This is a genomic window from Candidatus Dormiibacterota bacterium (genome assembly GCA_035532035.1).
Taxonomy (GTDB): Bacteria; Vulcanimicrobiota; Vulcanimicrobiia; order Vulcanimicrobiales; family Vulcanimicrobiaceae; genus Tyrphobacter.
In genome coordinates, this window is record DATKRS010000026.1 from 1 (window position 1) to 43,561 (window position 43,561).

Sequence of the window (43,561 nt, forward strand, 5' to 3'; positions counted from 1 at the left end):
TATGACACCTTGTAGCCGCCATAAACAGTCTTCGGTGACCGCGCAACAACATTTGCCTTAAAGGGGCGCATGTCGTGCGTTCGAATGAGGCGCACATGGCGCGGCGCGACCGGTACGGAGCCTGGAGCCCTCTGCTGCTCCTCGTCTGCACGAGCGCCGCGGTAACGACCGCACAGTGCGTGATTCCGAGCGACATGGAGCGCTATTGGCTCGCCTATGCCGGCGATTGGAGCCTCGCGCACGGCCGCATCCTCGAGTCGCTCCAGGGTTCCTGGTTTCCGAATCGTCCATGGGTGAATCAGGAGTGGCTCGTCGCGATCGCCACGGCGTGGACGCGCGCGCACGGCCTCTACGTGCTGCTGGAGCTGCTCTTCGCCGCCGCGCTCGTCTTCGGCGTGGCCTTCGTGGCGCTGGAAACCGTGCGGACGCGAACGCACCCGCTGATCGCCTGCGCACAGGTAGCGGCCACGGCCATCGGCGCCTTCTTCTTCGCGCAGGATCGCGCGCAGACGCTCGTGTGGGTGCTGCTGCCCTCGCTGATTCTCGTCTGGCGTCGCGCGCCGTGGGCGGCCGTGCCCCTAACGGCACTCTGGGCCAACGTGCACGGCTCGTTTCCGATTGCCGTGGTGTGGATGCTGCTCCACCTCGACCGGCGACGCATAGCGCCGTTCGTGGCCGCCACGGCGGCGACGCTTGCGAATCCGCTCGGGTGGCGCCTGTGGATATTCACGATCGAGCTCGCGCGCAACGCCCGGCTCGCCGGCTATGTGAAGGAGTGGTCGCCGGCGCTGCTCACCTCAACCGGCATCGTCGTTGCGCTGCTCGCGCTCGCGCCGCTGTGGATGCGCCTCGCCGCAGGCGCGCGACTGCGTCGGCCGATTCGCTACGGCGACCTGCTCTTCATCGCGGCGAGCGCGATCGGAACGATCGTTGCGATCCGCTACGCGATGCTGCTCTTCTTGGCGAGCGCGACGACGCTCGGCGACGCGCTGCGAACGCGCGCCAAGCCGATGCCGTTCGCAACGCGCGCCGCAGCAGCGTTCTTCAGCATCGTCCTCGTCATTCTCGCGCTGAAGAACATGCTCGCCGCCCCGACGCTCGTCGATCCGTGGTTTGGCAACCTCGAGAGCGGCGTCGACTTTACGGCGTGCGCGCCGTTTGTCCGCGGTAAACGCGTCTTCACCGATGCGCTCCAGGTCGGGAGCCTCATCGAGCTCGCCGGCGGAAGCGCGAACGTGGACGGGCGCATCGACGCGTTCCCACAGCGGGCGATTCACGACGCGTCGCACGTGCTCGTTCACCCGCGTGACGCCGCCGCTGCCGCCGTCGTGCGGCACAGCGGCGCGCAGATGCTCGCTATCGATGGGCGCTTCGCGCCCGCCATCCGATCGTGGCGACTAGCGCGAACGTGCGGCAAGATCCGGCTCTACGCGCGCTCAGAGTGAGAGCTGCGGAACGCTCTCGCCGACGAGAAAGACCGCGAGCTGATCGCTCGAGAACTGAATGCCGCTAAAGAAGTGGCCGAACTCGGCATAGCGCGCGCTCGCTTCATCGAAGCGCATCTCGTAGATGAGCTTCTTGAACACGAGCGGATCGTCTGCGTACAGATCGACGCCCCATTCGTAGTCATCGTACCCGGTCGAACCGGAAATTACTTGCGTCACGCGTCCGTGATAGGATCGGCCGACTTTGCCGTGCTCGCTCATGAGCCTCAGGCGCTCGGCGTACGGTAGCGCGTACCAGTTGTCACGCTCGCCGCGCCGTTTGCTCATCGGGTAGAAGCACATGTAGCGCCGTTCGGGAATGCGGGCCCAGAGGCGCGGCGCGACGTGCGGGCTCTCTTCCTGCGCGCGCATCTGTTCGTCGAAGAGCGCGATCCACTCCGGCGTGTTGCGCGCGACGCCGCGCCGCTCCAAGTCCGCATGGATCTTGGCGGTCGCGTCGTACAGGCCCAACTCGAGCACGGAGGTGTACGAAGCGCGGGGCGCGAGCAGCGCGCGCAGCTCGAGCTTGTCGACGAGCGCCTGCGCATAGGCGAGCTCGTCGTACCGCTGCGCGTAATGCACGAGCATGAGATCGCCCGTATGGCCGACGAGATTGCACAGCGCGAGATCGCCGTCGTTGCGCCGCTTGAGATGATCGAACAGATCGGTCGCCTGCGCCGTCGCCTTGGCACGGCGCTTCGACGTCAGGTCGTCCCATGCGTGGCGGTCGAACGCGAACATCCGGTGGAGAATCCACCAGCCTTCAAGCGACTCGGGAACGTTGGGATCGCGCATGCCGTTCACGTTCCACGCGCGAGCGCGCGCGTCCGCCGCACTTCGGCTTCGACCTCGGCTTCGAGCGCCTCCGGGCGCTCGCGATATTTCGCCCACAACTGCGGCATGTGCGCGATCGCGTCGAGAACGCGCGCGTACACCGCGTTGACGGGCGTGGCAACGTGGTGCTCCAAGCCGGCGGCAGCGACGGCACCGTTGAGAACGTGCACCTCAGTCTCCGGGCGTCCGCTGCGCAAGTCGAGCAGCAGCGAGGGCGGTTTGCTTCCGCGAGCGCCGGCGATGCGCGCCGCCAGCATGCCGCGAGCGACGGGGCTCGGAAGCGTGGCGACGCCGAGCAGCGCGCGGACCGGGTAGCGGGGCAAGTCGATCGCGCTTATCCCGAGCGCGTGCATCACCGCGCGCACCTCGCGCAGCATGCGAATCTCCAGCGTGAAGACGCGGTCGTAGTGCACGAGCCGATTGGGCAGCACGTTCAAAATGGCACAGCTTGCATTCGCGACCACGTTGAGCGCGAGCTTGCTCCATTTCAACGAGTGCCAGTCCTCGACGACCTTCACGTCGAGCCCGGTGCTCGCAAAGGTCGCGACGAGCCAGTTGAATGCCGTGGCTCCGGTCGGGGCAAAGGCGATGGCACCGTCTTTCGTGGCGTTGGCGTGGCCCTCGCGATCGCGCGCGACGGGCACGGTGAGCGACGCGGCAACGACGTTGTCTGCGCCGAACGCCGCGATGAGCAGCTCCTCGTTTCCGACGCCATTCTGCGGGCAAACGAAGACGCACTTCTCGGGATACGCAACCGCCGCACGCAGCGTGTCCACCGCGGCCGGCGTGTCGTAGGACTTGACGGCGACGATCGCTACGTCGGCGTCGCACGGCGTCACGTCCGCCCGCGCGCGCGGCGCGTACACGACCTCGGTGCCGATGGATTGCAGAAGCTCGCCGAGATAGGTTCCGACGGCGCCCTTTCCGACGATGTAGACTCTCACGGCGTCGAGGAGGCTCCGACCGCACCGGTCGATCCGAATCCGCCGGCGCCGCGGCTCGTCTCATCGAGACTCTCGACGAGTTCGAACGACGCGCGCGCGACGGGAGCGACGACGAGCTGCGCGATGCGGTCGCCGCGACGAACCGTGGCCGGCTCGCTGCCGAGATTGACCAAGAGCACGTGGACCGGGCCGCGATAATCCGCGTCGATTGTTCCCGGTGCGTTCAAACACGTGACGCCGTTTCGCCAGGCGAGGCCGCTGCGCGGGCGCACCTGCGCTTCGAAACCCTCCGGCACCGCGATCGCAAATCCCGTCGGAACGAGCGCCCGCTCTCCGGGGGCGAGCACGAGCACGCTCTGCACCGCCGCGCAGAGGTCCGCTCCGGCGGCGAGCGCGCTCATGTACGCGGGCAACGGCAAGCCTTCACCCTCCGGAAGGCGCATGACCGCCACCCGCGCGCTAAGGTTCATCGGATTCACTTTGAGAGCAGTGCGCTCAACTCTTCCCGGAAGCTTTCGATGTCGCGAAACGACCGGTAAACGCTTGCAAAGCGAATATACGCCACGGGATCGAGGGCTTTGAGCGCCTCCATCAGCTTCTCGCCGATCAGCGACGCCGGAACCTCACTCTCGCCGCGCGCGAAGAGCGCGCGCTCGAGATCCGCGGCAACCGCGTCCATGCGATTCTCCGAGATCGGCCGCTTCTCGCACGCTTTCCGCAGGCCGGCGAGCAGTTTATCGCGATTGTACTGCTCCCGGCGACCGTCTTTCTTCACGACGAAGAGGCGCGGCGATTCTTGCCGTTCGTACGTGGTGAAGCGATGCTTGCAGCGCGGATCGAGACACTCGCGCCGCCGGCGAACGACGGACTCATCGTCGCGTGAATCGACGACGCGTGTCTCGCTCTTACGGCAGGTCGGACAGATCAGGGCAGGCGTTCCTCTCGGTCCCCCACATATTGTGGGTGACCTGCCCATTATACACTACGCCTAACAGGCAGCCTGTTAGGCTGCGGCTCCGATTTTGAACATCTTGGTGCCGCAGACCGGACATTTGCCTTCCGTCGCGGGACGGCCGTTTTTCATCGTGATCTGCACTGCATCTTTGATCTGACGCTTGGTCTTGCACTTGACGCAATACGCTTCTGCTGCCATCTGAGACTCCTACGACTTCAGGTTCCCGGGGCTCAGGACGAGCCGGACCGGTATGTTGCGCCGCCCATTCCTCGGCGGTGGCCCCTTTCCCCCTGGAAGCGCTCTCGGGAAGCGTGATGGGAGCCTCGTGCAGGAACCGCGCTACGTGTCGCACGCCAGCTTGCTCGCCCTTCGCGGCGCCCGCGGCCTCCGCGCGCACCTCGACGGCCTTTGGTGCGCAGGGACACCGGAGGCCTTGCGCCGCCCCTCTGTTGCGGTCGTGGGAACCCGCTCGGCCACGCCATACGGCCGGCGCTTGGCAACGAGCTTTGCCCGCGAGCTTGCCAAGGCAGGCTGCTGCATCGTCTCCGGCTTGGCGCTCGGGATCGACGGCTGCGCGCACGAGGGCGCGCTCGAGGCCGGCGAACCCACGATTGGCGTCCTGGGCTCGGGGCACAGGCACTTCTTCCCCCCGCGCAACCTCCCGCTCGCGCGGCGAATGCTCGAAGGCGGAGGAGCCGTGCTCTCGCCCTTTCCGCCGGACCAAGCCGCAAAGCCGGGGCAGTTCCTCCAGCGCAACGGCGTCGTTGCCGCCCTCTGCGACGCGGTGCTCGTCGTCGAAGCCCCCGCGCGCAGCGGCGCTCTGAACACCGCCGGATGGGCCGCGGGACGCGTTCCCGTCCTGGCCGTACCGGGGGACGTGGACCGGCGTCATAGCGCCGGCTGCCTCGCGCTGATCCGCGACGGTGCGACCCTCGCGCGAACGCCCGGCGACGTGCTCGAAGCGCTCGGCCTCGGCGCGTCCGCGCCGGCGCTCGCGCAGCCCGAACGCAACGCCACGCCGCTGGCGCGCCGGATTCTGGCGTTGCTCGACAGCGGCGAGTGCGCGCTCGACGACATCGTGGAAGGCTGCGACGCGCCGACGCCGGACGTGCTCGCGGCGTTGACGATGCTCGAGCTCGACGGCCGCATCGCGTGCCGAGGACCCGCGCGTTACGCGCGAAGATGACCGGCCGCGCACGGCGCGAACACCGCTACGATGGAGCCGCTCGCCGCGGAACGCGGCATTCTGCCCGACGACGCGTTGCGCAGTTTTGCGCAGGCGCTGCGCGAATCGGCCGCAGCGCTCTACGGCGATGCGCGCATCGAGGTGGCCTTCGAGGCGCCGCGGCGGCCGGAGTTCGGCGAGTTCGCCACCAACGCGGCCTTCTCGCTCGTACGCACCGCTCACGCGTCCCCGCAGGACGTGGCGAAGCGGCTGACATCGGAGCTCGCCGAGCGAGCGCCGCGGGTTGCGGCGCTCTTTGCATCGATCGAACCGGTCGGCGGATTCATCAATCTGCGCCTCGCGCCGCAGATATGGCAAACGGCAGTCGCCGCCGTCCTGCGAGACGGCGAAAACTTCGGGCGCGCGTCGCACCGCGGAGAGCGCATCTCGCTCGAGTTCGGCAGCGCGAATCCGACGGGGCCGCTGCTCGTCGTGCAAGGGCGAGCGCTCTCGATCGGCGACACGCTCGCGCGAACGCTGCGGCTGCGCGGTTACGACGTTTTCGTGGAATGGATCATCAACGACGCAGGCGGCCAGCTCGAAACGCTGGGCCGTTCGCTCGACGCGCGCTACCGGCAACTGAAGGACCCAGCCTATCCGTTTCCCGAGGACGGCTATCCCGGCGAGTATCTCGTCGAGATCGCGCAACGCTTGCGCGACGACGGCGCAGACGTCGAGAGCATGGCGCAGGAGCGGCGGCTCGAGTTCATGGCGCGCTTCGCGCGCGATGCGATCGTCGCCGAGCAGCGGCAAACGGCCGACCGTTTCGGCGTCGACTACGACCTGTGGCAGAGCGAACGGGAGCTGCACGAACGCGGCCGGATTCGGGCCGGGATCGAGCGCCTGACGGAGCTCGGGCTGACGTACGAGGCCGACGGCGCGATCTTCTTTCGCGCGACGCAGTTCGGCGACGACAAGGACCGCGTGCTCGTGCGCGCCGACGGGCGCCCGACGTACTTTTGCACTGACGTCGCGTACCACTACGAGAAGCTGCGTCGCGCGGACCGCGTCATCGACGTGCTCGGACCCGATCATCACGGCTACATCGGCAGGCTCGCCGGCCTCGCGACAGCGCTCGGTTATCCTGGCCGGCTCGAGGTCCTGATCGCGCAGCAAGTCACGCTCGTTCGCGGCGGCGAACACGTCGCGATGAGCAAGCGCGCCGGGCAGATCGTCACGCTCGACGAGGTTCTCGACGAGGTCGGGCTCGATGCGACGCGCTTCTTCTTCGCGATGCTCGCCACCGATTCGCCGCTGACCTTCGACCTCAAGCTCGCCGTCGAGCAGAGCAACGACAACCCGGTCTTCTACGTACAATACGGGCACGCGCGCATCTGCTCGGTGCTGCGCAAGGCCGACGCGGACGACGTCGAGGCGGCGCGGAACGCCGCGCTTCGATCGCTCGTTCTGCCGGCCGAACTTGCGCTCGCGCGGCGACTCTCGGAGCTGCCGCATCTCGCGCAGAGCGTCGTCGACCAGCTCGCGCCGCATCGTTTGGCGCGCTACGCGCGCGACGTCGCAACCGACTTCCATCAGTTCTACACGGAATGCCGCATCCTCGGCGAGGAACCCGAGCTGCGCCGGGCGCGGCTCGCACTCGCTCTCGCGGCACAACGCGTCCTCGCGATGGTCTTGGGCCTGCTCGGCGTAACGGCGCCAGAGTCGATGTGAGCGCGATTCTTGCGGCGATTCTCGCCGCGCTCTGGCTCGTCGGCTTGTGGCTCGCGGCGCCGATCTTGCGCGGAGGACCGCGCGTCGCCGATCGGCTGCGCGACGCGCTCGTCGTCGGAACCGCAATTCCCCTCGTGCTCGCGTTCGCGCACGCGCTCTACTGGCCCGCGTGTTGGATTGCGCTCTTGCTCTGCGTTGCGGGAGCCGTCGTCCGGCACCGGCACGAGCGCGGATTTCGCGAGCCCATTCCGTACCTGTTGATCGGCGCGCTCGCGTTTGCCGCGTGGCCGGCGCTCGTGCGCCCATTGCTCGACGGCGATACGCTTTCGTACCACTTGCCGAACGCCGCCGCGTGGGCGCACGCGCACAGCATCTGGACGACGCAGACGCGATACTGGTGGTATCCGCCGGCGTCGGAGCTCTTCGCGAGCGCGCTTTACACGGTTTCGACGCCGTTTGCGCTAGGATGGAGCGGCTTCGGCGCACTCGCGCTGCTCGGATGGCGTCTCTTTGCGTGGGGCCGCGAGGGAGCGCTCTTGCCGGTCCGATTGGCAGACGCGCTCGCCGCCGCCGTCGTCGTCATTCTCCCGTTCTGCATCCAAGCCGGATCGCTGCAGAACGACGTGTGGCTCGCCGCGTTCTTCGTCGAAGTGCTCTGGAGCGCTCCGGTCGACGACGTCACGGTGCTGCGGGCGGCGGCGATGTGTGCGCTCATCAAGCCCGATGGATGGATCTACGCCGCGGTCGCGCTCGCCGCGTCCGTTGCAAAGCCGCGCGCGTGGCTCGCGGCAGCGGGTGCGGCGCTTCTTTGGATCGTTCACGACGCCGTTCTGTGGCACGGTGCGTTCGTGCCGCCGGCATCGACGGCATTCCCGCACCTTTGGAACTCGACGATGCTCGCGCACCCGTTGGCGACGCTCGAGTACGGCGTCGCCGCGTCGGCAAAGTTCGCGCCCTTCGGCTTCCTCTTGATCTTGGCGGCCCTCGCATCGCCGCGGCTCGCGCGCGATGCGCCGCTCGCGCGCGCCGGTATCGCTGCAGCGCTCGTCGCGCTCGTGATGCCGTTTGGATACGCAAGCGCGAGCGCGCAGCTCGCAACCGGCGCATCGCTGCGCTACTTCGCTCCCGCGATGGCCGTGGGAGCGCTCGTCCTCGCGCCGCATCTGCTACGCTTGCCGAAGCTCGCGCTCCGGTTGCTCCTCGCCGCAATCGCCGGCGAAGCGCTTATGCTGCTCCTCATCTACGGGAACGACCGCGTTACGCTCTGGGCACCTGTCGCTGCGCTGCTCGTACCGTTCGCGGTCGCGTTCGCTCGCCGAGCGAACGCCCGCCTCGCGCTCGCCGCCGCGTTCGCATGCGCGATCGTCGTGACGACCTTCCTCGCGACGCGCACGACGACGCACTTCTACGCCGACGCGCTCGCGGTGCGGGGAGTGCGCTCGGGCGTCTACGCCTGGATGGCGCGCGAGAAGCCGGCGCGCATCGCGGGGTGGGGACTGCGGATCGGGACGGCTGCCGTGCTCTCGCCCGCAACGACGGCCGTGGACGTGCCCGACGCCGACCCGTGCGGCCACGCCCGCCGCGCAAACGCACTGCTCGTCGCCGTCGCGGAATCGAGCCACTCCGATCGGTTCAACCGGCTGCGCATCCACGACGCCGCGCTGTGCGGGAAGAGCGTCTATCGCGACGCGATCGCCATCGTGGTCGATCCGCGCGCTGCCCCTTGACAGCCGCCGGCTTGTCTTAATATACTAGGACAATAAAGACAATATGCAGGCAGCCGAGTTCAGACTGAGCGGCGGTGGCGTTCCGGTGTACGTGCAGATCCGCCAGCAGATTCTCGCGGCAATCACTCGGGGCGCGCTCGAGCCAGGCGAGCAGCTTCCTACCGTGCGCGAGATCGCCGTGGCCTTGCGCGTGAACCCGAATACCGTCAATCGCTCCTTCATCGAGTTGGAGCGCGAGGGCATCTTGGAGACCTTCCGCGGTCGTGGGACGTTCGTGTCGGGTCGTCCGCGCAAGGCGCGCCCGCGGGCGCGGCACGTCTTGCGCGAGATCGCCAGCCGAGCGCTTCGCGAAGCCGCCGAAAGCGGCTTCGCGGGCCGCGCGCTGCTCGACCAAGTCGCAGCTCTTCTTCGCATACCGTCATAGGAGTCAGCATGAAATCCGCTCCACCTCTCGCCCAGGGCGTACGCTTCCCACACGGACGCGTGCGCGCAAATCCGATCGGAGCCGTGCTCGCGCTCATCGTCGGCGGCGCCGCCGCCGGCATCGGCGAGGCGCGCAACGATACGGCGCTCGTCGTCGCGGGTGTGATTGCCTTCGTTCTCATCCTGCTCGCGGTGCAGATGGCCAATCCGTGGGAGAAGGCCGTCGTCTTGCGCGCCGGGCGCTTCCGACGCCTGGCCGGACCGGGACTCTTTCTCATGATTCCCGTCATCGACAGCGTCACCGTCTGGATCGATCAACGCGTGCAGACGTCGACCTTCAGCGCCGAAGAGACCCTGACGAAGGATACCGTCCCGATCGACGTCGATGCGGTGCTCTTTTGGACCGTCTGGGATCCCCAGAAAGCGGCGCTCGAGGTTGCGTCGTACTCGCAAGCGATCGCGTGGGCGGCGCAGACGGCGTTGCGCGACATCATCGGTACCTCGACGCTCGCGGACCTTCTTTCGAACCGCCAGTTCGTCGACGAGAGCCTGCAGAAGACGATCGACGCACGCACGACGCCGTGGGGCATTACCGTCAACTCGGTAGAGATTCGCGATATTCGCATTCCCGACTCGCTCCAAGACGCGATGTCGCGCCAGGCGCAGGCCGAGCGCGAGCGTCAGGCGCGCACGATCCTCGGCGAAGCCGAGCAACAGATCGCGGCCTCTTTCGTCGAAGCGGCGAAGGCTTACCAGAACAACCCCGTCGCGCTCCATCTCCGCGCGATGAACATGCTCTACGAGGGCCTCAAGGAACGCGGCGCCATGATCGTCGTGCCCAGTACGGCGGTCGAGACGATGGGTCTCGGCGCCATCTCCGGGCTCGCCTCGCTCGCCGCGCAGCAGCCGAGCATCGCACCCAAGACGCCAGAATGAGGAGTTGAATCCAATGACTCGTGCCATCGTCTCTCTCGCCTGCGCTGCGACGATGCTCGCGCTGTCGCTCTCGTCCGCCGCGGCTGCGCCTCAACAGCAGCTCGCCGGCAGCTGGTCGGGCATGCTGAACTTTCCCGGCGCGCCGTTGCTCTTCGTTCTCACGATCGAACAGAACGGCAACGGCCTCTCCGCAACCGCGCAGAGCCCGTATCAAGGAGGCGGCTCGCTTCCGATCGACACGATTCGATTTGCAAACGGCACGCTCCACTTCGCGTCGAACCGGTTTGGATACGCGTTCGACGGTACCGTCGCGCCCGGCGCGATCTCCGGAACGTTCGTGCAGCACGGAAACCGGCTCCCGCTCATCCTGCTGCCGAGCGCTCTCGGCACGAGCGACCTGCAAGGAACATGGCTCGGCGCGTTGAGCGTCGGGGGCACGAATCTGCTCTTGGCACTGCACCTCGCTCGCGACGCAAACGGATCGCTCGCCGCCACGTTCGACAGCCCGTATCAGCACGCGTTCGGATTACCCGTGGCAGCCGTCTCCGTCGCAAACGGCGTGTTGCGCTTCGCAATGCCGAACTTGGGCGCATCCTACCGCGGCACGCTCGGGACGGCGTCGATTACCGGCACCTTTACGCAGCACGGGATCGCCCTTCCGCTCACGCTCGCGCGTCCCGGCTCCGGCGCTGCGCTTCCGGCACCGGTTCCTGTGGCGACGCCGTACCCCACGCCGCAGCCGCATTTTTCGAGCCGCACCGTCAGCTTCGCATCGTCCGGAGGCGCCGTCCTTGCGGGAACGCTGACGATTCCGCATGGCGCACGCGCGCGCATGCCCGCGTTCGTCTTCGTTCACGGCAGCGGTCCGGGAACGCGCGACGGCGGCGTTCCGCAAAACCCCACCTTTCTCGATCTGAGCAACGCCCTCTCCAATGCCGGCATCGTCGTCTTACGCTACGACAAGCGCGGCATCGCGCAGAGCACCGGCACGCCGACCGAAGACTGGCGCATCCTCGGCGACGACGTGCGCGCTGCGGTCGCGTTCTTGCGCGCGCAGCCCAGCGTAAACCCGAATCGAATCTATCTTCTCGGACACAGCGAAGGCGGGATCATCGTGCCGCTCGTAGCCCCGTCGATTCGCGGTCTCGCTGGAATCGTGCTCATGGCTCCACCGGCCGTTCCGATGGAGCGCATCATCCAGGAGCAGTCACCACGCATGACGCCGGAGTTGCATCAGGCGGTGACGCGCGCCTTGGCGTCGTATATCGGCATCGATCCCGCACACGTCATCCAGCACGTCGGCGTGCCGATTCTCGTGCTCCAGGGCACGCGCGACATTCAGGTCCTGCCGTCAGACCTGCCGCATCTCGTCGAAGCCGCGCGCAGCGCTCACCGGCGCATTACCGTCGACATGCTCTCGGGCGACGATCATCTCTTCCTAACGGTTCCGGCTGCGATGCCGAGCGACGGTTCCGAGTATGAAACCGCGGCGCCGCTCGATCCGCGCGTTGCGGCCGATATCCTGCGCTGGCTGCGCGGGCTCGGCGAGCTGGGCTAGGTGCGCTCCGATGCCGCATGCAGCCACGGCCCGAAATATCGCCAGAGAATCTTCACGAGTGCGGCCGCCGGAATTCCTAGGATGAGCCCCGGCATGCCGAAGAGCTCGCCGCCGGCGAAGACCGCGAACATGACCCCGATCGGCGAAACGCCGACCGTGCTGCCCATGATGCGCGGCACGAGCACCATGTCGCTGATGCGCGCCATGACGAACATCACCACCTGCAGCCACAGCATCATCCAAGCGCCTTGCGGCGCGCAGAGCACGAGCGCGATCACTTGCGCGATGACCATGCCGATGACCGGAACCGCGTAGGCAACGGCCGAGATCAACCCGATGATCAGCGGATATTTGAAACCGATCGCGGCGCTGACGACGGCAATGACGATTCCCGTAATCGCGCTGACGACGATTTGGCCGAAGATGTACTTCCCGAACACGTCCGTGACCTCGACGACCACCTTGCGAGCGGTCGCGCGCCGGCGCGGAGGAAAGAGCATCGCAAACCCTTCCGAAATCTGCTCGTCGTTGAGTAGGAAGTAGAACGACAGCACGATTGCCGCGAACGCGATGAAGAGCCACGTTGCGGTGTTGATGACGAGGGTTCCGATCGAAGAGAGCGTCTGGCTCGCGACGGCTCCCAGGCGATCCGCGCCGATCTGCGCGATGTCGATCGTGGGAATCTGCAAGGCGGGAAAGCGCACTTGGAGCGCATCGCGCAGATCGACGACCCAGCCGTGAACCGCTTGCGCGTACGACGGCATGTTCGAGATCAAGAGCTGGCTCTGCAGCACGGCCATCGGAACCACGACGAGGAGCAGCAACACGACGACCATCACGAGCACGACGAAGATCAGCGTGATCGCCAGCCACCTGGGGATGCGAGCGCGAACGAGCACCGCCACCATGGGCCGAACGCCGAACGCGATGAAGGCCGCGATCGTGAATATCGCGATCGTGTGTGGAATCAACCGCACGATCCACCACACCGCGACCAGGCCGACGAGCGTGACGACGCCCCAGAAGATGCGCCGCGAGGACGCCGAGCCTAGAGCCGCTTGCACAACTGCCGCCGCTCGGTCAGATAGCCGGCGCGCTCGTAGAGACGCCGCGCCGGAGCATTGCTCTCGGTAACCATCAACGACATATACGCTATCCCACGCCTCCGGGCCTCATCTTCGGCGGCAGAAAGGAGCGCCGTGCCGACGCCCCGGCGCGAGAAGGCCGGCTCCACGGCCATGTAGGCGACGAAGCCTTGCGGCTGGAGCCCGACTTCGTCCGGCAGCGCGTCGAGCAAGAAGAGAAAGCCGACGGGGAGATCGGCGGCCTGCGCGACGAGAAGCACGTGCGACTGCGAGGCGACGGCGTCGAGAAGACGCTCGTACCCGGCGGCCAGCGCGGCATCCGTCGCGCCGCGGCTGCGGCTCGAGGCGATGGTCCGCAGGCCGAGGTCCCGGGCGAAGTCCCAATCCCGCGCGTCGCCGGCGCGCACGCTCACGCTTGCCAGGTGCCGACGAGCCTTTCGAGCGCGGAGAGCAACACAGCGTTCTCCTCTTTGGTTCCGATCGTGATGCGCAGTCGCCCCGGCATGCGCAGCGCGTCGCCGCAGCGCACGATGATGCCTTCGCGCAGCAAATCCTCGTACGCGCGCGTTGCGCTCGCAGGGACGGCGAGTGCATAGAAGTTCGCCTGCGTGGGGTACGCGTCGAGCTCGAGCGCCGCGAGCGCGGGAAAGAGCTGTGCCTTCCCCGCTTCGTTGTTTTCGATGCTGCGTCGCACGAATTCGTCGTCGTCCAGTGCCGCAGCGGCGGCGGCAAGCGCCGGCGCCGAGACGTTGAAGGGCAAGCGCACGCGCTCCATCACGGCGATCGTCTCCGCGTCGGCGAAGCCGTATCCGAATCGCACCGCGGCGAGGCCGTAGATCTTCGACAGCGTCCGCAGCACGAGCGTTCGCGGACGCGCCGTAACGTGCACGATCGCATCGACGGACGCCGCAGATGCGTACTCGCGATATGCCTGATCGACGACGAGTACGACGTGCGCGGGAAGAGCCTCGACGAACGCGCTCCACGCGAGTGGATCGACGACCGTGCCGGTTGGATTGTTGGGCTCGCAGACGAAGATCAGTTTCGTGCGCGGCGAGATCGCTTCGCGCATCGCATCCAGGTCAGTCACGCCGTCGCGCAGCGGCACCTCGACGGCGCGCGCGTTGCGCACGGCAACGGCCAAGCGATAGAGCGCGAAGCTCGGCACGGCGATTACGGCCTCGTCGCCCGCCTGCAGAAACGTCTCCGCGACGAGCTTCACGATCTCGTTGCTCCCGTGCCCGAAAACGACGTTCTCCGCAGCGAGACCGCGCAGCGCCGCAAAGCGTTCCTTGAGCGCGAGGAACGCGTCGTCGCCGTAGAGGTGCAGGTTCTCCACGCCGCGCGCTGCCGCAAGCGCCTTCGGCGACGTTCCCAAAGGGTTCTCGTTCGAAGCGAGCTTGATTATGCGGCCGCTGCCGCCGTAGCGGAGCCGCACCTCCTCGACCGAAGCGGCGCGCTGATAGGCGTCAAGCACGGCGCGATCCCGGATCCGCCAGCGGCTCCTTCGCAGCGCACAGCGGGCATTCGTCAGGATCGTACGAGCGCAACGGCAAGTCGAGCAACGCCAGCGTTCGCACGCCCAGCTGCACGTCGCCGCGACGGACGATCGCCGCGACGCCGAGAACCTCGCATCCACGACCGCGCACGACGTCGAGCACTTCACGCACCGAGCCGCCGGTAGTCATGACGTCTTCGACGATGAGCGCGCGGTCGTGAGGCTCGAGGCTGAAACCGCGACGCAGAACGGGAACGCCGCGTTCCTTCTCCACGAAAACGGCGCGCGCTCCGAGGGCGCGTGCAGTTTCGTATCCGAGCACGATGCCGCCGACGGCGGCACTCACGACGACCGTAGGTCGCTCGGCGACGAAGGCATCGGCGATCGAGCGCGCGATCGGCTCGACGAGAGACGGGTCCTCGAGAATGCGAAACTTCTGAATGAAACGATCGCTGTGCCGCCCCGAGCTGAGAAGGAAATGCCCTTCCAGTAGCGCGCCTTTTCGCTCGAGCGCCTCGGCGAGATCGAACGGGGCCGTCATCGGTCGTACGGCGCGATCTCGTCCAGGATCGCGGCAGCGGCGGCGCGCCTGTCGGGCGCTTCGAGAATCGGTCTTCCTACGACGATGTAATCCGCGCCCGCTGCCGCGGTCTCGCCCGGCGTACCGACGCGCTGCTGATCGCGCGACGCGCTTCCGGCGGGGCGCACGCCGGGAACGAGGGTCAAGAGATCGTCGCCGAAGACGGCCTTGACTTCGCGCACTTCACGCGGGCTGCAGACCACGCCCGCGCATCCGGCGTCCCGCGCGAGCGACGCGAGGCGCATGACGTTCTCCGCGGGGCCTCCCGAGAGGCCGAGATCGGCGATGCCGTCGTCGGCGATCGACGTGAGCAGCGTGACGGCGAAGACGCGCGGGGCCCGGATGCCGAGCGTTTGGGCCCTCTCGCGCACGCCGTCGACCGCTGCGCGCATCATCTCCACCCCGCCGAGCGCGTGCACCGTCAGCATGCGCATTGCCGGGGCGACGAGCTGACGCGCTGCGGCGCCGACGGTCCGCGGAATATCGTGCAGCTTCGCATCGACGCAGTATCGGACGTCACGTGCCTCACAGTACCCGAAGATGCGATCGGCATAGCCGAGCAGCGGCTCGAGCCCGATCTTGAAGATCACGTCGAAGTCGTAGAGCTCGTCGACGACGCGTTCTGCTTCCTCCGGTACGGGTGCGTCCAGCGCGACGACGAGACGGCTCATCCCGCATCCCCTTCGAACTGCTCCGCACTCTCGAAGCCGCGATTTGCGCGCCCGACGATCTCGCCGAGACTGTGCAAGCCGTGCAGCGAGAGGTACTCGGCGAGTCCGTCGGCGATGCGCTCGGGAACGCGCGGATCGGTAAAGTTCGCCGTGCCGATGCCGACGGCGCCGGCGCCGGCGAGAATGAACTCGAGGGCGTCGGTCACGGACTCGATCCCGCCTTGACCGACAATGGGAATCCGCACCGCTCGCGCGACCTCATATACCGCAAGGACCGCGATCGGGCGTATCGCCGCGCCCGAAAGCCCGCCCGCGACGTTCCCGAGACGCGGCCGCCAGGTATCGACGTCGATCGCCATCGCGCGCACGGTGTTGATGACCGCAAGCGCGTCGGCTCCAGCGGACTCGGCCCGGCGCGCGATCGCGGCGATATCGGTGACGTTCGGCGAGAGCTTCACGATGAGCGGCTTGCGCGTGACCGAGCGCGCCGCCCCGACCACGCTCGCCGTGAGATCGGGATCGCACGCGAAGGTCTCTCCCTCGCTCGCCACGTTTGGGCACGAGATGTTGAGCTCGATTGCGGCGATCTCCGGCCGCGCCGCGAGGCGCTCGCAGACCTCAGCGTACTCGTCGATCGAAAAGCCGGCAACGCTGCCGACGACCGGGCACGGGCGTCCTGCGAGCTTCGGTATCTCGCGTTCGAGATACCAGTCGATGCCGGGGTTCTGCAATCCGATGGCATTGAGCAGTCCCGCCGGCGTGTGGACGAGCCGCGGCATTGGATTGCCCAGGCGCGGCTTGCGCGTGACGCTCTTGAGAACGATCGCACCGATGCGCGACAGATCGACGAGCGACGAAAACTCTTCTCCCGACCCGTAACAGCCGCTGCCCATCAGCGTCGGGTACTCCAAGCGAAGACCGCCGACGTCGACGCCGAGATCGACTCCGCGCGCTACCATCGCAACTCCTCGGCGAGAAAGACCGGGCCTTCGCGGCAGACGCGCGCATATGCGACCCCGTTCTCACTCGCGACAGGTACCACGCAGCCCCAGCACGCTCCCACGCCGCACCCGAACGTCTCCTCGAGCGAGAGCTGCGCCGGCACGCGCATCGCGTGCGCGGCGTGCGCCGTCGCGTGAAGCATCGCCGTCGGACCGCAGGCGAGGATGAGGTCCGCGGGCGCGGCGCGCGCGAGCGCATCGGTAACGAATCCTTCCGTGCCTTCGCTTCCGTCGTCCGTCGCGACGACGACCTCACAGCCCGCTGCGGCGAATCGCTCCCGGTCGACGAGTCTCGCGGCGGTTGCCGCGCCATAGAAGAGACGGACGCGCGATCCGCGTCGCAGCAACGCGCGCGCAGCGAGCAGTACCGACGCGATGCCCACGCCGCCGGCAACGATCGCGACGTCGTTCGCGCCGGCGCCGAGGTCGAAGCCGTTGCCGAGCGGTCCGAAGAGCGAGAGCATTTCCCCGGGATGAAGGGCTGCGAGCCGGCGCGTGCGATCGCCGACCACGACGAAGAGCAGGCTCAGGCAATCCTCAGCGACGTCGTAGACGCCGAGTGCAACGGACGTGTCGCCGGCGCTCGGCGGCACCGCCATGACGAACTGACCTGGCCCCGCCGCAGCCGCGATAGCGGGCGCTCGAACGTCGAGCACGACCACGCCGGCCGCCGGCTCCCTGCGAGCGACCACCCTCGCATCGACAACCCGAGCGAGCGATTGAGCCGTTTGCACGCGCGCAAGCTTCGCCAAATTTTCACAAATATCCGTGAAGATGCCCTGAACTCTCTTGCGGAACGCGCCGTTATACGGTATAGGCAGTTGAAAGGAGGGACGGAACGTGGCAGGCATCACCGTATTCAAATCACTCGCCGACGCGCTCCGCGCAGGCTACCAAGTGTACGATCGCACTTCGGATGGATATCTCGTGCGCACGCGTACCTCAGCAGGCTGGGCGATCGCCCTCGTTTCATACCGCTAAGTAGACTACGTCTTCATCCTCCTCGGCATCGACCAAAAAGGCCGTCGGTTTATACCGGCGGCCTTTTCGGGCTTTCGCTTTCGTGGGGCTCGTATGGAGACGGATCGCGGCGCTCCATGCCATAAGGGCCAAAAGGCGTCCCCGAGCGGCCGCTCGCCGGACGCCCGCCCGCAACGAGGGAGCCCACGATCTGTGCGATCCCAACGAAGGTCGGGATGATTCCACCCAACAGCCAGGGTCCCAAAACGAAGCGACCGCCGAAGCCGTCGCCGTTATAGCCGATGAATGCGAGCCCGATCGTGAGAGCGATCCCGATGAAGGTGACGGAGATGCCGCGCCGGAGCTGGAGGTTGCCGTCGTACTGAACGGGCGGAACGTAGCCGTGGCGGATCATCTCCATCCGCTCGCGGTGCGAGAAGACCCGGAACAGAATCACGGCGACGATCGGCAGGGCGATGACGCATACGACGGCGACGAGGGCGATGGTGGAGTCTGAATCCATAGCGTTCTAGCAGCGTGCCTCCGTTTGGAGTACCTCTCTTCCCTCGGGATGTTTCGGCCCGCCCTCGAAACACCGGAGGGGAGGAGAGGGTATTGAGGACGTGGCGGCACTTGCGCAGCGCGCGGATGCCGCGTTGAGCGCCGAGCTGGAGGACGGGGCTCTGGTCTCTGCGGTCTTACGTGGCGATTCCGAGGCCTTTGCGACGCTGGTCCGCCGATACGAGCGGCCGGTCTACCACCTCGCGTTCCGCACGCTGCGAGACGCTGAGGAAGCGCGCGATGTCGCACAGGAGGCATTCTTCAAGGCCTATCGCTCGCTGCGCACGTTTCGGATCGGAGCCAAGTTCTCTACGTGGATGTACTCGATCGCCTACCATGCCTGCTGCGATCGCCTGAGCCGGCGCAAGCGCTTCAGCGGCGAAGAGCTGCCTGAAAGCGCGGACCCGAGCCCCGGACCCGAGCCAACCGTCATCGCGCTCGACGAGGCGCAGCGGCTGCGCGACGCAATCGAGTTGCTGCCCGAGAAGTATCGCGTCGCGATCACGCTCTATCATCTGCAGGGGCGGCAATACGAAGAGATCGCTGCGGTGCTCGGGCTTCCGTTGGGTACGGTCAAGACGCATCTCTTTCGCGCAAAAGAACATCTTCGACGCCTGCTGGAAAGGTCTCCGTGAATGAAGCTTGACGACGACGCGATCGATCGCGCGCTCGCGGCACTGCCGCTCGAGGAGGCGCCGCCTGGTCTGCATGCCGCGATTCTCGCCGGGACCGTGTATCGGCCGGCGCCGCTCTTCTCCCTCGCAGAGGTCGTCACCGCAGCGAGCGTCATCGCCGCGCTCGTGTGGGTCGCCGTCCTCATGGCTCCGCAGATCGCCGACACCGTAGCGGCTACGCTCTCGAATCTTAAGCTGCTCGCCTGGGCCGGCACGGGCATCGCGATCGCCACATGGCTCGAGCTTTTCACGATATCCCAACCGGCGTACGCGGCCTCCCGGCGGGCAAAGGGGCACTTCGAGCCGTAACAAACGGCATGGACAACGGACAGGCCCGGACGGTGCTGGTCGTCGAGGACGATCCGGCGATCGGTCGCGTGCTGCAGCTCGAGCTCGAGCACGAGGGGTATCGCGTCGAGATGGCCGCCGACGGGCTCAGCGGTCTGGAGAAGGCGCTCAAAGAGCCGGATCTCGTCATCCTCGATCTCATGCTTCCCCGTATGGACGGCTTCGAGCTGTGTAAGCGCTTGCGCGCGAAGAGCCGCGTTCCGATCATCATGCTCACCGCGCGCGACACCGTGCCGGATCGCGTCGCCGGCCTCGATCTCGGAGCGGATGACTATCTTACCAAGCCCTTTTCTACCGAAGAACTGCTCGCGCGCGTACGCGCCAGGCTGCGCGAGCGCGACCCGCAGTCAAACGTCATCGAGTACCGCGACATGGTGATGGATCGCGATCGCCATGAGGTCTCACGCGCCGGCCGTCCGATCGCGCTGACCGCCAAAGAGTACGCGCTGCTCGAGTACCTGCTGCTGCACCGCAACAAAGTCCATACGCGAGACGAGTTGTTCAACGGCGTCTGGGGCAGCGACTTCCTCGGCGACTCGAATCTCATCGACGTCTACATTCGCTATCTCCGCGGGAAGATCGACGACGACTACGACGACAAGCTCATCACGACCGTGCGCGGCGTCGGTTACACGATCAAAGATTAAGGAACCTTGAACGTCCGTTCCGATAGCCTTCGCTGGAAGATCGCCGCGTGGTACGCGACGCTTCTCGTGGTCGTGCTCGCTACGACGAGCGGCGTTCTCGTCTGGCGCTTCGGCAGCATCATCTACGCACAAGCGCGCGAGCGCGCGAATGCGACGATGGACGAGGTCTTGGCCGTCGCAAACCCGGTTGGCGCACCGCTCGGCCTGCAGGACGTCGCCTCCAACACGACGCCGCTGCAGGTGCTTCTCAACAGCGACAACCTCGTCTATTGGACCTCGCCCGAGTCGGCGATCGAGATCGACACCCCGGCCGGCTACCCGATGGTGAAAACGCCGAATCTGGGTGCGGGGCGCATACCGCCCGCGCCTGTCGACGCCGCGCACCCGGTCGCCTTCCGCGATGCTCAGGTACGCGGTCAGCCCGCCATCGTCGCCGCGCACTTCGTGCGCGTCGGCGGCACGACCAACGTCGTGGTGCAAGTCGCGCAGTCGCTTGCGACGGTCTCGCACGCGATCGACGAAGCGCGCCGAACGGTCGTGCTCGTTCTCGCCGCGGCGATCGCGGCGGTCGTCGCGCTCTCACTCGTTCTCGCATCGCAGGCGATCAACCCGATCAACGAGCTCTCGCGCGCGATGCGCGAGATCGGCTTCGAGCGACTCGGACGCCGCCTCAACTGGCCTCGACGGGACGAAATCGGCGCGCTCGCGGAGTCGTTCGACGATCTCCTCGCGCGCCTCGAAGCCTCCTTCTCACGCGAGCGGCAGTTCATCTCCGATGCATCGCACGAGCTCAAGACGCCGCTCACCTCGATCAACGCCAACGCGCAGATGCTGTTGCGCTGGGCGGAGCGCAACGAAGGCGTGCGCCGGGAGAGCCTGGAGACGATCGCGCACGAGAGCTCGTCTCTCGGCGAGATGGTCAACGGCATGCTCACGCTCGCGAAGGCGGATCGCGGCGACGATATTCCCAAAGAGCCGGTCTCGTTGATCGAAGAGGCGAGGGAGGTCGTGCGACACGCCGCGCCGCGCGCTCGCGAGAAGGGCCTGACGCTCACGTTCGTGCCGAAGAGCGACTCCGCCATCGTGTTCGCGGAGCCGCATTTGATTCGCCAGATGATCGGGAACCTCGTCGACAACGCGATCAAGTTCACGGACGCGGGCGGCGTCGACGTTCTCGTCGGCGCCGAGGACGGCACGGGTTGGCTCGAGGTTCGCGACACCGGGCCGGGGATCGGCGAGCGCGATCTGCCACGCATATTCGAGCGTTTCTACCGGGCGGACCGCTCCCGTTCGCGTAGCGTCCCCGGCACCGGCTTGGGCCTCGCGATCGTACGTTCGATCGCGCGCGCCCACGACGGGAACGTCGACGCGCAGCGCAGCGCGAGCGGCGGCAGTCTCTTCCGCGTTACGATCCCACTCCTGGCGTTGCTTGCAGGCCTCTTCTGCTTCTCGCCGCCGGCAATTGCGCGCGCCGACGAGATTGCGGTGAGCGCGAGCCCCGTCGTCAACGTCATGCTTGCAAACGGCAACCTCACGATCACGACGTGGAACCGTTCCGAGATTCGCGTCGTCACGGACAAGCGCGTCGACTGGAAGCGCTTCGACACGCGCCAAACGGCACCGCGGATCCCCTCGGAGATCAACTCGTGGGCCGTCACGGTCTCCACGCCGCGCGGTCCCGCGTTTCTTCCGGCTGAAACGTTCATGCTGCCTGCATTTGCGCCAGGTCCGCACGATGCCGTCTCCATGCAAGGATTCGGAGATACGACGATCACCGTCCCGTCGCGGGCGGCGCTCGTCATCGCCCGCGTGATCGCCGGCACGATAACGGTGCGCGGGTATCACGGCGTTCTCGTCGCTCACGTTCGGCGAGGCGCGATGCGGTTCGTCGGTTTTCGCGGGACGGCGTACGCGCAAGTCGTCGCCGGCCGCATTATCGCCGTCGACTCTTCCTTCGACCGCCTGCGCGCGCGGACGGCGAACGGCAATCTCCTTTTCGAAGCGTGCCGTTCGCGGCAGATTGACGTAACCGCGATTCACGGCGCTATTCTGTACGACGACGGAGCGTTCGCGGAGGGACCGGCGTACTTCTCGACCGGCGAAGGCGCGGTGGCCATCGGCGTCGTCGGCAGCGGCCTCACGCTCAGCGGCCATAGTGCGAACGGCGACGTCATGCTTGGTTTCGGGCCTCAAGCAACGGTGCGCCGGCGCGGCGGAAGCGTCGTGGTCAACCTCGGTGGAGGGGGCGCGTTCGTCAGCGCTCAGGCACCGGGTCTCGTCGCTCTCTACCACGGTAGGCTTGCAGAGCACAGGCGGATCCTCGCGCGCCTAGGCTTCGCACGCTTCGCGCCGATAGCTTCCTTTAGAGGGTCGCCGCCTCGGTCTCGACCTCGAGGTCGACGATCATCCCGTCGTCCGCCGCGATAGCGCGCAGCCCGAGGCGATCTTCCACCTCCTGCGCGAGCACCGCGGGATCGCGTTCGAGCATCTTCGTTCCAAAGTGCGCAAAGACCACGACCTTGGGCTGTACGGTCTCGACGATGCGCTGCGCGTCGTCCCACGCCAGATGATCCACGTCCATGCCGTCTCGAAAGCGCAGGACGTTGATGACCAAGACGTCCGGACGGCGACGCGCGTAATCTTCGGCGAGTCCTTCGAAGAAACGTCCACACGGCAGATAGGCGACGCGCAATCCTTCGTACGCGAAGTGAAATCCGTATGTCTGCGCGGCGTGCACGTGCGCGATCGACGTGAAGACCTCGACGGCGCCGACGCGATAGGGGCCCGCGTCTGCGTCCAGGGCCACGACGCGTTCGACGAACTCCTGCGCGTACGGGAGAACGACCGGTTCGCCCTCGAGTGCGTCGCGCGGCGCGAGAACGGCCCCACGCTTGCGATGGCCGCCCGCGGTCATCGCCTCGATCATGACGTTCACGTCGCCCGAATGGTCAAGGTGCTTGTGCGAAAGGAGAATCCCGTCGAGTTCGCGCGGGTTGCACGGCGGCACGTGCGTCAGCGCACGCACGAGCGCACCCGGTCCGGGGTCGACGTGGAGCTGCGTCTGGCCGAAGCGCATCCACATGCCGCCCGACGCGCGCAGCTGCCGCGCGACGACGAAGCGGGCACCGCCGCTCCCCAGGAAGAGAATCGAGCTCACGAGCGCCGCCCGCTCAAAGCAGGGCGAGCTGCTCGAACGTGCCGTTGAGCACGGGTGCCGACGGACGACCGAGCCAGCGTTCGAGCACGGTCGCATACACGTTGCGGAAATCGGTCGTGAAGCGCACATTGCCCATGTTCGTCGCCGCGAGGCTCGGAGCATCGCCGTAGATACCGCCCTTCGTGCCTCCCCCGACGAGGAAGAGGGGCGAGGCCTCACCGTGGTCGGTTCCGCGGCTTCCGTTCTCTTCGATGCGCCGACCGAACTCGCTAAAGGTCATCGTCAGCACGCGCCGGTCGTTTCCGTGTGCAGCAAGATCGTCGTAGAATGCCTTGAGCGCATCCGAGAACTCGCCGAGGAGGCGATTCTGTACGGCGATTTGATTGACGTGCGTGTCGAACGAGCCGTGCTGCACGTAGATGACCTTCGTGCCGATGTTGCTTCCGACGATCTGCGCCGCAAGCGCCAGGCTTCGCCCGAGCGGCGTCGCCGGATACGCCGCGCTCGTCGTGTAGCCGGCGATCAAACGCGGCAGTTCTTCGGAACCGCGCTGCGAGCGATCTTCGATCTCCATGACGTGAGCGAGATACGGTGAAGAGAACGGGAGGCGCTCGTCACGCACCAACGCCGTGAAGGCCCTGCGCTCCATCGGGTTCCGATCGACGCGTAAGCCGTATGCGGCTTCGCTCGCAATCGCCGGAACGTCGACCTTCGTTCCGACCATGACTTCCGGAAGAATCTGCGCGAGTGAGATGCCGTTGAAGAGATTGGCCTGCGGAAGGCCGGCTTCGTCGAGATAGCGCCCGAGCCAGCCCGTATGCTCGTACCGGTCGGGCGCTGCCGTCTGCCAGATCTCGGTGGAGCGGAAATGCGAATGATCGGGATTCGGATACCCGACGCCCTGCACGATCGCCACCATGCCCTTGTCGTACAGCGCCTTGAACGACGTCATCTTCGGGTTGAGTCCCAGCTGCGCATCGATTGCCAGAACGTCGCTTCGCGCAATCGCAAGCGAGGGCCGAACGCGGTAGTAATCCGCGTCGCCGTGGGGCACGACGCAGTTCAGGCCGTCGTTCCCGCCCTGCAAGTTGATGAGGACCAAGCAACGATTCTGCGCTCCCGGCAGGCCGGGGAGGGGCGCCGCCGCGAGCGCGCGCGCGAAGATGTGGTCCGCGTTGGCCACGACCGTGATGCCGGAGAGCGCGCCGGCGACGAATCGCCCTCTTTTCATCGGAGCTGGAACGCGGGCATGGCCATCGTCAGGTATGCCGCTCCGTGAATGCGCTCTGGAAAGTTTTCGACACCCAGCATGGCGAGCGCAGAGGTTCCTTCGCCCATGAGATATCCTTTGAGCTGCGCGTAGGACGCGGGTGACGCGTCGTCTTGCAGCAGCGCGTCGACGAGCGCGTGCGTCGCGCGCGCCGGGTCCATCGGAATGCCGTTCAACCACGAGGATGCCCCCATGATTTGCGCGTTGACGAGTCCTGCGAGGAAGTTCTGCCGTGCGATCATCATCTGGCTCGTCAGCCAGTTCTCGCCTCCCGGCCAGCCGGCGACGTTCGGCGGATAGAAGAGTATCTGACCCATCGCGCGCATCGCCGGAAGCGCGCTGCGACCGATCGTCGGAACGCCCAGCGCCTTGTAGGTGCCGACGACGAACTCGGCCGGCCCTTTCACGAGCGCGCGGTACGCGCGCTGCGAGTAGAACACGTTGCTGCGCAGCAGCGCCGACACGACCGGCGCCAGCTCGTAGTCGTGGCGCTGCAGCGCTTCGGCGACGCCGTCGACGAGCTCCGGCTCGGGATTGTCGTAGACGAAAAGACCGAGTAGAGAGGCGGCAAAGAAGCGCGCGCATTGCGGCTTCGCAAAGATGACGTTCACGACGTCGTCGCCGTCGAAGTTTCCCCGCCGGCCGAGGAACGTCTTCGTGCCGTCATCGTGGAGCCGCGGCGCAAAGAACGATTGGCCGGTGATCCGAATCACGCGCCATCCCGTCCACGCGCGCGCCGCCTCGCGCACGTCGTCCTCGGTGTAGTGGTCGACGCCGAGCGTGAAGAGCTCCATCAGCTCGCGCGCGTAGTTCTCGTTCGGATGCGACGCGACGTTCAACGCGTTGTCCAAGTAGAGGAGCATCGCCGGGTCTTTCGAGACCGCGCGCGTCAGCTCGCGGAGATTTCCCAGCGCATACCGCCGGAAGAGCTCGTTCTGGCCGTAGGCCATGGCCGGCGAGACGCCCTTTTGAATCGCCGCGGTCGTGAAATGCCCGTGAAAGAAGAGCGCCATCTTCTCCTGCAGCGGCGCCGGCGTCGCGAGCATGCGGTTGAGCCACCACAGCTGCAACGAGAGGATCGATCGCACTTCCTGCCGCCGCACCTGCTTGAAGAGCTGTCGCCGCGCGTCGCGGGATAGATCGCGCAGCCCCCTTGGGCCGTACTGCGAGAGTAGCGTGGAGGGATCGTAGACGTTCTCCGGCGCGGGCAAGGCGTTCGTCGAGGGAAAGCGGACGAGGCGCTCGACCGCGTCGCCGGCCGCCATGCCGGTAAAGCTGCGGAGCTCGTCGGGCGTTGCGCCGAAGCCGGCTCGCCGCAAAAGGTGCGCCGCGCGGCGCGCATCCAGGACGCCGTCGTACGGTCGTAACGCGCGGGCGACGTCGAGGGAGCCTGACGGACGCAGGACGCCGGCGACGTCGAGGTGCGAGGTTTGCGCCCTCGTTGCGATCATAGGCGTAGTCTAGCGCGTGGACCGCCAAAGCGCGAGTATCTCGGTGGAAGGTCTAACGATTGCTTCATTGGAACGCGCTCGCTCGATGGACCCAAAGCGCAACGCCGCTCGAATGGAAGCGCTGGTCGAGCAGCTGCGAGAGCATCTGCAGAAAGCGCGCGACGGCGGCGGACCCGACGCAACGCAACGGCACCGCTCGCGCGGCAAGCTCACCGCGCGAGAACGCGTCGACCGGCTCGTCGATCCGGGATCGGATTTTCTCGAAATCGGCGCGCTTGCGGCAGACGGCATGTACGACGGCGACTCGCCTGCGGCAGGGATGATCGCCGGCATCGGCGTGGTCGAATCGAAGCGCTGCGTCATCGTCGCCAACGATGCCACCGTCAAAGGCGGCACGTACTACCCGATGACGGTCAAGAAGCATCTGCGCGCGCAGGAGATCGCGGAGCAGAACGCACTCCCGTGCATCTATCTCGTCGACTCCGGCGGCGCATTCTTGCCGCTTCAGGCCGAGGTTTTCCCCGATCGCGATCATTTCGGGCGCATCTTTTACAACCAGGCACAGATGTCGTCCAAGGGCATCGCGCAGATTTCAGCCGTCATGGGATCGTGCACGGCCGGCGGCGCCTACGTGCCGGCGATGAGCGATGAGACGGTCATCGTGAAGGGCACGGGCACGATCTTTCTCGGCGGGCCGCCGCTCGTGAAGGCGGCGACCGGCGAAGAAGTGACTGCCGAAGAGCTCGGCGGCGGCGACGTGCACACGCGTCTGTCCGGCGTCGCCGATTATTTGGCCGACGACGACGCGCACGCCCTCGCGCTCGTGCGGGGCATCGTGCGCGATCTGCGTCCCGACCGTCCCGCGCCGTGGGAACGCGTCGCAGCGGAGCCGCCGAATGCCGATCCCCGCGACCTCTACGGCATCGTTCCGAGCGACCCCCGGCACGGCTACGACGTTCGCGAGGTCATCGCGCGCATCGTGGACGCATCGCGGTTCCACGAGTTCAAAGAACGCTACGGCGCGACGCTCGTCTGCGGATTCGCGCGCATCGAGGGTCACCCGATCGGAATCCTCGCAAACAACGGAATCCTCTTCAGCGAGAGCGCTCTCAAAGGCGCGCACTTCATCGAGCTGTGCACGCAGCGCGGAACGCCGCTGCTCTTCCTCCAAAACATCACGGGCTTCATGGTCGGCAAAGAGTACGAGAATCGCGGCATCGCCAAGGACGGCGCGAAACTCGTCACGGCCGTCGCGTGCGCCGGCGTGCCGAAGTTCACCGTGATCGTCGGCGGAAGCTTCGGTGCCGGAAACTACGGCATGTGCGGCCGCGCTTACTCGCCGCGTCAGCTCTGGATGTGGCCGAACGCGCGCATCAGCGTCATGGGCGGTCAACAAGCTGCAAGCGTGCTCTCGACCGTCAAAGGCGAGATGACGCCGGAGAAAAAAGCCGCGTTCGAAGCGCCGATTCTCGAAAAGTACGAGCGCGAAGGAAGCCCGTACTACTCGACCGCGCGCCTGTGGGACGACGGCATCATCGACCCGCTCGACACGCGGCGCGTCATCGCGCTAGGCCTGGACGCGGCCAGTCAGGCGCCCGTGACGCCTACGAGATTCGGCGTTTTCAGGATGTAGGAGCTGTGCTATACTACGCAGCGCGATGACCACGTCCGGCGAGCCGGCTCGCCTTCCGAAGAACTACAGACTCGTCTACGACATCATCCGCGGCGCCGGCCAGGGCGTTCACTTCACGATGAACGACGTGTTTGCGCACGCGAAGCGTAGGCGCCCGAGAATAGGCTTCACCACGGTCTACCGCGGCATTCAGCGGTTGCGCGATCTCGGGTGCATCGACGAGATCGAGCTACCGGGAACGGACAGCGCCGTTTACGAGCTCAAGGGCGAGCCGCACGCACACTTTCGCTGCGAGCGATGCGGGAAGGTCGAGGACGTGCCGTTCGTGCTCCCGGCGAGAACGGTCGACGCGCTCGCCGCGCGAACGGGCGTGACAATCGACGCGGCGATCATCACGCTGAGCGGCTCGTGCCGCAACTGCCGCGTCTAGAGGCTCGCTAGGGAACCTTCAGCGCAAAATACGACGGCGACTCGGTCCATTTGCCGTGCGCGTAGCGCAGATACGCGACGGCCCGTTCTTTCGTCGGGCAGCACAGCGGCGCCGTGGCCGAGTAGTACGGGCCGATCAGCCGTATCGCGTCGCCCGTCGAGCCGTGCACGAGTGAAGCCGCGAGCGCGCAGCCGTTCGTCACGACCGCGACCGGGCGAAAATGCTGCGCCGTCCAATCGTACGTGAAGACCGCGACGCTCGCACCTCCGCAATCGGCAGAGGACTCGTGGCTCTGCACGACGAGATTCTGCACGCCGGCGCGCACGAGCTCGCCCGCTCCCACGATGTGCAGCGACTGCAGCGGAAGCCAAAGACCGCCTTGAGCGCGCGTGACGCGCGAGAGCAAAGGGCCGTTGCCCGGCGACCGATACTGCAGTTTGTAGGTAGCGGTATCGAAGTTGATCGCGTAGACCGAGAGATACCATTGATATGCCGAGCCGCCGAGATGGACGCGGCTCGCGACGGCGCGCCACTGGCTCTGCATCCCTTCGCCCGCGGGATAGAAGAGCGCCGACTGAACGATTTGGCCCGGCGGCCGCGGCGAGAACGTGTAGTGTGGCGGCTCCGCGGCCGCCGCGGGGAGCAGCAGCGCAACGGCGAGCGCGGCGGCGACGCTTAAATTCCTGCGTACCATTCGTATCCTTGATCCTCCCAATAGCCACCGTGACCGCCGGCGATTCGCGAGAATCCGCCGACGAGTGAGATTCGATTGACCCATTTTGCGCTCTTGTAACCCAACTGCGTAGCAACGCGTAGCCGCACGGGCGCCCCGTGATCGGGATCGAGCGCCGCGTCGTCGAGCCGCAACGCGAGCAGCGTCTGCGGATGGTGTGCCTGCACGAGATCGAGGCTCTCGTAGTACGGGACCCCCGAATCGTCGCGGTCCATGCAGTGGAATACGGCGTAGCGCGCCGCGGGCGTCGGACGCGCCGCATCGATCACCGCGCCGAGCCGGACGCCGCTCCATTTTCCGATCACGCTCCACCCTTCGACGCAGTCATGCCGGGTGATCTGCGTCGTCTGCCGGTACCGCTCGAGATCGCCGAGCGAGAGCGAGAGCGGCCGTTCGACGGCGCCGTCGACGACGAGGCGATAGGTGCGAAAGTGCGACGCGAGCAGCGCTTCGTACCGGGCGTCGTTCGGCGTCGCAAAGCCATTGATGCGGAAGACCGGCGCGACGGCCGACTCTGGATACTCTCGCGCCATGCCGCCGCTGGCAAGCGCGTAATCGAGCCTTTCGGCAACGCTCAGCACGTTGCGAACGCCGTTCGAGTTATTGAGTGCCGTTCCTATCGGCGAACAGCCCGCGAGCGCCGCCGAAACCGACGTCGCAATGAAGATCTGACGTTTCACGCTGACGGAGCCTCCTTTTCCACGAACCACCCGGTGATCATCGAACGCATCTGGTTGACCACGCCCTGCGTTGCCACTTGAAAGACGTGAATGCCGAAGAAGGCGATGAGGGCGAGCATGCCCGCGAAGTGCCAGAGACGAGCGAACTGCCGTCCGCCGAAGACCACGGTCAGCGGCTGCGCAATCGCGTCGATTCCCGGTGAGAGCGCGAGACCGGTCAGCACGACGAGCGGCGCGATGACGAATGCGACGACCGTGTACGCGGCTTTCTGCAGCGGGTTGTACTCGTCGTACGGGGGCGGCGTCTTGCGCAAGCGCAAGTAGTACGCCTGCATCGGCCACAGCTTGCTCAGATCGCTGCGGGTGAGCAGCATCTTGCGCAAATTGCCTTTGACGGCGCTCGACGCGAGCCACGCGAGCCAGCACAGCACTGCAACCCACGCAAAGAAGAAATGCCAGCGCCGGCCGTCGGCGAGGTCTTGATAGGCCGGAATCGTGATCCAGCCGGGAAAGGCGCGCGGGCCTTTTCCTCCCATGCCGTCGTCGGTCCATCCGAGCCAGCCGGTCGTCGTGAACGCGTGCCCAAAAATCGTCGTCGTTCCGACGCCGTCGGCCGGCGAATCGATCGAGAGCACGCGATGGGCGGGGCTCGAGGCGTCCGACGCGTCCAGATAGGGCGCCGCATCGAAGATCTGCAAACCGCTCGAGACGAGCACCGCAAATGCCACGGCCCATATCCAGTGGCTCAAGCGCATCGTACGCGTGTACCGATAGCGCGGGCTGCTCATGGCCGCAAGTATACGCGATTCCAGGCGGAAACGGACAGGGGGCCGAAGCGAAAAACTCCTGATGGCCGAGGTTCTTACGTGTGCGGTGGAGCGCGGGATCGCGACGGTGGCGCTCGCGCGTCCTGCGGTGCGCAATGCATTCAACGCGGAGCTGATCGCCGCACTACGCGCTACCTTTGACGAGCTCTCCGAGCGGGCGGACGTGCGCGCCGTCGTGCTCGCGGGAGAGGGGCCCGTATTCTGCGGCGGCGCGGACGTAGGGTGGATGCGCGCCGCGCTCGACCTCTCCTACGACGAGAACGTCGCCGACGCAGAAGCGATGAGCGACATGTTTCGATCCATCGACCGCTGCGCGAGGCCGGTGGTCGCGCGCGTCCAAGGCGCCGCGCTCGGCGGCGGCGCGGGGCTCGTCGCCGTCTGCGACGTCGCGATCGCGAGCGCCGATGCAACGTTCGGCTTCACGGAGGTGAAGCTCGGCATCATCCCGGCCGTCATCTCTCCCTTCGTGCTCGCGAAGATCGGGGCGTCGCACGCGCGCGCGCTCTTCGTGACGGGCAGGCGCTTCGACGCCGCACACGCGCGGGAGATCGGTCTCGTGCACGCGGTCGTTCCCGAGCCGTCGCTCGACGCCGCCGTCGACGGCGTGCTCGACGAGCTGCGTACCGCAGCTCCAACGGCCGTACGCGCGATCAAGGCGCTCGTCGCCGACGTTCTCGGCGCTTCGTATGATGCGTCGCGCGGCCTCACGTCGAGCGCGATCGCCAAGCAGCGCACGAGTGAGGAAGGTCAAGAGGGTTTGCGCGCGTTCCTCGAGCGGCGCCCCGCAGCGTTCGTCGAATGATCTCGCGTCTGCTCATCGCGAACCGCGGCGAGATCGCCGTGCGGATCGCTCGCGCCGCGCGCGAGATGGGAATCGTCCCACTCGGCATCTACTCGCAAGCCGACGCGGACGCCTATTTCCTCGCGTACGTCCACGACGCGCGCTGCATCGGCCCCGCGCCCGCCGCGCAATCGTATCTCGACATCGCGGCGATCCTCGAAGCAGCGCGGGCGATGAACGCCGACGCACTCCATCCCGGCTACGGCTTTCTCTCCGAGAACCCGTCCTTCGCCACGGCGGTGCACGATGCCGGAGCGATCTTCGTCGGGCCGCCCGCGGACGCCATGGCCGCGATGGGGAGCAAGATCGAAGCGAAGCGGCGCGCGCGAGAGGCCGGCGTTCCGACGCTTCCCGGCTACGACGGGAGCGATCAGTCGCCAGCGCGCCTTCGCGAGGAAGCGGCGCGGATGGGATTCCCCCTTTTGATCAAGGCGAGCGCCGGCGGCGGCGGTCGCGGCATGCGCGTCGTGACGTCGCCTCGAGAGCTGGACGACGCGCTTGCATCTGCCAGGCGCGAAGCGGCCGGCGCCTTCGGCGACGACACGCTCTTGCTCGAGCGCTACCTCGAGAACCCGCGGCATATCGAGTTCCAAATCCTCGCCGATGCATTCGGCACGACGTTGCATCTCGGCGAACGCGAATGCTCGATTCAGCGGCGCCATCAGAAGATCGTCGAGGAGGCGCCGTCGGTCGCGTTGTCGGCGCAACTGCGCGCCGAGATGGGTGCTGCAGCGGTGCGCATCGCGTCGAGCGTCGGATACGTCAACGCCGGCACCGCAGAGTTCATGCTCGACGCGAGCGGGTACTACTTCCTCGAGATGAACGCGCGCCTGCAGGTGGAGCATCCCGTTACCGAAGCCGTGCACGGCATCGACCTCGTGCAATGGCAGCTGCGCATCGCATCGGGCGAGCGCCTGACGCTGCGCCAAGAGGACGTCGCGCCGCGCGGCTGGGCCGTCGAGATGCGGGTCACCGCCGAGGATCCGGCGCACGGGATGCTGCCGTCGGCGGGCTGCATCTCCGCGTGGCAGCCGCCGGAAGGCCCCGGCGTGCGCGTCGACAGCGGCGTCGCGGCGGGCAGTACGGTCGGTCTCGATTACGATTCGATGCTCGCAAAACTCATCGTGCATGCGAGCGATCGCGCCTCCGCCATCGCGAAGATGGAGGTCGCACTCGACGATTTCCGGATCGCCGGGATCCGCTCGAATCTTCCGTTGCTCGCGTGGATCGTTCGCGACGAGGCCTTTCGCTCGGGGGAGATCGGAACCGCATTTCTCGCGCAACGCCTCGACGAGTCGCGCTTCGCTCACGCGCCGGTTTCGAAGGACGCGCTCGTGCTCGCCGTTGCAAAGCTGCTCGTCGAGGACGCGCTGCCGTGGCGCATCGGCGGCATCGGGTGCCCGATCGTTCTTGCCGCGCGCGACGAGCGCTTCTACGCGTCGGCGAGCCGCACCGCGCAGCGCGATGCCTGGCGCGTGAGCGGCGACGTCCAGGGGCTGCTGCAGGTGCGGCGGCACGACGGCGTGATCGCCGCAACGCTCGGTGACGCGAGCGTTACGGGGCACGCGGAGCTCGACGCGTGCGGCGTCCTCACACGCGTCGACGGGCGAGAGTACGCATTCGCTTTCGCGCAGCCGCCCGATGCTAGCGTGCGCTCGAGCGGCGCTGCCGAAGCGAACGGCACGGTGACCGCGCCTATGCCCGGACGCGTCGTACGCGTTGCCGTCGCGCCCGGTGAGGACGTCGCGCCGCATCAGCTGCTGATCGTGCTCGAAGCGATGAAGATGGAGCACCGCATCGAGGCCTCGCTCGCGGCGACGGTTCGTTCCGTTCTGGTCGGCGAAGGGCAGATCGTCGCAGGCGGCACGCCGCTCGTCGAGCTGGCCTAAGGAGCCTCTTCGTCAACGCTCTCGTCTGGCCGTACACGCTGCGAGCGATTCTGCGCTTCACCGGGGCAAAAGAGCTCCAGGCGGCGAACGCCTAAGACAACCGTGTTACCGAAGAACGTCACCGTCGTCGAGGTCGGCGCGCGCGACGGATTGCAGAACGAGAAGAGCGTCGTCGCAGCGAGCGACAAGATCGCCTTCATCGACTTGCTCTCCGAGAGCGGCCTGCGCGTCATCGAAGCGACCTCGTTCGTCAGCCCGCGAGCGATTCCACAGCTTGCCGACGCGGAACGGGTCTTCACCCATATTCGCAAAGCTCCCGGCGTACGCTATCCGGTGCTCGTGCCGAACCTCAAAGGCTACGAACGGGCGAAAGCGTGCGGTGCCGATGCGATTGCCGTCTTCACCGCTGCATCGCAAGCCTTCACCAAGCGCAACATCAACATGACGGTCGAGGAGTCGATCGCGACCTTCGCCGACGTCGTCCGGCGGGCTAAAACAGACGGCGCGTGGGTGCGCGGTTACGTCTCGACCGCCTTCGGCTCGCCTTTCGGCGACGCCGTGACGCCGCGGATGGTACGCGACGTCTGCGTGAAGCTCGTGGAGCTCGGCTGCGACGAGATCTCGGTCGGCGATACGATCGGCGTCGGCGTACCGACGCAAGTCGACGAAATCGTGCCGCTGCTCGCCCGGGAGATTCCCCTCGAGCGCCTGGCCTTTCACTTCCACGACACGCGCGGAACCGCGCTTGCAAACGTGTACGCGGCGCTGCAGCACGGAATCACGATCTTCGACGCCTCTGCGGGCGGGCTCGGCGGTTGTCCGTACGCTCCCGGCGCAACGGGCAACGTCGGGACCGAGGACGTGCTCTACATGCTCGCCGGCATGGGCATCGAGACCGGCGTCGACCTCGCTCGCGTGCGCGCCGCCTCCCGCTTCGTTCGCGGCGTCATCGGTCACGAGCTTACGAGCAAAGCGTTCCAGGCGTTGGAGGCGAACGGGTAGCGGCGTGGCGATCGTCATTCGCGCGGGCGTGCTCTACGACGGCACGCTCGACCCGCCCAAGCGCAACGTCGACGTCGTCATCGAAGGCACGACAATCGCCGAGATTCGCGCCGCCGCGGAAGGCGGGTCGCCGGATTATGCTGCGGCCTGCGTGACGCCGGGCCTAGTGAACGCGCACGTGCATTTGGAGATGAACGGCGAGCCGGACATTACGGTCGCGCTCGCGACGACGACGCAGAACCAGCGCTTGCTGCGCGCCGTCGAGCTCGCGGCGAAGACGCTGCGCGCGGGCATCACGACGGTCCGCAGCGTCGGCGCGTCGCACGCGATCGACGCCGACGTACGCGATGCGATCGACGCGGGCCGCATTCCCGGTCCGCGCATGCGCGCCGCCGGTGCGGTGCTCTGCATGACCGGCGGTCACGGCTGGTTCATCGGCCGGGCGGTAGACTCGCCGTGGGATGCGCGCAAGGCGGTACGCGAGCAAATGAAGGCCGGCGCCGACTGCATCAAGCTCATCGCGACCGGCGGCGTGCTGACGAAAGGCGCCGTTCCCGGCAACGCGCAGCTCACGCCGGACGAGCTCGAAGCGGCAATCGACGAAGCCCATCGCCACGGGTTGCGCGTGGCGGCTCACGCGATCGGTACGCAAGGCATCAAAAACGCGCTGCGCGCGGGCATCGACTCGATCGAGCACGGTCACATGCTCGACGACGAAGCGATCTCGCTCTTCAAGCAGAAGCGTGCGTATCTCGTCCCGACGCTGACCGCGCCGACCTGCATTCTCGCGCATCTCGAGGACGGCGCGCAGCCACAGTACGTGATCGACAAAGCGAAGACCGTCAACGAAGCGATGCTGCGCAACATCAAGCGCGCCTACGATGCGGGCGTACGGATCGCCGGCGGCTCCGATGCCGGAACGCCCTACAACTATCACGACAACTACGCGTACGAGGTGGAGCTGATGCACGCGATGCTCGGCATGTCGGCGCAGGAGGCGTTGCACGCGGCGACCGCCGTCGCGGCCGAGCTCGTCGGGTTGCAGCGCTCGGTGCTCGCGCCCGGGGAGGCCGCGGATCTTCTGCTGCTCGCGCGCGACGTGGGCGAAGACGTCCGCGCGTTACGCGAGGTCGAGCGCGTGTTCAAAGCGGGCGCGTGCGTCTAGCCGTTCTCGCGGCAATTTCGTGGCCGGCGCCTCCGCCGGGGTACGGCCCTTGGGAGCAGATCGCGTACAACACGGCTGAAGGCATGCGCCGCCGCGGCCACGACGTCACCCTCTTCGCGACCGCGAACTCGCGCTTCTCCGGCAAGCTCGTCTCCGTCGCTCCCGTCGGCTTGAATCAAGACCCGGCGCTCGACGGCGGGGTCTTCACGGCGCTGCACGTCGCTGAGCTCTTCAAACGCGCCGGTGAGTTCGATCTCATCCACAATCATTTCGACTGGAAACCGATGACGTACGCGCTCGCGACGAAGACGCCTCCGCTCGTGACCACGATTCACGGCTTCTCGTCGCCGCAGATTCTCGCCGCGTACTACGCATGCGCGCACCGAAGCTTCTTCTGCTCGATCAGCGACGCCGATCGCGATCCCGGCCTCTCGTATCTCGCGACCACCTACAACGGGATCGACCCGGCGCAGTTCACCTTCAACGATCGGCCCGGCGAGTACCTCGTCTTCCTCGGGCGCTTTCACCCCGAAAAGGGCGCGCATCTCGCTATCGAGATCGCACGGCGCGCCGGCGTCCGCTTGAAGATCGCCGCCATCCAACAGGACGAGGCATATTTTCGCACCATGGTCGCACCGCATATCGACGGCGACCGCGTGCAATTCCTCGGCGCAGTCGAGCGCGAGGCGCGCGACGAGCTCTTGCGCAACGCCCTAGCGCTCGTGCACATGACGACGCGGCCTGAACGCTTCGGGCTCACGCTGATCGAGGCGATGGCATGCGGAACTCCCGTGCTCGGCGCGCGCATGGGTTCGATCCCGGAGATCGTCGTCGACGGCGTAACCGGCTTTCTCTGTGACGACGTCTCGGACGCGGTGGCGCGCGCGCAGCAGCTCGCGTCGCTCGACCGGCGCGCGTGCCGCGCGCGCGTCGAGGCCGAGTTCACCATCGAGCGCATGGTCGATCGTTACTGCGCCGCCTACGAGCGCGCGCTCGGCTTAGCCCTTCCCCCCGCCCCCACGCCGCAAGAGCTGCGGTGGCGCGCGCACGACTGGTGGGACCGCCCCATGGCGTATACGGACATACCGCCAAAGCCGGCGAGTCTCACGTTTCGCTGACGCAAACGCGCGCTACGACCAGAAGAGCTTTGCGCGCGCTGCCTGCGCCCGCAGCAGTGCCGCGTCGTCGATAGGGCCGTCGACGATCGTCGTAAAGTGCCCCATCTTTCGGCGCGCGACTGCGTGCCGCTTACCGTACACGTGCAGCACGATCGCGGGATCCGACAAGAGCTCGGCGACGCCGCCGAGCCGATCGCCGCGGCCGTCTCCGAGCACGTTGGTCATGATCGCGCGCGAGAACATCCGCGGAGGCGAGAGCGGAAGCCCGCAGATGGCGCGCACGTGCTGCTCGTACTGGGAGCAGGGCGTCACGTCGATCGTGAAGTGCCCGCTGTTGTGCGGACGCGGCGCGATCTCGTTGCCGAGCAGCTCGCCGGCGCGCGTCAAAAAGAACTCGACGCAGTACGTCCCAACGATTCCCAAGCGCTGCCCGACGTTCCGCGCCAGCTCCTGCGCCCGCAATGCTATTTCATCGTCGATGCGTGCCGGCGCGACCGTCGTCATGAGGATTCCGTCCTCGTGGACGTTCTCGGCGACGGGGAACGTGACGGCCTCGTCGTCGCTCGCGCGCGCCGCTACGACGCTCAGCTCGCACGCACAATCGACTGCGCGCTCCACGATCACCGCCGCGCCGCCGGCGTCGCGCAGCACGTTCTCTGCCTCGGCGCGCGACGCCGCACGCCACTGCCCCTTTCCGTCGTAGCCGCCGCGCACCGTCTTGATGACCACGGGCAAGCCCGCGATTGCGAGGGCGGCGTCGAGCTCCTCCGGGCGCTCGACGGTGGCGAACTCCGTCGTCGGCACACCGCAGGCGCGCAGAAACGCTTTCTCCGCGGCGCGGTCTTGCGTCACGCGCAAGACGCTGCCGGCCGGCGTGACGCGATATCCGTGCTGCTCCAGGTGCCCGACCGAATCGATCGCAATGTTTTCGAACTCGTACGTGACGATCTGCGTTCGGCGGCCAAGCTCTTCGATCGCCGCGAGATCGCCGTACGCCGCCACGATCTGCTCGTCCGCAACCTGGCCGCACGGCGAATGCGGCTGTGGATCGAGCACGACGACGCGGTACCCCATCCGCTTTGCGACGAGCGCGAGCATGCGGCCGAGCTGGCCGCCGCCGATGACGCCGATCGCCTCGATCACGGCGTGCTGTCGGCGGCGTCGTCCCGCATCTTGCGCACGTAGGCCAAGAGGCGGGCTCCGATGAGCTCGTCGTGCAGTGCGAGAATGCGCGCGGCCAGGAGCGCGGCGTTGACCGCGCCGCCGATCGCCATCGTCGCGACCGGCACGCCGGGCGGCATTTGCACGATGGAAAGAAATGCGTCGACGCCATTCAAAGCCTTCGATGCGATCGGCACGCCGATCACCGGGAGCAGGGTCTTCGACGCCGTCATGCCGGGAAGGTGCGCCGCACCACCCGCGGCTGCGATGATGACGCGTAGGCCGCGTTCCTGAGCGCTCGACGCGTACTCGAACATTTCGTCGGGCATGCGGTGCGCCGACACGACGCGCGCGTCGTAGGGGATGCCGAGCTCCGCGAGCGTGTCGCGCGCGGGCCCGAGCGCATCCCAATCGGAACGGCTCCCCATGATGATGCCGACCATCGCGCGCCCGGTTTGCGCCATCGCGGAGCGGTTCGCCCCGGCGTCGAAGGAACCTCGCATGCCGCGCTTTCTCGTGGGCGTCAACTACTGGCCCCGCCGCACCGCCATGTACGCGTGGCAGCGCTTCGATCTTGGGGAGATGCGCGAGGATTTCACGCGCATGCGCGCGCTCGGTTTCGACGTCGTGCGCTTCTTTCTCACCTGGGAGGCATTCGCTCCGCATCGCGACGCGATCGACGGCGCCGCGTTGCGCCGGTTCGACGCCGCGATGCAGGCGCTCGCAGACGCGCGGCTGCTCGCGATACCGACGCTCTTCTGCGGGCACATGAGCGGCGTCAACTGGCTTCCCGCCTGGACGCTCGATCGCAACGCGCCGCACGGACGCTTTCGCACGATCGCCGGCGGCTCGAGCTCGCCGTACGGCATCGGCGACTTCTACGCCGACGAGGATCTCGTGGCGGCGCAGCTGCGCCTCGCGCGCGCCGTCGGCGAGCGCGCGAACGGGCACGCGGCACTGCTTGCGTGGGATCTCGGAAACGAGTTCTCCAACCTGCGCGCCCCGCGAACGCCGCTCGACGCCGCCGCGTGGAGCGCCGCGCTCTGCGAAACGCTGCTCGAGGCATCGGGTGCCGGCTGCACCGCGGGCACCCACGGCGAAGACGTGGAGAACGACCGCGCCATTCGGCCGTCGTCGCTCGCGGCACGATTTTCTTTTGCAAGCATGCACGGGTACCCCGTCTACGCAACGTTTTCGCGCGGTCGTACGGACGCAAACGTCGTGCCGTTCTACGACGCGCTGATGCGCGCGTTCAGCGCTAAGCGCGTGCTCTTCACGGAGTTCGGCAATCCGCAGTGCCCGCCGGGCGCCCACGACGTGGGCGGTATCGGATGCCTTACCGAAGACGAGATGGCGGCGTACGCGCGCGCGGCGCTAGAGCGCCTCGTGCGGCGCGGCGCGATCGGCGCGCTCTGGTGGTGCTGGGCCGATTACGATCCGTCGCTCGCCGGCCTGCCCCCTTTCGACACCGCGCCGCACGAGCTGCGCTTCGGCATCGTCCGGTCCGACGGCAGCGAGAAGCCCGTCGCAAAAGCGCTCTCCGACTTCGCCCGGGAGGCGCGCACCGTAACCGACGCACCGCAGCTCCAGATCGCCCGCGAGCAAGAGTATTACGCCTCTCTGCCGCAAGCAATCTTCGATGCCTACGACGCGTACTGCCGCACCTATGCCTGAGGGCCGCGTCATGGTCGTCACGGGCGCCTCATCCGGCATCGGCCGGGCGCTCGCCATTGCCGCCGCGCACGCGGGGTGGCGTGTGCTGCTCGTCGCGCGCCGGCGCGAGCGCCTCACGGCGCTGCAGGAGGAGATCGCGGCAGCGGGCGGCAGCGCGGAAATGCTCGTCGCGGACGTCTGCGCGGCGGATACGCCGCACCGCATCGTCGAGAACGCGATGCGCTCGTTCGGCCGCGTCGACGTCGTCGTCAATAATGCCGGGAACGGCGCGAACGGAAGACTGCTCGACCAGAGCGACGAAGCGCTCGAGGCGCAGTGGCAGACGCACGTCGCAGCGCCGTTGCGCATTTCGCGAGCGGCGCTGCCGGCACTGCGCGCGTCGCGCGGAGGGCTGGTCTTCGTCGGATCGGGCTTGGCACGCGTGCCCGCGCCGTACTACGGCGCGTACTGCACGGCGAAGACGGCGATTCGTGGCGCCGCGACGCAGCTACGCCGCGAGCTGCGGCCCGAAGGCATCGCCGTGACGTACGTCGATCCCGGTGCGGTCGACACCGAATTCTCGCAAAGCGCGGGCAAGCAGCGCGAACGCGACGCGATCGCCGTGAAGCCGGAGCGCGTCGCGCGAGCGATGCTGCGCGGCATCGAGCAACGTGCGCGCGTCGTGAACGCGGTGCCGGCGCACGCCCTCGTAGCGATGCTCGGCGAGTTCTTCCCACGTATCGCGGATGCCGCGATCGTACGCTTCGTCAGCGTTCCCGCACCCGAGCCTCCGAAGCCGGCGTTTGCACCCACGACGCCGCTCGTCGCTGCGCCGCAGCCGGTTCTCGGTTCGAGCAACGAGTTCGACGCCGCGCTCGCGCCGCTCGCGCGCCGCATGGAGCGCGTAAAGCTGACGCCCGCGTTCGTGCGCGGTTTGTTGAACGCAGGCACGAGTATCGATTTCGGCGACGCGGCGATGCGCTGGGCTGGGATGCCGAACAAGAACGAGCGCGCCGCGCTGCACGAGGTCTTCGAGGCGCTCGCCGCCGCAGGCTACTTGGAGAGCGCGGGCGACGAAACGTGGGTCGTGCGGCGCGCCGCCGACTGACGCACGCTGCGTATCGCAAGCGCGAGAAAGAAGAGCACGGTCGTGAAGAGTACGATCGTCGCGCCGCTGGATCCGCGCGCGTAGTATGAGAGATAGAGGCCGCCGAGAGAGCTCGCGGCGCCAAACGTCATGGAGAGGATGAACATCGGAGCGAAGCGCTTCGTGAGCTGATAGGCCGCGGCAGCAGGCGTGACGAGGAGCGCTGCGACGAGAACGATGCCGACCGATTGGATGCCGATGATGACGGTGAGGGCGACGAGCACGAGCAGCACGTACTCGTACGCGCCCGACCGGATTCCGCACGCCTGCGCGACGACGGGATCGAACGTCGTGCAGAGCAGCCCGCGATAGAGCACGAACAACGCGAGCGCGACGGCGAACGTGAGGCTGAGGATCATGACGACGTCACTCGGCTGCACGGCGAGAATGTCCCCGAAGAGAAAGCTCTCGAGGTCGACGGCGTAGTTGCTCTGACGGCTCATGAGAAAGACGCCGAGTGCGAAAGCACCCGTGAAGAGCACGCCGATCGACGTGTCCATCGAGATGCGCCCGCGCCGGTGCACGAAGCCGATGCCAAGCGCCGTCAGCACCGCGACGACGGCCGCGCCGAGATAGTAGTTCGAGCCGCGCAGATAGGCGATGACGATCCCGGCAAACGACGCGTGCGCGATGCCGTCGCCGATGAACGCGAGCCGGCGCAGGATCACGAAGGTTCCCATGCCTGCGCAGAGGACGCCCACGGCGAGCGCCGCGATCGCGGCGCGCACCATGAACGGGTAGTGAAATGGCTGCGCGAGAAGCGTCACGGACGAATCTCGGGATGGAACGCGTGCGTTTCGTGCACCTCGTGGTCCAGGCGGAGATGCCCGTGGGTGTGCACGTGCTCGCGAATCGACACGTAGGCGCCGCCTTCCACGACATCGTGCGGTTTCCCGAGCGCGAGCACGCGGCGATCGAGCACCATCAGGCGATCGAACCACCGTTCGACGCTCTCGAGATCGTGCGTCGACATCAGGACCGGCAGCCCGCCGCGCACGAGCGCGCGCACCACCTCCCGCAGGGTCTCTTCGGTAGCCGCGTCGACGCCCGTCGTCGGCTCGTCGAGCAGCAAGAGCCGCGGCTCCTGCGCGAGCGCGCGCGCGACGAAGACGCGCTGCTGCTGCCCCCCGGAAAGCTCGGCGATGTGCCGGTGCGCGAGTTCGCGCATACCGACGGCCTGGAGTGCTTGTTCGACCGCGGCACGGTCGTCGGCGCCGAACCGGTTCCAAAAGCGCAAGCGCGGAAAGCGCCCCATCGAGACGACGTCCCACACGTTTGCGGGAAACGACCAGTCGACGGTCTCGACTTGCGGGACGTAGGCGATGCTCCCGACGCGCACGCGACGCGGGTCGCTGCCGAGCACGCGCAGCGTGCCGCCGGCGACCGGGACGAGGCCGGCGATGCTCTTGAGCAGCGTGGATTTTCCGGACCCGTTTGGGCCGACGATGCCGAGCGCCTCTCCCGTCGACACGTCGAACGTGAGCCGGTCGAGTGCGACGAAGTCATCGTACCGCACGACGAGGTCGCGCGCTTCGACCACGGGCGTCATCGCATCGACTTCACGATCTCTCGCGTATCGTAGCGCAGCATAGAGATGTAGTCGCCGACTTGCGGGTTCGTGCCGATGGAGTCGTCGTAGAGGTTTGCGACGACGGGGACTCCCGCGTCGCGCGCGAGCGTCATCGCGAGCTTCGGGCTGTACTCCGGCTCGCCAAAGATCGCGCCGACGTGATACCGCTTCGCGAGATCGACCGTGTGACCGAAGTCGCGCGGATTCGGCTCTTGCCCGGGCGCCTCTTCGATGATGCCGAGCGTCCTGATCCCGAAGCGATCGTCGTAATACTGCCACGCGTTGTGAAAGACGACGAGCAGGCGCCGCGACGGAGGGACCGGCGCGATCTGCACCCGGATCCACGCGGCGAGCGCGTCGAGCCGCCGATCGTAGGCGGCGGCGTTGCGATCGTACTCACCCCGACGGGACGGATCGAGTCTGACCAGAGCGGCGCGAATGCGTGCGACGTAATGCTTGGCATACACCGGATCCATCCAGAGATGCGGGTTGCTGCCTTTGACCGGGAGACCTTGCGAGCAATCAACGACGACGGCATCGGTGCGCGCGTTTTGCAGCAGGCCTTGCATCCACGTCTCGAGCCCGGCTCCGTTCTCCACCAGGAGCCGCGCGTTGGCGAGCATCTCGATGCTCTGCGGCGTGGGCTGATAGGTCTCGGGTGAGGACCCGACCGGCACGATGCTCTGTACGCTGACGCGCTTGCCTCCGACGCCTTGCACGAAGGAGTTGAGCGTCGAGATCGTCGTCACGACGGGAATTGGGCCTTGCAACGGCGCGCTGCTCCGCGATGCGGTGCCGCCGCCGCTCGCACACGCGACGAGCGCGAGGAGGATCGCCGCAAAGAGCGCGCGCGTCAGCGGCATGCCCGGCACCGGCCAAAGAACTCCATCGCGTGATCGTCGAGCCTGAAGCCGCGCGTCTTGCGCAGCGCCTGCGCGAAGCGATCGATAGCGGTGCAATCGACGTCCTCCACCTTGCCGCACGCGCGGCAGATCGCGTGATGGTGGTGGCGTTCGGGCTCGCAGTGCATGTAGCTCGCCTCGCCAGCGGCGTCGACGCGCTCGGTCACCTCGCCCCTCGAGCGCAGGCGCTCCAGCGTCCGATAGACGGTGGAGAGCGCGACGCGTGCGCGCGCCCGCTTCAGTTTCGCATGGATGTCGGCGGCCGTGAGGAATCGGCGCTCGTAGCGCAGGACGTTCGCGATCTCCTCACGCGGCCGCGTGACGTATTCGGCTCGCTCCGGCATCGTGCGCAGAGTTTTTGCGAATCGTTCGCAAGTCCTGCTTCTAGGGGGAAGGCGGCACGCACACGGCGACCTTCGCGGTCTCCATGTCGCGCCAGTACTGGGTGGAATCGGCGAGAGCTGGCAGCGTCAAGCCTGCCGCCGAAGCGCGCGCCTGCACCTTGGGCATGACCTCTTTGACGAGCGGCGCCGGCGTCGGGGTCGCCTCGCCGGGCAAGCGATCCGGACTGTTGAAGGTGGACGCGAGCGCGTACCACCCGAGCGCCAGCAACCCGGCGGGCGCCGTCGAGGCGGTCTGCGGGCAGTGCAGCAGCTCGTAGCGTTCGGGCGCGATGTCGGCCTCGAGCGCGTACGCCCACGCGATGACGCCGGCGAGCTGGTCCTGCACCGCCGGGCGCTCCGCAACCGTGCACATGTTGTGCAGGATGTCGTGCTCGAGTTGTGCTTCCTGGAGAATCGCATCGAGCTCTTGCTGGCGCTGGTTCAGATCGTTCAGGCTCGAACGCGGCGCGTGGCGGTCATCCGCCCGCACGTGATTTTCCAAGCGTTCCGCAACGTTGTGGTTGCAGCGTGGATTGATCGCCGCCACCCGCACCGGCGTCACGCTGCCCAGGCCCACCGCGCCGTCCGCGAGTATCGCAGCCGCCAACACTGCAAGAATGCCTACCCGTCCTCCACGCTTCATTTTTGACAGGTGCTCACGAGCCAGCGTATAATCCTTCGTCCGCCCGTGGGGATGTAGCTCAGCTGGTAGAGCACTTGCTTCGCATGTAAGGGGTCAGGGGTTCGAGTCCCCTCATCTCCACCAA

The 43,561-nt window shown here is 67.0% G+C and carries 46 protein-coding genes and 1 tRNA gene; 21 read left to right on the plus strand and 26 right to left on the minus strand.

Going from position 1 to position 43,561, the window contains the following annotated elements; all coding sequences use genetic code 11:
- Positions 1 to 95: 95 nt before the first annotated feature.
- On the plus strand, positions 96 to 1,445 hold the full coding sequence (locus VMV82_08155) for a hypothetical protein (GenBank protein HUY41522.1): 1,350 nt from the start codon (positions 96 to 98) through the stop codon (positions 1,443 to 1,445).
- Here VMV82_08155 and hemQ read toward each other — a convergent pair.
- The 5 genes from hemQ to VMV82_08180 are packed head-to-tail and all read right to left on the minus strand — an operon-like array spanning position 1,437 to position 4,415.
- Positions 1,437 to 2,279 (minus strand): hydrogen peroxide-dependent heme synthase, encoded by an 843-nt coding sequence (gene hemQ, locus VMV82_08160; protein HUY41523.1) that lies wholly within the window; start codon positions 2,277 to 2,279, stop codon positions 1,437 to 1,439. The two genes, VMV82_08155 and hemQ, sit on opposite strands and share 9 nt — an antisense overlap.
- 5 nt (positions 2,280 to 2,284) lie before the next feature.
- Entirely contained in the window at positions 2,285 to 3,262 is a 978-nt protein-coding gene (locus tag VMV82_08165; protein ID HUY41524.1) for a ketopantoate reductase C-terminal domain-containing protein, read from the minus strand.
- Positions 3,259 to 3,732, minus strand: a complete 474-nt coding sequence (gene dut, locus VMV82_08170) for a dUTP diphosphatase (protein ID HUY41525.1) — start codon at positions 3,730 to 3,732, stop codon at positions 3,259 to 3,261. Before dut ends, VMV82_08165 begins: the two co-directional genes overlap by 4 nt.
- 5 nt (positions 3,733 to 3,737) lie before the next feature.
- Positions 3,738 to 4,238 (minus strand): transcriptional regulator NrdR, encoded by a 501-nt coding sequence (gene nrdR / locus VMV82_08175; GenBank protein HUY41526.1) that lies wholly within the window; start codon positions 4,236 to 4,238, stop codon positions 3,738 to 3,740.
- Between the two features lie 27 nt (positions 4,239 to 4,265).
- Positions 4,266 to 4,415 carry a DUF5679 domain-containing protein gene (locus VMV82_08180; GenBank protein HUY41527.1) on the minus strand — a complete coding sequence of 50 codons (150 nt, stop codon included), beginning with the start codon at positions 4,413 to 4,415 and terminating at the stop codon, positions 4,266 to 4,268.
- 52 nt (positions 4,416 to 4,467) lie between these two features.
- Between VMV82_08180 and VMV82_08185 the strand changes: the two genes are divergently transcribed.
- From VMV82_08185 to VMV82_08210, 6 genes are read left to right on the plus strand one after another with little or no spacing between them, the layout of a single operon-like run.
- The gene (locus VMV82_08185) at positions 4,468 to 5,403 is read left to right on the plus strand and encodes a DNA-processing protein DprA (GenBank protein HUY41528.1); all 936 of its coding nucleotides are present in this window, start codon (positions 4,468 to 4,470) and stop codon (positions 5,401 to 5,403) included.
- A gap of 30 nt (positions 5,404 to 5,433) precedes the next feature.
- Positions 5,434 to 7,113, plus strand: coding sequence for an arginine--tRNA ligase (gene argS / locus VMV82_08190; GenBank protein ID HUY41529.1), 1,680 nt, complete (start codon positions 5,434 to 5,436; stop codon positions 7,111 to 7,113).
- Entirely contained in the window at positions 7,110 to 8,840 is a 1,731-nt protein-coding gene (locus VMV82_08195; GenBank protein HUY41530.1) for a hypothetical protein, read from the plus strand. The genes argS and VMV82_08195 overlap by 4 nt, the downstream gene beginning before the upstream one ends.
- Before the next feature lie 43 nt (positions 8,841 to 8,883).
- Complete coding sequence (locus VMV82_08200) at positions 8,884 to 9,264, plus strand: GntR family transcriptional regulator (protein HUY41531.1); 381 nt, start codon at positions 8,884 to 8,886, stop codon at positions 9,262 to 9,264.
- Between the two features lie 8 nt (positions 9,265 to 9,272).
- Complete coding sequence (locus VMV82_08205; protein ID HUY41532.1) at positions 9,273 to 10,199, plus strand: slipin family protein; 927 nt, start codon at positions 9,273 to 9,275, stop codon at positions 10,197 to 10,199.
- Between the two features lie 13 nt (positions 10,200 to 10,212).
- Positions 10,213 to 11,757, plus strand: a complete 1,545-nt coding sequence (locus VMV82_08210; protein ID HUY41533.1) for an alpha/beta hydrolase — start codon at positions 10,213 to 10,215, stop codon at positions 11,755 to 11,757.
- Here the strand turns inward: VMV82_08210 and VMV82_08215 are convergent.
- The 8 genes from VMV82_08215 to VMV82_08250 form a co-directional block, all read right to left on the minus strand.
- Positions 11,754 to 12,821 (minus strand): AI-2E family transporter, encoded by a 1,068-nt coding sequence (locus VMV82_08215; protein HUY41534.1) that lies wholly within the window; start codon positions 12,819 to 12,821, stop codon positions 11,754 to 11,756. The genes VMV82_08210 and VMV82_08215 overlap by 4 nt on opposite strands.
- Positions 12,806 to 13,255: a GNAT family N-acetyltransferase gene (locus tag VMV82_08220; GenBank protein ID HUY41535.1), complete on the minus strand. Its 450-nt coding sequence runs from the start codon at positions 13,253 to 13,255 to the stop codon at positions 12,806 to 12,808. The genes VMV82_08215 and VMV82_08220 overlap by 16 nt, the downstream gene beginning before the upstream one ends.
- A complete protein-coding gene (gene hisC, locus VMV82_08225; GenBank protein HUY41536.1) occupies positions 13,252 to 14,319 on the minus strand; it encodes a histidinol-phosphate transaminase in 1,068 nt (355 codons plus the stop codon). Before hisC ends, VMV82_08220 begins: the two co-directional genes overlap by 4 nt.
- Positions 14,312 to 14,881: an orotate phosphoribosyltransferase gene (pyrE, locus tag VMV82_08230; protein ID HUY41537.1), complete on the minus strand. Its 570-nt coding sequence runs from the start codon at positions 14,879 to 14,881 to the stop codon at positions 14,312 to 14,314. The genes hisC and pyrE overlap by 8 nt, the downstream gene beginning before the upstream one ends.
- Complete coding sequence (pyrF, locus tag VMV82_08235) at positions 14,878 to 15,591, minus strand: orotidine-5'-phosphate decarboxylase (GenBank protein HUY41538.1); 714 nt, start codon at positions 15,589 to 15,591, stop codon at positions 14,878 to 14,880. The genes pyrE and pyrF overlap by 4 nt, the downstream gene beginning before the upstream one ends.
- The gene (locus VMV82_08240; protein ID HUY41539.1) at positions 15,588 to 16,550 is read right to left on the minus strand and encodes a dihydroorotate dehydrogenase; all 963 of its coding nucleotides are present in this window, start codon (positions 16,548 to 16,550) and stop codon (positions 15,588 to 15,590) included. The genes pyrF and VMV82_08240 overlap by 4 nt, the downstream gene beginning before the upstream one ends.
- Positions 16,544 to 17,326, minus strand: coding sequence for a hypothetical protein (locus VMV82_08245; protein ID HUY41540.1), 783 nt, complete (start codon positions 17,324 to 17,326; stop codon positions 16,544 to 16,546). The genes VMV82_08240 and VMV82_08245 overlap by 7 nt, the downstream gene beginning before the upstream one ends.
- 296 nt (positions 17,327 to 17,622) lie before the next feature.
- The gene (locus VMV82_08250; GenBank protein HUY41541.1) at positions 17,623 to 18,075 is read right to left on the minus strand and encodes a DUF6249 domain-containing protein; all 453 of its coding nucleotides are present in this window, start codon (positions 18,073 to 18,075) and stop codon (positions 17,623 to 17,625) included.
- A gap of 100 nt (positions 18,076 to 18,175) precedes the next feature.
- On the opposite strand from VMV82_08250, the gene VMV82_08255 reads away from it, so the two are divergent.
- Genes VMV82_08255 through VMV82_08270 form a run of 4 tightly spaced genes read left to right on the plus strand, consistent with a single transcriptional unit; the run spans position 18,176 to position 22,209 of the window.
- On the plus strand, positions 18,176 to 18,748 hold the full coding sequence (locus VMV82_08255; GenBank protein ID HUY41542.1) for an RNA polymerase sigma factor: 573 nt from the start codon (positions 18,176 to 18,178) through the stop codon (positions 18,746 to 18,748).
- A complete protein-coding gene (locus VMV82_08260; protein ID HUY41543.1) occupies positions 18,749 to 19,096 on the plus strand; it encodes a hypothetical protein in 348 nt (115 codons plus the stop codon). It abuts the gene before it with no gap.
- 8 nt (positions 19,097 to 19,104) lie between these two features.
- On the plus strand, positions 19,105 to 19,782 hold the full coding sequence (locus VMV82_08265; GenBank protein HUY41544.1) for a response regulator transcription factor: 678 nt from the start codon (positions 19,105 to 19,107) through the stop codon (positions 19,780 to 19,782).
- A 6-nt stretch (positions 19,783 to 19,788) separates the two neighbouring features.
- Positions 19,789 to 22,209, plus strand: coding sequence for an ATP-binding protein (locus VMV82_08270; protein HUY41545.1), 2,421 nt, complete (start codon positions 19,789 to 19,791; stop codon positions 22,207 to 22,209).
- Here the strand turns inward: VMV82_08270 and VMV82_08275 are convergent.
- From VMV82_08275 to VMV82_08285, 3 genes are read right to left on the minus strand one after another with little or no spacing between them, the layout of a single operon-like run.
- On the minus strand, positions 22,145 to 22,939 hold the full coding sequence (locus tag VMV82_08275; protein HUY41546.1) for an MBL fold metallo-hydrolase: 795 nt from the start codon (positions 22,937 to 22,939) through the stop codon (positions 22,145 to 22,147). The genes VMV82_08270 and VMV82_08275 overlap by 65 nt on opposite strands.
- A 13-nt stretch (positions 22,940 to 22,952) precedes the next feature.
- On the minus strand, positions 22,953 to 24,170 hold the full coding sequence (locus VMV82_08280) for a DUF1501 domain-containing protein (protein ID HUY41547.1): 1,218 nt from the start codon (positions 24,168 to 24,170) through the stop codon (positions 22,953 to 22,955).
- On the minus strand, positions 24,167 to 25,660 hold the full coding sequence (locus VMV82_08285; GenBank protein ID HUY41548.1) for a DUF1800 domain-containing protein: 1,494 nt from the start codon (positions 25,658 to 25,660) through the stop codon (positions 24,167 to 24,169). Before VMV82_08285 ends, VMV82_08280 begins: the two co-directional genes overlap by 4 nt.
- Positions 25,661 to 25,772: 112 nt before the next feature.
- Between VMV82_08285 and VMV82_08290 the strand changes: the two genes are divergently transcribed.
- Positions 25,773 to 27,293: a carboxyl transferase domain-containing protein gene (locus VMV82_08290; protein ID HUY41549.1), complete on the plus strand. Its 1,521-nt coding sequence runs from the start codon at positions 25,773 to 25,775 to the stop codon at positions 27,291 to 27,293.
- A gap of 25 nt (positions 27,294 to 27,318) precedes the next feature.
- Positions 27,319 to 27,723 (plus strand): transcriptional repressor, encoded by a 405-nt coding sequence (locus tag VMV82_08295; protein ID HUY41550.1) that lies wholly within the window; start codon positions 27,319 to 27,321, stop codon positions 27,721 to 27,723.
- A 7-nt stretch (positions 27,724 to 27,730) separates the two neighbouring features.
- Here VMV82_08295 and VMV82_08300 read toward each other — a convergent pair whose 3' ends face one another.
- The 3 genes from VMV82_08300 to VMV82_08310 are packed head-to-tail and all read right to left on the minus strand — an operon-like array spanning position 27,731 to position 29,924.
- Positions 27,731 to 28,417, minus strand: a complete 687-nt coding sequence (locus VMV82_08300) for a hypothetical protein (GenBank protein HUY41551.1) — start codon at positions 28,415 to 28,417, stop codon at positions 27,731 to 27,733.
- Positions 28,399 to 29,136 carry a molybdopterin-dependent oxidoreductase gene (locus VMV82_08305; GenBank protein HUY41552.1) on the minus strand — a complete coding sequence of 246 codons (738 nt, stop codon included), beginning with the start codon at positions 29,134 to 29,136 and terminating at the stop codon, positions 28,399 to 28,401. The genes VMV82_08300 and VMV82_08305 overlap by 19 nt, the downstream gene beginning before the upstream one ends.
- Complete coding sequence (locus VMV82_08310; GenBank protein ID HUY41553.1) at positions 29,133 to 29,924, minus strand: cytochrome b/b6 domain-containing protein; 792 nt, start codon at positions 29,922 to 29,924, stop codon at positions 29,133 to 29,135. The genes VMV82_08305 and VMV82_08310 overlap by 4 nt, the downstream gene beginning before the upstream one ends.
- A gap of 61 nt (positions 29,925 to 29,985) precedes the next feature.
- Between VMV82_08310 and VMV82_08315 the strand changes: the two genes are divergently transcribed.
- The 5 genes from VMV82_08315 (at position 29,986) to VMV82_08335 (ending at position 35,978) form a co-directional block, all read left to right on the plus strand.
- Positions 29,986 to 30,765 carry an enoyl-CoA hydratase-related protein gene (locus VMV82_08315; GenBank protein ID HUY41554.1) on the plus strand — a complete coding sequence of 260 codons (780 nt, stop codon included), beginning with the start codon at positions 29,986 to 29,988 and terminating at the stop codon, positions 30,763 to 30,765.
- Complete coding sequence (locus tag VMV82_08320) at positions 30,762 to 32,693, plus strand: biotin carboxylase N-terminal domain-containing protein (GenBank protein ID HUY41555.1); 1,932 nt, start codon at positions 30,762 to 30,764, stop codon at positions 32,691 to 32,693. Before VMV82_08315 ends, VMV82_08320 begins: the two co-directional genes overlap by 4 nt.
- A gap of 102 nt (positions 32,694 to 32,795) precedes the next feature.
- Positions 32,796 to 33,695, plus strand: coding sequence for a hydroxymethylglutaryl-CoA lyase (locus VMV82_08325; protein ID HUY41556.1), 900 nt, complete (start codon positions 32,796 to 32,798; stop codon positions 33,693 to 33,695).
- Between the two features lie 4 nt (positions 33,696 to 33,699).
- Positions 33,700 to 34,860, plus strand: a complete 1,161-nt coding sequence (locus VMV82_08330; protein HUY41557.1) for an amidohydrolase family protein — start codon at positions 33,700 to 33,702, stop codon at positions 34,858 to 34,860.
- Entirely contained in the window at positions 34,851 to 35,978 is a 1,128-nt protein-coding gene (locus VMV82_08335; GenBank protein HUY41558.1) for a glycosyltransferase family 4 protein, read from the plus strand. Before VMV82_08330 ends, VMV82_08335 begins: the two co-directional genes overlap by 10 nt.
- Before the next feature lie 12 nt (positions 35,979 to 35,990).
- Here VMV82_08335 and VMV82_08340 read toward each other — a convergent pair whose 3' ends face one another.
- Positions 35,991 to 37,121, minus strand: a complete 1,131-nt coding sequence (locus VMV82_08340; protein ID HUY41559.1) for a 5-(carboxyamino)imidazole ribonucleotide synthase — start codon at positions 37,119 to 37,121, stop codon at positions 35,991 to 35,993.
- Positions 37,118 to 37,603, minus strand: coding sequence for a 5-(carboxyamino)imidazole ribonucleotide mutase (gene purE / locus VMV82_08345; protein ID HUY41560.1), 486 nt, complete (start codon positions 37,601 to 37,603; stop codon positions 37,118 to 37,120). Before purE ends, VMV82_08340 begins: the two co-directional genes overlap by 4 nt.
- Before the next feature lie 37 nt (positions 37,604 to 37,640).
- Here purE and VMV82_08350 point away from each other — a divergent pair, with 37 nt between their 5' ends.
- The gene (locus tag VMV82_08350; protein HUY41561.1) at positions 37,641 to 38,813 is read left to right on the plus strand and encodes a hypothetical protein; all 1,173 of its coding nucleotides are present in this window, start codon (positions 37,641 to 37,643) and stop codon (positions 38,811 to 38,813) included.
- On the plus strand, positions 38,806 to 39,900 hold the full coding sequence (locus tag VMV82_08355; protein HUY41562.1) for an SDR family NAD(P)-dependent oxidoreductase: 1,095 nt from the start codon (positions 38,806 to 38,808) through the stop codon (positions 39,898 to 39,900). The genes VMV82_08350 and VMV82_08355 overlap by 8 nt, the downstream gene beginning before the upstream one ends.
- Here the strand turns inward: VMV82_08355 and VMV82_08360 are convergent.
- From VMV82_08360 to VMV82_08380, 5 genes are read right to left on the minus strand one after another with little or no spacing between them, the layout of a single operon-like run.
- Positions 39,846 to 40,706 (minus strand): metal ABC transporter permease, encoded by an 861-nt coding sequence (locus VMV82_08360; protein ID HUY41563.1) that lies wholly within the window; start codon positions 40,704 to 40,706, stop codon positions 39,846 to 39,848. The genes VMV82_08355 and VMV82_08360 overlap by 55 nt on opposite strands.
- Entirely contained in the window at positions 40,703 to 41,488 is a 786-nt protein-coding gene (locus tag VMV82_08365) for an ABC transporter ATP-binding protein (GenBank protein ID HUY41564.1), read from the minus strand. Before VMV82_08365 ends, VMV82_08360 begins: the two co-directional genes overlap by 4 nt.
- Positions 41,485 to 42,372 carry a metal ABC transporter substrate-binding protein gene (locus tag VMV82_08370; GenBank protein HUY41565.1) on the minus strand — a complete coding sequence of 296 codons (888 nt, stop codon included), beginning with the start codon at positions 42,370 to 42,372 and terminating at the stop codon, positions 41,485 to 41,487. Before VMV82_08370 ends, VMV82_08365 begins: the two co-directional genes overlap by 4 nt.
- Entirely contained in the window at positions 42,363 to 42,755 is a 393-nt protein-coding gene (locus tag VMV82_08375; GenBank protein HUY41566.1) for a transcriptional repressor, read from the minus strand. Before VMV82_08375 ends, VMV82_08370 begins: the two co-directional genes overlap by 10 nt.
- 40 nt (positions 42,756 to 42,795) lie before the next feature.
- Entirely contained in the window at positions 42,796 to 43,437 is a 642-nt protein-coding gene (locus tag VMV82_08380) for a hypothetical protein (protein HUY41567.1), read from the minus strand.
- A 47-nt stretch (positions 43,438 to 43,484) separates the two neighbouring features.
- On the opposite strand from VMV82_08380, the gene VMV82_08385 reads away from it, so the two are divergent.
- Positions 43,485 to 43,560, plus strand: a tRNA-Ala gene (locus VMV82_08385).
- Position 43,561 lies beyond the last annotated feature (1 nt).

Bases quoted from the DNA above. Each gene is read 5' to 3' on its own strand.
- VMV82_08155 (HUY41522.1), top strand. From the start codon at position 96: ATGGCGCGGCGCGACCGGTACGGAGCCTGGAGCCCTCTGCTGCTCCTC.
- hemQ (HUY41523.1), bottom strand. From the start codon at position 2,279: ATGCGCGATCCCAACGTTCCCGAGTCGCTTGAAGGCTGGTGGATTCTC.
- dut (HUY41525.1), bottom strand. From the start codon at position 3,732: ATGAACCTTAGCGCGCGGGTGGCGGTCATGCGCCTTCCGGAGGGTGAA.
- nrdR (HUY41526.1), bottom strand. From the start codon at position 4,238: ATGGGCAGGTCACCCACAATATGTGGGGGACCGAGAGGAACGCCTGCC.
- VMV82_08180 (HUY41527.1), bottom strand. From the start codon at position 4,415: ATGGCAGCAGAAGCGTATTGCGTCAAGTGCAAGACCAAGCGTCAGATC.
- VMV82_08185 (HUY41528.1), top strand. From the start codon at position 4,468: ATGTTGCGCCGCCCATTCCTCGGCGGTGGCCCCTTTCCCCCTGGAAGC.
- argS (HUY41529.1), top strand. From the start codon at position 5,434: ATGGAGCCGCTCGCCGCGGAACGCGGCATTCTGCCCGACGACGCGTTG.
- VMV82_08200 (HUY41531.1), top strand. From the start codon at position 8,884: ATGCAGGCAGCCGAGTTCAGACTGAGCGGCGGTGGCGTTCCGGTGTAC.
- VMV82_08205 (HUY41532.1), top strand. From the start codon at position 9,273: ATGAAATCCGCTCCACCTCTCGCCCAGGGCGTACGCTTCCCACACGGA.
- VMV82_08210 (HUY41533.1), top strand. From the start codon at position 10,213: ATGACTCGTGCCATCGTCTCTCTCGCCTGCGCTGCGACGATGCTCGCG.
- pyrE (HUY41537.1), bottom strand. From the start codon at position 14,881: ATGACGGCCCCGTTCGATCTCGCCGAGGCGCTCGAGCGAAAAGGCGCG.
- pyrF (HUY41538.1), bottom strand. From the start codon at position 15,591: ATGAGCCGTCTCGTCGTCGCGCTGGACGCACCCGTACCGGAGGAAGCA.
- VMV82_08240 (HUY41539.1), bottom strand. From the start codon at position 16,550: ATGGTAGCGCGCGGAGTCGATCTCGGCGTCGACGTCGGCGGTCTTCGC.
- VMV82_08250 (HUY41541.1), bottom strand. From the start codon at position 18,075: ATGGATTCAGACTCCACCATCGCCCTCGTCGCCGTCGTATGCGTCATC.
- VMV82_08260 (HUY41543.1), top strand. From the start codon at position 18,749: ATGAAGCTTGACGACGACGCGATCGATCGCGCGCTCGCGGCACTGCCG.
- VMV82_08265 (HUY41544.1), top strand. From the start codon at position 19,105: ATGGACAACGGACAGGCCCGGACGGTGCTGGTCGTCGAGGACGATCCG.
- VMV82_08280 (HUY41547.1), bottom strand. From the start codon at position 24,170: ATGAAAAGAGGGCGATTCGTCGCCGGCGCGCTCTCCGGCATCACGGTC.
- VMV82_08285 (HUY41548.1), bottom strand. From the start codon at position 25,660: ATGATCGCAACGAGGGCGCAAACCTCGCACCTCGACGTCGCCGGCGTC.
- VMV82_08290 (HUY41549.1), top strand. From the start codon at position 25,773: ATGGAAGCGCTGGTCGAGCAGCTGCGAGAGCATCTGCAGAAAGCGCGC.
- VMV82_08295 (HUY41550.1), top strand. From the start codon at position 27,319: ATGACCACGTCCGGCGAGCCGGCTCGCCTTCCGAAGAACTACAGACTC.
- VMV82_08300 (HUY41551.1), bottom strand. From the start codon at position 28,417: ATGGTACGCAGGAATTTAAGCGTCGCCGCCGCGCTCGCCGTTGCGCTG.
- VMV82_08310 (HUY41553.1), bottom strand. From the start codon at position 29,924: ATGAGCAGCCCGCGCTATCGGTACACGCGTACGATGCGCTTGAGCCAC.
- VMV82_08315 (HUY41554.1), top strand. From the start codon at position 29,986: ATGGCCGAGGTTCTTACGTGTGCGGTGGAGCGCGGGATCGCGACGGTG.
- VMV82_08320 (HUY41555.1), top strand. From the start codon at position 30,762: ATGATCTCGCGTCTGCTCATCGCGAACCGCGGCGAGATCGCCGTGCGG.
- purE (HUY41560.1), bottom strand. From the start codon at position 37,603: ATGGCGCAAACCGGGCGCGCGATGGTCGGCATCATCATGGGGAGCCGT.
- VMV82_08350 (HUY41561.1), top strand. From the start codon at position 37,641: ATGCCGCGCTTTCTCGTGGGCGTCAACTACTGGCCCCGCCGCACCGCC.
- VMV82_08355 (HUY41562.1), top strand. From the start codon at position 38,806: ATGCCTGAGGGCCGCGTCATGGTCGTCACGGGCGCCTCATCCGGCATC.
- VMV82_08365 (HUY41564.1), bottom strand. From the start codon at position 41,488: ATGACGCCCGTGGTCGAAGCGCGCGACCTCGTCGTGCGGTACGATGAC.
- VMV82_08370 (HUY41565.1), bottom strand. From the start codon at position 42,372: ATGCCGCTGACGCGCGCGCTCTTTGCGGCGATCCTCCTCGCGCTCGTC.
- VMV82_08375 (HUY41566.1), bottom strand. From the start codon at position 42,755: ATGCCGGAGCGAGCCGAATACGTCACGCGGCCGCGTGAGGAGATCGCG.
- VMV82_08380 (HUY41567.1), bottom strand. From the start codon at position 43,437: ATGAAGCGTGGAGGACGGGTAGGCATTCTTGCAGTGTTGGCGGCTGCG.